Genomic DNA, 56,143 nt, shown 5'->3' with positions numbered 1-56,143 from the left:
GAGTACCGGAGCGCCGTCGAGGCAACCCTCGACGGGCTCGCCGAGGAGCAGGTCCGCCGCCGGCTCGTCTCTTCGGAGACGACGTTGCTCGGGCTGCTCAAACACGTCACGTGGATGCAGCGGATGTGGTTCGAGGAGTGCGTCGGCGGTACCCCGCGCCGGGAGCTCGGCGTCGTCGAGAGCCCGGACGAGTCCTTCCGTCTCACCGACGACGACACCGTCGCCTCCGTCACGGCGGCCCACAGGGAAGCCTGCGCGACGGCCGGATCGATCGTCGCCGACCTGCCGCTGGACACCGTCGTGACCGGCCACTGGACCGGGCCGCGCACGCTGCACTGGGTGTACCTGCAAGTCCTGCGCGAACTCGCCCACCACTGCGGGCACGCCGACATCCTGCGCGAGCAACTCCTCGCCTCCGACTGACCCTTGAGGCGACGCCGGTCGGCCGGCTCTCCCGTGCGCCACCGCCCGGTCCGTCGGACCGCCGCCGACTTTCCGGCCACAGGGTGGCCCACTCGCTGCCGGGAACATGCGGTGCGGGACTTCCGAGCAGCTCCGGCCGGTGATCAACAAGGACGCGAGGGCCATGGACGATGTCTTCGCCGACGTCGGAGAGGGGACGCGTGAGCGCGGCTGTGGCTCCCTCTTTGGCTCCCCACTGAAGCGCGTACACGGCAAGAGGCCCCTTGCGCGATGCCGCAGGGGCCTCTCGGTAGCTGGTCACAGCGCTACGTACTCGGTGGGCACAACCGGATTCGAACCAGTGACATCCTGCTTGTAAGGCAGGCGCTCTACCGCTGAGCTATGCGCCCTCCATCGGGCACGCACCCGACGGGGGTCAGCGTACCCTGCCGGTGGCGAGACGGCGCAAACGCGCTTGTGCTGGGGGTATCCCCACCCCGAGGTCGGGGGGCGGCGGTATCGCCGCTCGGGCGGGTGCTTTCTAGGCTCTTCGTCGGTGGGTCGGACGGTCTGCCGGACGGTCTGGGAGGCGCAGTGAGGTACGGGGTCGGGATCGCAGTGGTCGGCGTCATGGCGGTGATCGCCGTCGGCGGTGTGGCGGCGGGGGTCGCGGTCGGCACGGTCGGGGACGGGAAACCCGAGAAGCGGACGTTCCGTGCCCCGGCGGGGGACCGCCCGCTCGCGCTCGACGTCCGGGGCAGCCGCCTCGAGCTGGTGCCTGCCGCCGACGACGCGGACGGCGTGGAGGTGACGCGCTGGTTCAAGGCGACGCGGGTGGCGGGAAAGGCCGAAACCGCGTGGTCGCAGGCGAAGGAAGGGGACATCCGCCTCCACACCAAGTGCGCCGGGTTCATGGTCAAGTGCGAGGGCCGGTACCGCGTCGCGGTGCCCGACGGCGCCTCGGTGCAGGTGCGCGGGGACTCGGGCAAGGTCACCGCGCGCGAACTCGGCGCGCTCGACGTCGAGACGGGGAACGGGGCGGTCGCGGTGGAGCGCGCCTCGGGCCCGGTCAAGGTGCGCACGGACAACGGCACGGTGGATGTCGACGGTACCGAGGGCGCCGTCGACCTCGGCACCTCCAACGGGAGCATCAAGACCCGCAAGGTGGACGGTGCGATGCGCCTGGAGACGGACAACGGGCGGATCGAGGTGCGCGACACCGAGAGCGAGCGGATCAGGGCGCGGGCCGACAACGGCACCGTGGACCTCGCGTTGAAGGGCAAGCCGCGGCTGGTCGACGCCCGCACCGACAACGGCAACATCTCGATCGCGCTGCCGACGGGCGGGGGCGCGGAGTACGACGTCTCGACGGAGACGGACAACGGCGGCGTCGACGTCTCCGTTCCGGATCGCAGCGCCAGTCCTTACCGGGTGTCGGCGGAGACGGACAACGGCCGGATCGCCGTCAAGCCCCTGGGATGATCCGCCCCGCGCCGTCGGAATCGCTTGCGGTTTCCGCGAACGTACCGGCTCGTGTGTTCGTTGCCACTGGTGGGAGAATGACCGTCGATCCACTGGCTGCGGCACACGGGAGAGGGACACGTGACGGCGAGGAACGGTGGCGGGACCCGCCGCTGGGGCTGGGGCAGCGGGCGTGCCGAGAACCTCAGGGCCGACGCGCAGGCTGCCCAGGACGCCGCGGCAGCAGCCTTCTACGAACTCGACACCGCCCAACGCGACCTGCGGATCTCGGTGGAGACCATCGGCGCGGTCGACGACTCCCCCGCGGGCCGCAAGGCCGTCGCCGACTTCGCCGAGTTCGGCAACCGCATCGACCGCGCCAGCCACGACTACATCACCGTCGTCGACAGCCACGAACTCGACCGCGACGACCTCGACGCCTCGGCCGCCGCCCACGCGCGCGCCGAGCTGGAGCGCGCCCGGCACGACCTGGAGCGCGTCAAGGCGGAGTTGGACACCTTCGCGCGGAGCCTGGCGCCCCTCGTCGAGAAGGCGGAGGGCCAGCTCGCCCGGATGGCGCCCGCGGTGGAGCGGGCCAAGCAAGCGCTCCTGGGGGCCACCAACGCGCTGGACGAGGCCCGGAGTTCGGGCCTGAAGGCCGACGCCCTCGCGGCCCGGCTCGCCGCCCTCTCCCCCGAGCTGACGAGGCTCAACGAGGGCGCGGCCCAGCACGGCGTGCAGGCGACGGTGCACCGGGCCGACGAGATGGTGCGCGAGGCCGAGACGATCGCGCAGGAGGCGAGACGCCTCCCGGAACGCGCGGCCGAGATCGACAAGCGGATCGCGTCCCTCCGCACCCGTACCCAAGCGCTGGAGACGCGGGCACAGCAGGTCGATCCGGTCCTCAGCGAGCTGCGCAGGCGGTTCAGCGCCGCGTGCTGGCAGGACCTCCAGCAGGTGCCGGAGCGCGCCGCCCAGTCCGTCGCGCAGGCCCAGCAGAAGCTCCGCGAAACATCGACGGCGCGGGACGAGCAGCGGTGGGAGGACGCCACCACGCTCCTCGCCGAGGTGCGGGGCCTGCTCAACGACACGGACGAGGCCGTCAAGGCAGCCGGCGAGCGTCTCCAGCGGCTCAACGACGTCTCGTTCGACCAGAGTTCGGAGGTGGACCGCACCCGGTTCGCCATCCGCGACGCCCAGCGCCTGGCGATGGCAGGACGCAGCACCCCCGACCCGCGGCACGCCCAGCCGCTCGACGAGTCGGTGGAACGGGTGGACCGCGCGGTCGCCTCGTTGACCGGACGCCACCCCGACTACTGGCACCTCCTCACCGAGCTCGACGCCGTCAAGGAGACGGTCCAGGCCGTGGTCGACCGTATCCGCGAGGAACGCGGCGGCGGTCGCTGAGCCCGCAGCGGCCGGACGGGAGGCGGCTAGGCTGTGGCCATGCCGCGATACGAGTACCGCTGCCGCGAGTGCGGCGACACCTTCGAACTGAGCCGTCCCATGGCCGAGTCGAGCGCGCCCGCCGACTGCCCGCAGGGCCACGGGGACACCGTCAAGCTTCTGTCGACGGTCGCGGTCGGCAGCGCCGGCAGCGCACCGTCCGGCGCCGCGCAGTCCGCCGGGGGCGGGGGGTGCTGCGGGGGCGGTTGCTGCGGCTGAGGGACGGTCCGGGACCGGCCGAGGGGTGCGGCCCCGGACCAGGGGTCCCGCCCCCGCCGCCGTGGCCTGCCTGATCCGGGACTTGAGGACAGCCGTCCCCGCCAACGCTCCGGCCGCACAACCCAGTTGCAGGCAACTCTTCTGACGGTCCTCCGCCCGGACGAGCCACGGCGGAGTGCTGAGACGGCACGACGACCGTTGACGTCTTCTTAGCGGACCCCGTGACGACTCTCCGTTGCCTTCGCATTGAACGCCTGTTTAGCCTGCTCGCATGCGAACAGGAGGCGCACCAGGCGCAGTTGACCCCGGCGGCGCGTCCGCGCAGATCCGCGACGCCGCGGTCGTGCGGTTCGGGCGGGACGGGTTCGGAGCGGGCCTGCGGACGATCGCGGACGACGCCGGAGTGACGGCGGGGCTGATCGTCCACCACTTCGGCTCCAAGGAGGGCCTGCGCAGGGCGTGCGACGCCCATGTACTGGCGCTGCTGCGGACGGCGAAGGAAGAAGCCCTCACCGACACCGACACCGGCTCGCTGCTCGCGCGGACGGCTGGCATCGAGGAGTTCGCGCCGATCGTCCGCTACCTGCTGCGCAGCGTCCAAGCGGGCGGAGAGCTGGCGGCAACGACCGCCGAGCACATGATCGGTGACGCCGCGGCGTACCTCGCCGCGGGCGAGGCGGCGGGCGTCATCCGCAGCAGTCGGGCTCCGGCCGCGCGCACGAGGTTCCTCGCCTACCAGGGGCTCGGCAGTCTGCTGGTCTGGTTCACCCTCCACCCGGACAACGGGGACGACGCCCGTTTCACGGCCTCCCTGCGCGAGTACGTGCGGACCATCACCTTCCCCGCCGTGGAGCTGTTCTGCCAGGGGCTTTTCGTCGACCGATCGATGCTCGACGACCACCCCCTGCACGTCCCCGACCCACCGTCGGACGGCGCTTCCGCATGACCCGCGCCGGCGCCCCCGCACGCCTCCGTCACGGACCGACGACGAAAGACAACAAACGGCGGCAAACGACGACAGACGGGGTACCCACATGACTCCTGCCATCGAGATGCACGACGTCACCAAATCCTTCGGCCCGGTCCGGGCGCTCGACGGCCTCGAACTGGCCGTGGCACCGGGCGAGGTGCACGGCTTCCTCGGCCCGAACGGCGCCGGAAAGTCCACCACGATCCGCGTCCTGCTCGGACTGCTGCGCGCCGACAGCGGCACCGCGCGCGTGCTCGGCCACGATCCGTGGAACGACGCCGTCCCTCTCCACCGCCGCCTCGCCTACGTCCCCGGTGACGTGGAGCTGTGGCCGAACCTGACCGGCGGCGCAGCGATCGACCTGCTGTCGCGGCTGCGCGGCGGCGCCGACCCCGTCCGCCGCGACGAGTTGTGCGCACGCTTCGACCTCGACCCGGGCAAGAAGGGACGCACGTACTCCAAGGGCAACCGGCAGAAGGTCGCCCTGGTCGCGGCCCTCGCCAGCGACGTCGAACTGCTGCTGCTCGACGAGCCGACGGCGGGGCTGGACCCGCTCATGGAGGCGGCGTTCCAGGAGTGCATCAGGGAAGCCAGGGAGGCCGGTCGCACGGTACTGCTGTCCAGCCACGTCCTCGCGCAGGTGGAGGTCCTCGCCGACCGCATCTCGATCGTCCGCCAGGGACGGATCGTGGAGTCCGGCTCGCTCGACGAACTGCGCCACCTCACCCGCACCTCCGTCGAGGCCGCCACCGGGCGGCCGGCCGACGCCCTCGCCGACCTCCCCGGCGTCCACGACCTGCGGACCGAGAACGGCCGCCTCCGCTTCGAGGTCGACGGCGACCGACTCGCCCCCGTCGTGCGGTATCTCGGCGAACACGACGTGCACGCCCTCAGCGCCCATCCGCCGACGCTCGAACAACTGCTGCTCCGCCACTACGGCGACGGCACCTCCTCCCGCGCGGACGGCGGGAGGACCGCATGACGGCCGCCGCCCTCCCGGCACGCGACGGGCTCGCGCCGGGAGGCTTGACCGGCACGGGCAAGCTCCTCGTCTTCATGCTGCGGCGGGACCGCGTCCGCTTCTTCGGCTGGACGCTGGGGCTGACCCTGCTGATGGCCTACTTCTCCTCCGCGATGGGCACCCTCGCGGAGACCGAGGAGGACCTGGAATCCTTCGCCGGTTTCGCGAGGACCCCCGCCGGTGCCATGTTCGGCGGCCCCGGGTTCGGGTTCGACGCGTTGACGGTCGAGCGGTTCCTCGTCGGCGAGTACGGCCTGTACCTCCTCACGGGGGCGGGGCTCATGGGTCTGCTGACGGTGGTCCGGCACACCCGGGCCGAGGAGCGGGCGGGGCGGACCGAGCTGATCCGCGCCAACGTGGTCGGCCGCCACGCACAGCTCACCGCGGCGCTGCTCCTGACGACGCTGATGGCGGCCGTGACCACCGTGCTGATCACCGCCGTCATGGTCGGAGGGGGCTACGACGGCGCCGGCTCCCTCCTGTTCGGCGCGGGCGTCGGTGCCTGTGCCCTCGCGTTCGCCGGCACCGCCGCGGCCACCGCCCAGATGTCCGCCCAACCGCGGGCCGCCGCGGGGACGGCGGGCGCCGTGCTCGGCGCCGCGTTCGCGCTGCGGGCCCTGGGGGACATGGCCCACGTGCAGCAGAGCGGCCCTTCCTGGCTCTCGTGGCTCTCACCGATCGGCTGGTCCCAGCAGACGGCGCCCTACACGCTGGACCGCTGGTGGCCACTGCTGCTCTCGCTCGCCTTCGCCGCGGCGACGGCCGCGCTCGGCTACGCCACGTCGATACGCCGCGACCTCGGCGCCGGCCTGATCCCACCGCGCCACGGCGCTCCCCGGGCCGCCCCGTGGCTCAACTCGCCGCTCGCGCTCGCCTTTCGCCTGCACGGACCGGGTCTCGTCGGATGGAGCGCGGCCGTGCTCCTCGGCGCGGTCGCGTACGGATCGTTCACCCAGCCCCTGCTCGACGGGCTGGAGGACGCTCCGGGGCAGGTGGTGACGGTGCTGGGAGGTGCCGACAACCTCCTCAACGGCTACCTCGGAACCATGGGGCTGATGTGGGCGTTCGTCGCCGGGACCCACGCGGTCCTCGCTGTCCAGTCACTTCGCAGCGAGGAGACCGAGGGCCGCACCGAACCCGTCCTCGCCACGGCCGTCAGCCGCCGAGCCCTGCTGGGCGGCCACTTGACCGTCGTCGGCCTCTCCTCGCTCTGGCTGCTTCTCCTCGCCGGACTCGGCGACGGCATCGGCGCCGCGGCGAGCACGGGGGACGCCGGCCTGCTCGGCGAAACGGTGCTCGGCCACGTCGCGCACGCACCCGCCGTGTGGCTGGTACTCGCCCTCGCCGCCCTCCTCTACGGCGCTGCGCCCGGAGCCGTCCCCCTGGTCTGGGCGGTGTTGGCGTACGGGCTCTTCGCAGGCTTCTTCGGCCCGCTCCTCGACCTGCCCGAAGTCGCCCAGTCCGTCTCCCCGTTCGCACACGTCGGCGAGTACCCGGCGGAGACGCTCAGCGTCGCCTCGCTCGCCGTCCTGACCGCCCTCGCCGCGGTCTGCACGGCCGCGGCGCCGGCCGCCTTCCGGCGGAGGGACGTCGTCACCAAGGCGTAGAGCCCGGCGCGGCCTCTCCTCCGGCGGGAAGAGGGGAGGCCGCGCCGGCTGACATCCGCGCCCCGCCCCCTCCCCGCAGCGCCTCGTGCGCTGCCGCCGCGATCCGCTCGCCGGCGCGGACGCCGCGCTCGGGGAGGGCCTCGATGTGCGGCAAACGCCAGCCGGTGTCGGCGAGTTCGCCGTGCCCCGGACGCCAGCCGGTGTCGGCGGCGGCGAGCATCCCGGCGTCGAGGAGGGAGTCCCCCGCGGCGTGGAGCAGGGTTGCTCCACTGCGGCGGACGACCTCGGCGACGGCCGCCTCCTTGGTGAGGACGGACGGGACGGCGTAGACCTTGCGCCCCTGCATCGAGACGCCCCAGCCCCGCGGCCCGGCCCAGCCGGCGAACGCGTCGAGCCAACCGGCAGGCAGGCGCGCCCTGTCCACGACGAGGTAGGCGAAGAGGTCCTCCGCCGTGCGCTCCTTGAGGAGCCAGTCGGGCCCGGCGTCGCGGAGCATCCGGGACCGCACCTCGGCGAGCGGCGCGCAGTCGCCGAGCCGCCCGCGGACGGCGGCGTGCCACACCGGGTCGCTCTCCCCGTCGACGAGGAGGTGCCCGCCGTTGGCGCAGACCGCGTACCGCGGCGCGGGGCCCGGCAGCCGGACGCGGGCGAACTGTTCCCTGGTACGCGTGGTGACGGGGACGAAGCCGCCCGACGCGGCGAGCGAGGCGAGGTGCCCGGCCGCCGCCTCGGTGACGTAGGAGAGCGGTGCACCCCGGTACGTCTCGACACCGAGCAGCCGGGGGGCCTCCGCGTCGGGGCAGTCGAGGGCGAGGGCGCCCGCCGAGTAGATCAGGGTGCGGTCGAGGTCGGAGGCGAAGAGCGCGTCGGTCACGGGGCGCCGTCCCGACTCGCGGCGGGCGCGCCGGAGTCGGCGGCCCTGCCGTCGGCACCCGTGGCACCCCGCGTGTACCGCGGGTGGACGAGGCCGACGGCGGCGTACGGCAACCCGTCGACCTCCTCAACGGGCACGCCCCGCTGCTCCGCGAGGAGCCGGACGTGGTCGAGGTCGGCGCCGACACCGCGCCGCGCGAGCACCCGCCACGGCACACGGCGCAGCAGCACCCGGGTCGTCTCGCCGACGCCCGGCTTGACGAGGTTGACGTCGCGGATGCCGTACTCCTCGCTGATCCGGTCGACGGCTCGCCAACCCTCCCAGGTGGGCGTGCGGTCGGTCGCGCGCAGCGCCGCCGAGTCGGCCGCTGCGTCTTCGCCGACCTCGGGGAAATGCCCCTCCACCCGGTCGAGGAAGAGCTGCGAGACGTCGTCGGCGGCGAGTTCGCGGTAGAACTTCGCACCGTGGAAGTCACCGGGGCCGACGAGGTCGTCCCGCAGGACGGTGCGCGATATCAGCCCGGAGACCGTGGAGTTGAGGCATGCCGAGGGGATCAGGAAGTCCTCGCGGGTGCCGTAGGTGCGCACGCAGGAACCCGGGTCGGCGAGGACGGCGAGGGAGGGGTCGAAGCCGGGGTGTGCCGCCACCGCGTCGGCGAGCTCCCTCGTGATGGCGCCCTTGCCCGTCCAGCCGTCGACGAAGACGACGTCGCCAGGGTCGTGGTGGGCGGCGAGGAAGCGCAGCGCCGCCTCGTCGATACCGCGTCCCCTGACGATCGAGACCGCGTAGTGCGACAGCGCCACCCCGTGCATCCGCAGCGCCCAGCGCCGCATCAGCACGCCGACGGGTGTGCCGGCCCTGGCGAGCGAGACGAGGACGGGGCTCGGACCGCGCTCGGCGAGGACGGTCTCCGTGACCGCGCCCACCGCGCGCGCGAGGCGGGAGGCCGAGTGGTCGAGGGCGCTGTGGAAGAGCTGCCGGTAGCGGGGGCTCGGCTGGTACTCGACGGGCAGGGACTCCGCGTAGTGCGCCCCGCCGCTCTGTATCGCCTCCTCCCGCTCCTCGGTCGGCGCCTCCAACTCGACGTCGGAGAGGTCCCGCAGGAGCCAGCCGACGTCCTCGGCCCGGTAGGACGAGAACTGGGGCCCGTGCAGCGGCCGACCGGCGGGCGCGTCGGACGGGACGTGCGTCGGCAGGACGCCGAGGAGGAGGCGCCCCGTGTGCGGCGCGAGCTGCGCGAGCAGGCCGCCGGGGGCGCGGAGCGCCTCGGTGTCGCCGACGTCGTCGACGAGGGCGACCACGGCGTCGAAGCCGCCGCCCGCGACGTTGTACGCGTACCTGGTCTCCGATTCCGGTTCACCGGGCGGCAGATCGTGCGGGGTGAAGGTGAGCGCGGTGCGGATCGCGTACCCGTCGTCGTCCACGGGCAGCGCCGGCGAGCGCGTGGTGGTGGAGAAGCGGACCTCGACGGACTCGCCCAGGCGTTCTTCGAGTGCGTGCGCGATCCGCAGCGGTACGTACATCAACTCCTCGGTGCCGAGGACGAGTACGCGCGCGGGGCGCGCAGGCGCGAGCCGGTCGGCGAGGCGGGCAGCGACGCCCGGCAGCGCGGCGTCGAGGCGGGACGCGTACTCGCGGCCGACTCCGTGCCGCGCACCCTCCGCGAGCCCGGCGGGCCAACCGAGGTCGACGCGGCTGAACTCCGGCTCGGGGCAGGGGTCCGCCGGAGGCGGCGCGTGCGCGGCGACGAGCCGTTCGCCCCGCTCCAGCACGTCCGCGGGGAGCGTGACCCGTCCCGCCGCGAGCGAGACGACGTCGACGCGGGTGCCGAGGGAGGCGGCGAACTCCCCGAGGGCCGCCTGGTCTTCGGCGGTGCGGACGTCCACGAGCGAGACGAGCACGTACCGCTCCCGCGGCTGCCGGCGGTGGAGCGCGGCGAGGGTGTTGCGGGCGGTGCGCCCCGTGGAGAACTCGTCGTCGACGAGGACGAGCGGTCCTTCCGCGAGGAGCAGCGACGGGTCCTCGGGGAGCAGCAGGTGCCCGGTGGCGTGGCTGTGCTCCTCCTCGAAACCGCCGAACGGCGCGACCCCCGGCACCCGTCGGCGGGTGGAGTGGAGGTAGGCGGCGCCGAGTCCGTCGGCGACGGCGTGGCCGAGGCCCGTCGCCGTCTCCGCGTACCCGAGGACGGTGGCGCGTTCTGCGGCCTCGCCGAGCAGGGCGCGTACGCGCCGCCCCAGGGTGCGCCCCGCGCCGAGGACGACCGAGGGGCGCTGCGGTACGTGCTTGCCGAGCACCCGCGAGACGAGCAGGTGGGCGCGCTTCGGGTTGTGTCGCAGCGCGAGTCCGACGAGTTCGCGCAGGCCCTCCCCGCCGAGCCGGACGCCGAGTTCGCGCTCGACCCACTCGCCGCTCCACGCGCCGCGCGCGGGCGCCGGCCCGCCGTCCCGCTCGGCCGCCTGTACCACCGTTCCGTACTCGCCGTTCACCTGATCCCCGCCGCCAGCAGCTCGACGAAGCCGACGCCCTCCCTGGCGACCCCGAAGACCTCGCTGCGCAGCAGCGTGCGTTCGGCCCAGGCGCGGTGCGGCTTCACTTCGTTCATCTTGTTGGTGTACGCGGAGCGCAGCACTCCGCCGCCCGTCCGCTCCGGGCGCAGGATATCCGTCGCGTCCGTGTACTCCTCGTGGCTGACGACGGAGAGGGCGTGGACGGGGGCCACGTGCGACGGGTGGATGCAGGTCTTGCCCAGCAGCCCGTTGGCGCGGTCGAGTTCGATCTCGCGCAGGAGGCCGTCCATGTCGTGCGCGATGAGCGACGTGCGCAGCTCGTCCGCGCGGCCGCTGGTGAAGGGGGAGCGGCGGAGCTGCGGCTTGAACATCCGCTCCTGGAGCCTGAAGTACTCCCAGACGGGTCCTGTCACCGTGAAACCCGAACCGTCGGCGCGTGCGAAGAAGTTGACGACGTCGCCGATGACGGAGGCCACCAACTGCACGTCGTACGCCGTCATCTCGGGGGTGCGGCGCAGCCCGTACGCGGAGCAGAAGTCGGTGACGCCGAGGCGCAGCGCCAGGACGCGGTCGCGGTGCGCGCGGACGCAGCGGGCGATGCCGGCGAGGGTCGCGGTGCGCGTCTCCAGGTGGAGCAGCTCGGGGGATTCGAGCACCGGCATCGCGAAGAGGCGGTGCCCGCAGTCGCGTTCGGCCTGCTTCAGCGCGTCGAGGAAGGGCGCTCCGCTCTCCTCGGTGAACTTCGGCACGACGAAGCCGGAGAGGAGGCCGACCGCGGGCCCGAGGCGCTTGGCGAGGTCGGGTATCTGCTCGGGGGTGCGTACCCGTACGAAGAGCAGCGGGAGTTCGGCTCCGTCGTCCTCGGCGAGGGCGAGCTCGTCCAACTGCCGCACCAGGTTGGCCTCGGCCTCGGAGACCTCGCCGTCGGGGACGGCGTCCTCCAGGCAGAGGACCATCGACACGACGCCGCTCCGCGCCTGCTGCACCACGTCGGCTGCGAGGCCGGGGCGGTTGGCGGGGCTGTAGAGAGTCGCGCCGAGGGCGGCGGCGAGGGTGCGGGCCGGTGATTCGGCGGTGAACTCGTCCGGTTCGCGGTGGAAGAGGCCGCGTCGGACCTCAGGCGCCAGGTGCCTGAAATGCCGCATGGATGTCCTTACTCACGTCGCACTCACCGCTGCCGCGCGTCCGGCCGGCCGCCGCGTTGCGGACGTTTCCGGACGAGATGGGGGCGGTGCCGTTCGTTCCGGCGGGCCGGATATGGCCGGGGTCGTTCATCGTACGTACGGGGACAGGTCAAGAGTTCCCCAAGGGGTGGGGAGCCGCGTCACTCGACCCCGCCCCACGTTGTCCCGGGACGCCGCGCACAGGCAGGATGAACCCATGACGCACGCCATGACGAAGGGCTCCAACGCGCCCCTGGAAGCGAGCACCGTGCGTGCCGTGCTCCGCTGGTCCCCGGGCGCCGGCGTACCGGACATCGACGCATCCGCTCTCCTGCTCGCCGAGGACGGACGCGTCCGCTCCGACGACGACTTCGTCTTCTACAACCAGCCCCGGCACCCCTCGGGGCTCGTCCGCCATCTCGCGAAGTCCCGCGAGGCGGAGAGCCTGCGGGACACCGTCGAGGCCGACCTCACCTCGCTCGACGAGGGCGTGGAGCGCGTCCTCCTCGCCGCCTCGGCCGACGGCGGCACCTTCGCCGACGTCGGGCCGCTGCGCCTGCACCTCTACGACACCGCGGGCGAAGAGGCGGAGGAACTCCTCCACTTCGACGTCGAGCCGGAGACGGGCGAAGAGACGGCGATGCTCTGCGGCGAGCTCTACCGCAAGGACGAGGGCTGGAAGTTCCGCGCGCTGGGCCAGGGTTACGACACCGGGCTCGTCGGGCTCGCCACGACCTTCGGTATCGCTGTGGACGAAGGCGTGCCCGAGGAGGACGCACTGCCCGCTTCCGACGAGCAGGCCCCGCCCACCGAACCCCCCGCCCCGGCGGAGCAGCAGAGCGAGCCGGAGCAACCGGCGGAAGACACCGGGTACGACGCCGACGCCACGGTGCCGCACACCCCGTTCCGCACCCAAGTCCCGGCGAACGCACACCCCGAGGCGCCCCGCTTCCCCGGCGCACCGGGCGGCGCACCGCACCCGCTCGCTCCGCACCACCCGACGGAGCCCTCGGTCCCCGCGGCCGCGGCGCACGTACCCGGCGTCCAGGCGCCCCCGCAGCCCCTGCCCGGAAATCCGCCCCCGTCGACCGTCCCCCCTGCGCCGCCGCAGGCCGGTTACGGCTACCCGCAGCCGCCGCAGCAGCCGCCCACCACGCAGCCCGCGTACGGCTACCCGCAGCCGACGTACGGCTATCCGCAGCCCGACCCGAGCTTCGCGCTGCCGCCGCAGGGGCCGCAGTTCCTCCAGCGGTAGGCGGGCGGGGCCCCGCCCACCGCCGGTTCGGCGTCACACCTTGTGCGTCTTGTACCCGCGGCCCCACTGGAGCCCCCAGCCGTAGAGGCGGTCCAGCTCCGACTGGAATCCGTAGACGTAGCGCACCTCACGGCGGACCGTGAGTTCGTCCTTCTCGTTCTGGAGGAGCAGTACGGCGCACGAACGGGCCTGCGGTGCGCGCTCGTCGAGGCTCACCTGGATCCGGGGGCCGCTGCTGGGATACAGCGTGAGGACCGCGTGCGTACGGTCGAACGCCGGGGTGCCGTCGTAGATGTAGACGAAGAAGAGCAGCCGGGATATCTCTTCCTTGTTGTCGAGGTTGACGTAGACCGTCTCGCCCGAGGGGGAACCGAAGCGGTCGTCGCCGCTGAGCTTCACGTACGGCGGACTGCTGAGGTCGCCGAAGAAGCCGCCGAGCGGCTGCACGACACCCTTGGAGCCGTCCTTCATCTCGTACAGGCAGGCGAGGTCGAGGTCGACGTTGACCACACCCTGGGTGTGGGCCTGCACCACCTCGGGCTTGAGGCTGCGCAGCGGGTGCCTGAGGGAGCCGCGGGGGCGGGTCCTGCCGCCGCCGACGTCCGAACTCCGCATCCGCCAGGAGAGGTTGACGCGCATGCCGCCGGTGTCGGCGCCCTGCTTCGTCAACGAGACCTCGGAGTGGCGCTTGGTGAGCTCGACGGCATGGCCCGAGAAGGGCCCCATCGAGTCGAAGGACTGCCCCCCTGCGCCCCTGCCCATACCGCGCCGCCAGTGCTCCCACAGGGAGACCATCGCACACCCCCACTCCGGCCGCTGTTCCACTCGACGCTGCGGGGCGGCACGAAACCGCCGGCTCCGGCCGCCCCGCAAGGAGCGTTCCTCAAACCGGGCCGCGTCACACCCGAGTTGCTGTCCCCGACTCGACGTGCCCGTCGTCCCCTTCCTCCGGGTCTCCTCCGCCCTCGGCCTCCAGCCGCCTGTTGCGGCGGATCGACGACCAGAAGGAGAAGGCGATGAGCGCGACGCCGACGAGGCCCGTGATCACCTCGTGGATCTCGTACTTCACCGTCACCAGGAGGATCATGGCGAGGGCGCCGATCGCGTAGTGCGCGCCGTGCTCCAGGTACACGTAGTCGTCGAGGGTGCCCTGCCGGACGAGGTAGACGGTGAGCGAGCGGACGTACATCGCGCCGATGCCGAGGCCGAGCGCCATCCAGAAGATGTGGTTGGTGATGGCGAAGGCGCCGATGACCCCGTCGAACGAGAAGGACGCGTCGAGGACTTCGAGGTAGAGGAACATGAAGAACGCCGCCTTGCCGGCGAGGCCGACGGCCGACGGCTGCTTGCCCGCGCGCTTCGCGGCCTCCTCTTCCTCCTGCTCGCGCTCCTCTTCCTCCTCCAGCTTGTTCTCGAAGTGCCCCGAGAGGCCGCCCACGATGAGGTAGGTGATGAGGCCGGCGATGCCCGAGAGCAGCACCGTCCCCGACTTGTCTGCGTGGCCCGTCGAGACGTGCGCGGAGGTGGCGAGCGTCGTCGCCGTCACCAGCAGGATGACGAGCGCGAGGCAGATCGAGAGCGAGTCGATCTTGCCGAGCTTGGAGAGCGGACGCTCCAGCCAGCCGAGCCACTTGATCTCCCGCTCCTCGAAGATGAAGTCGAGGAAGATCATCAGCAGGAACATCCCGCCGAACGCGGCGATCGCGGCGTGCGCGTCCGTGACGAGGTCCTGATACGTGCCCGGCTCGTCGACCGCGAGCTGCACCGCCTCGATCGGCCCGACCTGGGCGCTGATCGCGACGATGATGACGGGGAAGAGCAGGCGCATGCCGAAGACCGCGATCAGGATGCCGATCGTGAGGAAGATGCGCTGCCAGAAGGCGTTCATCTTCCTCAGCACGCCCGCGTTGACCACGGCGTTGTCGAAGGAGAGCGAGATCTCCAGGACGGAGAGGATGGCGACGACGGCGAAGCCGGTCCAGCCCCAGAAGTATGCGGCGAAGGCGAGACCGGCGACGGTGACGCCGATCGACCAGCCGAAGGTTTTCAGCACTGCCTACCCCATCGTTTTCGTTATCAGGTGCGGTATCAGGTTCGGTCTTGCCATGGTGGGGGGTTCGGACGCCTCGGGGGCATGCGGGGTTGCTCCGAGGGCCGCGCGTGCTCCGGCGCACAGGTACATACGCCGTCTCGGACCTGATACTCGGAAGCTCGGACCTGATGCACGGAGGTACGTGGAGCTCAGCCGTCAGGCGACGTTCACGCCGAAGTCGAGGGCGATGCCGCGCAGCCCGGAGGCGTAACCCTGGCCGACGGCGCGGAACTTCCACTCGCCGTCCCTGCGGTAGAGCTCGCCGAAGATCATCGCTGTCTCCGAGGAGGCGTCCTCCGTGAGGTCGTAGCGAGCCAGCTCCTGGCCGTCCGCCTGGTTGAGCACCCTGATGTAGGCGTCGGTCACCTGGCCGAAAGTCTGGTGCCTCGACTCGGCGTCGTGGATGGATACCGGGAAGACCACCTTCTCCACGTGCGCCGGCACCTTGGTGAGGTCGACGAGGACGGTCTCGTCGTCCCCGCCGCTGCCGCCGACGAGTTCGTCTCCCGTGTGCTCGACGGAGCCCTCGGGCGAGGTGAGGTTGTTGTAGAAGACGAAGTACTCGTCCCCGGCGACGCGTCCGCTCGCGTTGCAGAGCAGAGCGCTGGCGTCGAGGTCGAAGTCGGCACCCGTGGTCGAACGGGCCTTCCAGCCGAGGCCGACCTGGACCTGGGTGAGGTCGGGTGCGGCCTTCGAGAGGGAGACGTTTCCCCCCTTGGCGAGCGTGACGCTCATGTTCTGTGTTCCTCTCCCCGATGGCGATGGAGCCAGTGTGACGGCACCACCCGACGCCGCACACCTCCCGGTTGCGGAAGTCTGCGGCGCCGGCGGCTGCTGGATTCCGACCGCTCGGGCCGGTGGTCAGTCGTCGCTGCTCACACGTTGACGCCGAAGTCCTGAGCGATGCCGCGCAGCCCGGAGGCGTAACCCTGACCGATGGCGCGGAACTTCCACTCGGCGCCGTGGCGGTAGAGCTCGCCGAAGACCATCGCCGTCTCCGTCGAGGCGTCCTCGGTGAGGTCGTACCGGGCGAGCTCGTTGCCGTCGGCCTGGTTGACGACGCGGATGTACGCGTTGCGCACCTGGCCGAAGCTCTGCTGACGGGTCTCCGCGTCGTAGATGGAGACCGGGAAGACGACCTTCTCCACCTCGGCGGGGACGCCGGCGAGGTTGACGTTGATCACCTCGTCGTCGCCCTCGCCCTCACCGGTGAGGTTGTCGCCGGTGTGCTGGACCGAACCGTCCTGGCTGGCGAGGTTGTTGAAGAAGACGAAGTTCCGGTCGTCGCCGACCTTTCCCTCGGCATTCGTCAACAGGGCGCTGGCGTCGAGGTCGAAATCGCTCCCGGTGGTGGTGCGAGCGTCCCACCCGAGGCCGACCATCACCGCGGTCAGGTTCGGGGCCTCCTTGGTCAGCGAGACATTTCCGCCCTTGTTGAGGCTGACTCCCACGAGTCCTCCTGATGGTTGTTCGGAAGGAGCACGATGTGCCCCGTTTTCCCGTCATACGGATGCCGTCGGGCTCAACGACTCGATCCTAGTGAGGGGTTCCCCTCCCCACACCCCTGTGACAAGGACCGCTCACACCGGCCGCCCGGCCCTCCCCCACGCCGACAGCACCCGGCGAGCGCGCTCACCGCACCGGCCGGCCCTCGCCGCTCGGTGCCGCGTACGCGCTTGCGTCCCCTGCTGCCCCGAGCGCGGGTGGCGAAACCGGACCCGCAGGCGCACCTCCGGCCGGGCGGGCGCCCGGAACAGCAGGCGGGCGACAGCGCTCAGCACGGGCCGGGCGGGGGCGCACTGCCGGACGGCAGCCGAGCAGGAGCCCGCTGCTGACGCGAAGCCGCGACAGGAGCCACCGCCCGACCGACGTCGGCCGTCGCCCCGGTTCAGAGCTCCTTGAGCGCCTTGGTGTACTCGTTGAGGTCCCGCGCGTCCGGGATCGCGTTGACGACGTTCCACCGCACGGTCCCGGTCTTGTCGATCACGAAGGTGCCGCGGACGGCGCAGCCCTTCTCCTCGTCGAAGACGCCGTAGGCACGCGATGCCTCGCCGTGCGGCCAGAAGTCGGAGAGCAGCGGGTACTCGAGCCCCTCCTGCTCGCTGAAGACGCGGAGCGCGAACGGGGAGTCGTTGGAGACCGCGAGGAGCTGGACGTCGTCGTTGACGAAGGTGGGCAGCTCGTCGCGGAGCGCGCACAGCTCTCCCGTGCAGACGCCGGTGAACGCGAACGGGTAGAAGAGCAGGACCACGTTCTTCTTGCCCTCGTAGTCGGAGAGCCGGACGGCCTGGCCGTGCTGGTCCTTGAGCGTGAAGTCCGGAGCCTTGGTGCCGACCTCGATCGCCATGGCGGGGTTCCCTTCGGTGGACGGGACAGAGTCCGCCCCACCCTATGCACTGCGCCCCCGCCGGCTTCGGGCCGGTCGGGGGCGCAGTGCACGATGGTCGAGTCCGGTCAGCGCTTTCCGGAGCGCGCCCCCTTCGGGGTTACCAGACGGCTGCCGGTCCAGTCCTTGGCGGCGTTGAAGCTCTTGGTCTGGGAGAGTCCGGCGGTCTGGGACGCCTCGCCGATCTCACTCGGCTCCACGTAGCCGTCACGGCCGGTCTTGGGGGTGAGCAACCAGACGGGAGCACCCTCATCGATCATGGTCGTGGCGTCCACCAGCGCGTCCGTCAGGTCGCCATCCGACTCGCGGAACCACAGCACCACGGCGTCGGCCACATCACCGTAATCCTCATCGACGAGCTCCTGGCCGGTGATCTCCTCAATGGCCTCGCGGAGTTCCTGGTCGACGTCGTCGTCGTAGCCGATCTCCTGGACCACCTGCTCGGGCTGGAAACCCAGCCTTGCGGCGGGGTTGGTCCGCTCCTCCGCGTGGTCCGCGGTCGCGCTCACGGATTGCCTCCTGTCGTGTTTCTCGGTTATGCCTGCGCTCCGCTTACCCGCGAAGCATTGGCGGTAGTCCACACGGGCGGGCCGGATCACGCAAGTACCCGGCGGTCTGTCCCGCCCAAACGTTGACGTGTCATCCCAGAATGCCCGATCCTCCGGCCTTCTCACCACCGGGCAGCGGGGAAGAACCGACGGTTTTGCCCCGAGTGCCGCACCGCTCTCGCCGCCACCGCGCACCCCGAGGGGCGCCCGAGTGCGACCGATCACGCATGGTACGAGCGTAAGGTGCCGCATCGCGGAGACAGGTGGCTTTGCCGCTTTTCCGTCCTCGTCCCGTGGGCGGGGGGACGAGCGGTGCGGTTACCTTGCGGTAGAGATGACGGATTCGCGCGTGCGGTCCACGATGGAGGCGCGCGACACCTTGCACGGCAGGCACACACATTGCGATAACGAGCAGCGAAGGAACAGCGTGGCTTCCGCATCAGATCGCACCCCGATCATCATTGGCGGCCTTCCCAGCCAGGTCCCCGACTTCGACCCCGAAGAGACCGAGGAGTGGCTCGCCTCGCTCGACGAAGCCGTCGACGAGCGCGGTCGGGACAGGGCCCGCTATCTCATGCTCCGGCTGATCGAGCGCGCCAGGGAGAAGCGCGTCGCGGTACCGGAGGTGCGCAGCACCGACTACGTCAACACCATCGCCACCAAGGACGAGCCTTTCTTCCCCGGGAACGAGGAGATCGAGCGCAAGATCCTCAACGCGACCCGGTGGAACGCGGCCGTCATGGTCTCCAGAGCGCAGCGCCCCGGCATCGGAGTGGGCGGGCACATTGCCACCTTCGCCTCCTCGGCCTCTCTCTACGACGTCGGCTTCAACCACTTCTTCCGCGGCAAGGACGAGGGCGACGGCGGCGACCAGATCTTCTTCCAGGGGCACGCCTCCCCCGGCATCTACGCCCGCGCCTATCTCCTCGACAGGCTCACCGAGCAGCAACTCGACGGCTTCCGACAGGAGAAGAGCAAGTACCCCAACGGGCTTTCGAGTTATCCCCACCCGCGCTCGATGCCGGACTTCTGGGAGTTCCCCACGGTCTCGATGGGGCTCAGCCCGATCGGCGCCATCTACCAGGCGCGGATCAACCGCTACCTCGAGGCGCGCGGGATCGCCGACACCTCCAAGTCGCACGTGTGGGCGTTCCTCGGCGACGGGGAGATGGACGAGCCGGAGTCGCTCGGGCAACTGTCGCTCCCCGCTCGCGAGGGGCTCGACAACCTCACCTTCGTGATCAACTGCAACCTCCAGCGGCTCGACGGCCCGGTGCGCGGCAACGGCAAGATCATGCAGGAGTTGGAGTCGTACTTCCGCGGTGCCGGATGGAACGTCATCAAGCTTGTGTGGGACCGCTCCTGGGACCCGCTGCTCGGGCAGGACAGGGACGGCGTGCTCGTCAACAAGCTCAACTCCACGCCCGACGGACAGTTCCAGACATACGCGACGGAGAGCGGGGCGTACATCCGCGACCACTTCTTCGGCGGGGACCAGCGGCTGCGCAAGATGGCCGAGGGCATGACGGACGAGCAGCTGCTCCACCTCGGGCGCGGCGGCCACGACCACCGCAAGGTGTATGCGGCCTACAAGGCGGCCAAGGAGCACAAGGGCCAGCCCACGGTGATCCTCGCGCAGACCATCAAGGGATGGACTCTGGGCCCCAACTTCGAGGGCCGCAACGCGACTCACCAGATGAAGAAGCTGACCGTCGACGATCTCAAGGGCTTCCGGGACCGTCTCCACATCCCCATCGCCGACTCGGAGTTGGAATCGGGCCTGCCGCCCTACTACCACCCCGGCAGGGACTCCGAAGAGATCCAGTACATGCACGACCGGCGGCGCGAGCTGGGCGGTTACGTACCGACGAGGATCGACCGCTCGAAGCCGCTGACGCTGCCCGGGGACAAGGCGTACGCCGCCGTGCGCAAGGGCTCCGGTCAGCAGCAGGTCGCCACGACGATGGCGTTCGTGCGACTGCTGAAGGACCTGATGCGGGACAAGGAGATCGGCGAGCGCTTCGTGCCGATCGCCCCCGACGAGTACCGGACCTTCGGGATGGACTCCTTCTTTCCCTCTGCGAAGATCTACAACCCGTTGGGACAGACCTACGAGTCCGTGGACCGCGAGCTGCTCCTCGCGTACAAGGAATCCCCCACCGGACAGCTCATCCACGACGGGATCACCGAAGCGGGCTGCATCGCGGCGACGATCGCCGCCGGCTCCACGCACGCCACACACGGCGAACCGATGATCCCGATCTATGTCTTCTACTCGATGTTCGGGTTCCAGCGCACGGGCGACCAGTTCTGGCAGATGGCCGACCAGATGTCGCGAGGCTTCGTCCTCGGCGCGACGGCCGGGCGCACGACCCTCACGGGTGAGGGACTCCAACACGCAGACGGTCACTCGCAGTTGCTCGCCTCGACCAACCCGGGAGCCGTCGCCTACGACCCGGCGTTCGGCTTCGAGATCGCCCACATCGTCAGGGACGGTCTGCGGCGGATGTACGGCTCCACCGAGGAGCACCCGCACGGCGAGGACGTCTTCTACTACCTCACCGTGTACAACGAGCCCGTCCAGCAGCCGGCCGAGCCCGAGAACGTCGACGTGGACGGCATCGTCAAGGGCCTCTACCGGTACCGCGAGGGGCAATCCGGCAGCACCCCGGCGCACATCCTCGCTTCGGGCGTGGCCCTTCCCTGGGCGGTGAGGGCTCAGGAGCTCCTCGCCGAGGAGTGGGGGGTACGCGCGGACGTGTGGTCCGCGACCTCCTGGAACGAGCTGCGGCGCGAGGCCGTCTCGGTGGAGGAGCACAACCTGCTCCACCCCGAGGAGGAGCAGCGGACGCCCTATGTCACGAGGAAGCTCCAGGGTGCGGAGGGGCCGAAGGTGGCCGTCTCCGACTGGATGCGCGCCGTTCCTGACCAGATCTCCCGCTGGGTGCCGGGGACTTACCAGTCCCTCGGCGCGGACGGCTTCGGCTTCGCCGACACCAGGGGCGCGGCTCGGCGCTTCTTCCACATCGACGCCGAGTCGATCGTGCTCGCCGTCCTCACCGAGCTGGCGAAGGAGGGGAAGATCGATCGCTCCGCGCTGAAGCAGGCCCTCGACCGGTACCAGCTCCTCGACGCCACGGCCGCCGCTCCGGGAGCGGCGGGCGGGGACGCCTGACCCACGGCCGGCCCGGCAGGGTGCGGGTGCCCGAGCTCCGCTCGGACCGCCCGTACCCCGCCGCGGCGGAGGTCGGTCCGCGCGGAGGACGCGCGCAGCCGGCCGAGCCGGGCCTCCGGCCGCGGCGCCGCACCTTCGCGGCTCGCCGACGAGCGTGGGCATCTCAGTTCTCCCAGATCTTGAACGCCCGTACCGCGTACGCGGCGCGCGGGGTCCATGTGCCTGAAGGATGGGTGTGGAACTCCCCGGTGCTGGCGCACTCACGGCTCTGGTAGACGGTGACGGGGCGCCCCGTCCGGTTCGCCAGCGCGGCCGCGGAGGCTCCCTTCGGCAGGGGGACACAGCTCTCGATATCCGTGTCGCTGAGTTCGTGGACCCACCTCTTCGCCTTGAACCCCTGCTTCTGCCAGAGGCACAACTCTCCGGCGCCGCACGGCCCGAGCTGCGGTTGCGCCGCACCCGCCGGCGAGGCGCCCGCCGCGGGCACCGTTCCGACGCCCCACACCGCCAGCACCACCACGGCGCCGTACACGAAGCGAGGCGCCCTCACTCCCGGAGCACGGCCCTGCATCCCCCGCTCGACTGCTCGCGGACCACTCTTACGCAGCGTGCACGCACGCATACACTCAACTCCCCCGTGAAAGGCCGGCGTCGCTCTTCGCGCCGGCGCACTCGGGCGGCAACGGCCGCCCCGACAACACCCCGCGGCAGGCGCCGCACCGACGGCTCGGCGGACGCGCGCTCCGGGACTCCTCCCGCCCTGCGAGCGGGACATGAAAAGCATGAACGCCCCGACCGCGCCACGCCAAGAGCCTCCGGCCCACATCACCCGGTCCAGCGGCCGAGTTATCCACAACCGCGGGTAACCGCAGGTCAGCCACGAACTGACGCCCGCAGAGGACCAGTTGCCCCCTCTCCGGCAGCCTTACCGCCGACCGGAAGCCCACGCGGCGCCCGCCCCACTCCGAAGCACCACGCGGAACCCACCCACGCCCACGACGCGACCCGAGGCCCCCGCCAACCCCTCTGACAGCCACTGACAATTGACAAACATACTGACCCGCCGGTAAACGTCTCGTGCCTGACGCACCGTGCAGGGCGATCCACCGGAGGTGTCCAGAAGTGACCGGGCTGCGAGAGCGGAAGAAGCAGCGGACCAGGGACGCCCTTCTCCTCGCCGCCCACCAGCTCTTCGTGGACCACGGGTACGACGCCACCACCGTCGACCGCATCGCCGAGCGGGTGGAGGTCTCCCAACGCACCTTCTTCCGCTACTTCGCGAGCAAGGAGGAAGTGGCCTTCCACTTTCACGACGTCGTCGAGGAGGTCTTCGTCGGCAGCATCGTCGAGAGACCGCTCGACGAGGCCCCGTACGACGTCCTGCGCAACGCGCTGGACGCGGCATGGACGGCGACGGCCGAAGCGGTGGAGGACGTCCTGCCCCTTCGCCTCCACCTGATGATGTGGCGCACCGTCGAGACCACCCCGTCGCTCCTCGCCGCACATCTGCGGCGGCAGTCGGCGATGGAGGACCGGGTCAGCGCCGAGATGGCGGCGCGCACCGGACTCGATCCGGACCTAGACCCGCGCCCGCGCGTGCTGGTGGCGGCCTTCTGCGGCGTGATGCGCGCGGCCGGTCGCCGCTGGAGCTGCGGGCCCGACCTCTCCGTCGAGGCGGCGCGCTCCTTCGCCGACTCCTACGTCGAGCACCTCGCTCCCGCGCTCGGCCGCGACTGGGGCGTGCAGCCCCGCGTTCCCTCCCCCGCCACGTCTGCGGACCCCCCGAAGGAGGCAATGCCCCGTCCCGCCGGTTGACCGCAGAGAGCCCCTCCCTCCCGGCAAGCGCTCCCGGCAAACGAGGCGGAGACACCCGCACGGACGGCAATCCGGCCGAGTCCGGGGAAACAGCCGCTTCTCCGCAACTCCGCAGTGTGAAAAGGCAATACACCACCGCCCGTCACAGGCGCTCCGCGCCTCGTCAAACGTGAGTTGACTCACGGCCAGCGCGGGATTCGACCGACCCCGGGGGCCATCTCTTATGGTGACGCCTCAGTGACTTACCTCCCCGCCCTTGGCAACCAGCTCTCGGGTTCCGGACTCCCTCCGGCGGAAGCCTCCGGAACCACGGCCTGGCGTGCGCTCCTCGCGCTCTCGGTGGTCTTCGTGCTGCTTGCGACGACGGGCTGGACCGCCGTGCACGAGCACAGCGGCGAGAGCGGACCGCGTGCCGCCGCACTGGAGTCCTGGTCCAAAGGCAGCATCGCGGGGCGGGACCTTCCCGACCCGGAGGCGGGCCCCTCGGTGATCGCGCCGTTCATGGCCTCCCTGAGCGAGCGGCAGCAGCACCGGCTGGCGGACCGGTATCCGCTCGTCGTCGGCAACCTCGGCGGTACGCCGGTGGAGCTGCGCTACCGCGCCAACCACCGCGCGCTGGAGGACGCGAGGGACGTGGAGCGTTCCCGCATGGTGGACGACCGCCTCACCGACGAGGGCCGGCAGTCGGCGGCGCGCCGTATGCACCGCTTCGAGTCGCTGCTGCTGCCGGACCGGCAGATCCTCGCCTTCGACCCGGCGGGCCGGGGCAGAGCGGCGGAGGTCTTCGGGGACCTCGACAACGCGCAGCGGATCTCCGTCGTCGTCCCGGGCGTCGACACCGAGTTGACGAACTTCGAGCGGACGCAGCGGAAGTACAGCGCGCCGGTCGGGATGGCGCATGCGCTCCAGGACAAGGAGGAGGAGACCGCTCCCACCGTGCCCACGGCCACCGTCGCGTGGGCGGACTACACAGCGCCGACCGGTCTCGGCGTCGCCGCGGCCTCCGGCGGTTCGGCCGAGGAGGGTGCCCAGCGGCTGACGGACTTCGTCGGCAGCCTCCCCCAACTCGACCGCTCCCGGGTCGCTCTCTTCTGCCACAGTTACGGTTCGGTCGTCTGCGGCGTCGCGGCCGACGACCTTCCCGAGCAGGTGAGCGACATCGCCGTCGCCGCCAGCCCGGGGATGCGCGTCGACCGCGCGGGAGATCTCGACACCTCGGCACGCATCTGGGCGATGCGCGACTCGGACGACTGGATCGCCGACGTGCCGCACATGAACGTAGGCGGCCTGGGCCACGGAGCCGACCCCGTCGGCGAGAACTTCGGCGCGCGCCGCCTCTCGGCCGCGGGCGCCGAGGGCCACACCGGCTACTTCGTCCCCGGCACCTCCAGCCTCGCCAACTTCGCCGCCATCGGCACCGGTTCGTACCATCTCCTCGACTGCGCAGCGAGGGACCCGTCGTGCACCGCCGGGGCCGAGCACCGGACGTCCGCGTCCTCGGCCGACACCTGACGACGCGCGTAGCACGACAACCCGCGACGCGGGAGCAACTGCCGCATACGATGACCCACATGGGTGACGTACTGGCTGGAAATCACTCCGCCTGGGAGTTCGAAGCGAACTCCGTGCTCATCCGCTTTGAACGGGGGATTCGCACGCCCAAGCTCTTCCAGGCACTGGGAGAGCGACGCATCCCGTACGAGGCGCTGAGCACGGTCGAGCTGCTCCCCGGCGGCAAACGCGGAACGGTCGTCCTGCACGTCGTGCCCCGGGAGGGGGCCGACCCGCTGCTGGACGCGGCCGACGGACAGCTCAAGCCCGGCAGCGACCCCTACCGGCTGGTGCTGCCGGCCGACCGGGAGACGCTCGCCGAGTACTACGCGGACCAGCTCCGCGAGGAACTGGGACCGGAGTCGGGCAAGCCAGCCGATCGGCATCTCGTCGAGCCGCCGAAGCCGCCGCTGAGCTTCAAGGCGTACGACGGAAAGGCCACGTTCGACGGCGAGACCGTGGCCTTCCGATGGTTCTCGACGGGCGCCTCCTCGGCTAAGTGGAAGGCCGGGGACCAGTCCTTCGGGGTGCGCGAGATCGACGGCATCGAGTGGCGGTCGCCCGAGGTCTTCGACGGCCATCTGCGGCTCCACCTGCCGGGGAACGAGGCCGCGGCGCAGCCGGACCAGGACCCGGCGTCCGTCGTCTTCGGGCTGGGGTACGGACCGGTCTACGAGTCGCTGCCGTTCGCCGCGGCCGTCCTCGCGGCCGCGGCGGCCGCCGGCGGGCCGGTCACCCACGGGCTGCGCCCGACGACGGGCCCCGCGCGCGGCGACCCCGCCGACATCGCCGAACGCATCCGGCATCTGGGCGAGCTCCACGAGGCCGGCCTCCTCACCGACGAGGAGTTCACGGCGAAGAAGACGGAACTCCTCGCGCTGCTGTGACCGCGCCCGGCCCCCTACCGGGGTAGGGGGCCCACCGGTACCCGCGGAGGAGGCGGCCCCGCGCCGCCCGGGCCTACCGTCGGTGCATGCCGCAACTTCCGCCCGAAGAGACGGTGTTGGCCCGCGAGCGGCGCCGTATCGCAGCCGGGGCCCGGCTCTTCGCGACGGCCCTGACCGTGCCGGCGCCCGAGCCCGCCCCGCTCGCGGGAGCGGCACGCGGTCGGCTGCGGTGGTTGCAGCAGCTCGTGCCGCTGGCGGTCGTCGCGGTGCTGCTGCCGGTCACCGTGCAGGTCCTCGCCGACGGCTACGGCCTCACCGGCGGTGTCTCGGGCGCGCTCGCGGTGGCCCAGACGGCGCCGTTGCTCCTGGTCACGAGCCGGCCCCTCACCGCCTGGTGGCTGGTCTTCGTCGCCGACCTCGCGGGCGCCTTCGCCCTGCTCGGCGCCCCGGCAGCCGAGCGGCCCTGGCCGTGGACACCGATGGTGATCATCGGCTATCTGCTGCTCTGCCTGGGGCTCGGTCTGCGGGAGCGCCGGAGCACGGTCGTCGCCGTGTGGGCCGTGACGTCGGTGGTCTCGCTGGCGTTGGGGCTCGTTGCGCAGGAGCGGAGCGAGGGGACCAACGTACTGCTCGTCGTGCTCAGCGGCGTCGTGCTCTTCGTGGGTGCCGCGCTGCGCGAACGCGCCGAGGCACGCCGGAAGTTGGCCGAGCAGCAGACGATCAGCGAGGCCGAACGGGCGGGGCGGACGCTGCTGGAGGAGCGGACGAGGATCGCCCGCGAGCTCCACGACGTCGTGGCCCACCACATGTCGGTGATCACGGTGCAGGCCGACAGCGCCCCCTACCGCCTGCCCGACGTGCCCCGCGAGGCGGAGCAGGAGTTCGCCTCGATCGCCGCCGCCGCGCGTGAGGCGCTCGCGGAGATGCGCCGTCTGCTGGGGGTGCTGCGCAGCGAGGGGGCGCGCGGTGAGCGTGTGCCGCAGCCGGGGTTGGAGCGGCTGCCGCAGCTCGTCGAGGCGACGGTGAGGGGCGGCGTGCCGGTGGAGCACTCCGGTACGCCCACGCGCCCGCTGCCGCAGGCGGTCTCGCTCTCCGCGTACCGGATCGTGCAGGAGGCGCTCGCCAACGTCGTGCGCCATGCGCCGGGCGCGCGCACCCGCGTCGACATCGGCGAGGAAGCAGGCCGGCTCAACGTACTGGTGGTGAACGAACCCTCGCCGCACCCCGAGAGAGCGCCGTTGGAGAGCACGGGCACCGGGCACGGCCTCGTGGGCATGCGGGAACGCGTCCGGCTGCTCGGCGGTGCGGTCGACGCGTCGCCGCTCCCCGACGGCGGCTTCCTCGTCGCCGCCTGGCTCCCGCTCGCCGGCACCGAGGCCCCGATGGCGGAGGACACGAAGGCGTGAGCACCACGACGGAACCGGTGCGGGTCCTGGTCGTCGACGACCAGGCGATGGTGCGCGCGGGGTTCGCCGCACTCCTCGCCGCACAGGCCGACATCGACGTCGTCGGGGAGGCGGAGGACGGCGCCCAGGGCGTCGAGGTGTGCCGCCGCACCCGGCCGGACGTCGTCCTCATGGACGTGCGGATGCCGGTCATGGACGGACTGGAGGCGACGGGCCGACTCCTGGGCGCCGCACCGGGCGAGCGGTCCCCGAAGGTGCTGATGCTCACCACCTTCGACGTCGACGACTACGTGTACGAGGCACTGCGCGCCGGGGCGAGCGGCTTCCTGCTCAAGGACGCGCCGCCGAGCGATCTCATCGCCGCGGTACGTGTCGTCGCCGCGGGCGAGGCGCTTCTCGCGCCCTCGGTGACGCGGCGGCTGATCGAGGAGTTCGCGCGGCAGTGTCCCCGCAGGAGCCGCTCGGCACCGCGGCTGCGGGAGCTCACCGCGCGTGAGCGGGAGGTGCTCGCGCTGGTGGCGCGCGGCCGCTCGAACTCCGAGATCGCCGGCGGGCTGCACCTCGCCGAGCAGACGGTGAAGACCCATGTCAGCCGCGTCCTCACGAAGCTGCGCCTGCGGGACAGGGCGCAGGCCGTGGTCTTCGCCTACGAGTCGGGCCTCGTCTCCCCCGGCGAGGAGTGACGACCACCCCCTACCCGCGTACCCCCCGAGAGGGCACGCCGGTGTGACGCGCTCGCCGTGACCGCCCCCGCAGGCTTCCCCGCGACAGGCAGCCGGAGCCTCCGGCAGCCGCCGAGGGGGGTACGAGGTGGAGCGCAGGGCAGCAGGGAAGCGGCGTCGGCGGGGTGTCGCGATACTCGCGGCGGTCGCCGTGCTCGGGACGGCCGGCTGGGCCGCGGGGGCGGAGCAACCGGTGACGGCTCCGCCGCCCGGCTCGTCCGCCTGGCGGGCCGACACGGCGGACGGGAGGCACCCGCCCTCCCCCGGTGCCGAACCCGCCGACGTGGCCACCTACTTCGCCGGCCTCCGGGACGCCGGAGCCCGGCTCGCCCGCCGCCACCCGCTCGTCGCGGGCAACCTCGACGGCGCACCGCCCCGGCTCCGCTACCGCGCCAACCGCCTGGCGCTGCGCGCCGAACGCGCACGCCAACACGCCCGCGCGAAGGACACCGGCCGGACGCCGGCGGAGCGCGCCAGGGCGCGCGCACGAGCCGCCCACTACGGTCGACTCGGTACCGCAGGACGGCAGATCCTCGCCTTCGACCCCCGCGGCAGAGGCCAGGTCGCCGAGGTGCTCGGCGACCTCGGCACCGCCGACCGCGTCGCTGTGCTGGTGCCGGGCGCCGACACCGACCTCGCGCGCCTCGAGGGAAAAGGCGCCGACCGGTACGGCAGACCGCTGGGCGCCGCCGAGGCGCTCCGCGCCGAGATGCGGCACGCGGCCCCCCGCGTGCGGACCGCGGTCGTGGCGTGGGTCGGCTACACCGCGCCTTCGGGGCTCGGCCCGGACGCCGCGACGGGCCGCCTCGCCGAGGCGGGCGCCCCGCGGCTGAAGCGGTTCCTGCGCGGGCTGGCTGCCGCCGGCGCACCGGCCGACGCGGTCTTCTGCCACAGCTACGGTTCCGTCGTCTGCGGACTAGCGGCGCACGGCACCGACGCGTTCCGGGACCTCGTCGTCTACGGCTCCCCCGGCGTACGCGCCGACTCCGCAGGCGAGTTGGGGAGCGCCAGGGTGTGGGCGGCGAGGAGCGGCGGCGACTGGATCGGGCGGGTGCCGCACGTCGACATCGGCGGACTCGGGCACGGGGCCGACCCCGCGGACAGGGGGTTCGGGGCGCGCGTCGTGGACACCTCGGGCGCCGAGGGGCACGCCGGATACCTCGTACCGGGTACGGCGTCGCTGCGGAACTTCGCGTCGATCGCGCTCGGCAGGTACGCGGACGTCACCTGTGAGAGCGGGTGCCGCCGTGGCTGACGTACGCGCCGCGCTCGCGCGCATCGAGGCCGCCACCCCGCCCGACCGCGACCGCGCCGTGGACGGGCTGCGCGCGCTCGCGCTCTGCTCCGTCCCGGCGGGCCACTGGCTCCTCGGCGGCTTCGTCAGGGAAGCCGACGGCGCGCTCCGCAACGCGAGCCCCCTCGGGACGCTCGGCTTCCTCGCACCGTTGAGCTGGGGCCTCCAACTCCTCGGTGTCTTCTTCCTCGTGGGCGGATACGCGTCGGCGCTCTCCCTGCGCCGGTGCCGCGACCGCGGCGAGACCGTCGCCGAGTGGCTGGGCTCCCGACTGCTGCGGCTGGGGCGTCCCGTACTGGGGGTCGCGGCGGTGTGGGCGGCGCTGGTGCCGGTGCTCTCCTGGCTCGGGGTGCCGGGTGCGACGCTGCGGACGGCGGCCGTGCTCGTGGTGCAGCCGCTGTGGTTCGTCGGGGTCTACGCCGCGGTGACCGCGCTCACCCCCTGGTGCTTGCGGGCCGCGCGGAGGTACGGGGTGTGGAGCGCCGTCGTGCTGTGCCTGCCTGTCGCGGCCGTCGACGCCGTGCGGTACGGGCCGCTGGCCGAGGCGGCCCCGGAGTGGCTGGGACTGCTCAATCTCCTCCCCGGCTGGCTCTTCGGCTACCAACTCGGCGTCGTGTGGCGGGAGCGGGGGCTCGACGGGCGGGCCTGCGCGGGGCTCGTCGCAGGCGGCGGGGTGCTCTTCGCGGTGCTGCTGTGGCGGTTCGACTACCCCGCCTCGATGGTGGGCGTCCCGGGGCAGCAGCGGACCAACTCGCATCCGCCCTCGCTGCTCGTCCCGGCGCTCGCCGCGGTGCAGGGCGGGCTTGCGGTGCTGCTCCGTGCGCCGCTCGGGCGGCTCCTCGCGCGGCCCGCCCTGTGGTCCCCGACGGCGGTGCTCAACCTCGCCGCCATGACGGTGCTCTGCTGGCACCAGTCGGCTCTGCTCGCGCTCGCCCTTCCCGGCGCGGCGTTCGGGGTCGTCCCAGGGCTCACCGAGGCCCCGTTCGCGCCGGGTTGGGTACTCGCACGCCTGGCGTGGCTCCCAGTGCTGGTGTGCACGCTGGTGGTACTCGGCCGCCTCACCCACCGGTTCGAGCCCCCGTGGCGCGGCACCGGGCGCGCGCACAAGGCCATGGCAGGGGCGCTCGCCTTCGCCTTCGCGCTCTACGCATTCGCCGTGGTGTGACGGACCCGACTCCCCGACGGCACGGCCTCACCGGTACGGCTCGGCGACGGCCGCCGCGTGGGCGCTCACCTTGCATTCCAGCACCTCCAGCGCGCCCTGGAGCTCCGCGATCCGCCCCCGCACGTCCTCTCGCGCGGCGACGAGGAGCTCCAGCCGCTCCCCGACCGTGTGGTCGCCCTCGCGCACCAGCTCCGCGTACCGCACCATCTCGGCGACCGGCATCCCCGTCAGGCGCAGCTTGCCCACGAGGGAAAGCCAGTCCAAGTCGCGGTTGGTGAACCGGCGTTGACCTGTGTGCGAGCGCTCCACCTCGCCGAGCAGCCCGATCCTCTCGTACCAGCGCAGGGTGTGGGCGCTGAGCCCGCTGAGCGACACCACCTCGCCGATCGTGTAGCGGTCCCGCCCGTCCGGTCGCGGGTGCGCGACGGGCACGGGGGTTCCGCAGCCGCCCGCGTCGACGTCCTGCCCATGCCTCTCCCGTACCTTCATGCCGAAACGGTACGGAGCTGGAGTGCACTCCAAGCAAGGGCGCCGGGAGCGGCGACGGGGACCGGGACTAGGCTCGGCCGCATGGAGAGCCTGCGCATGATCGACGACTGGCCCGTACCGGCAGCGGCAGCCGCGGTGGTTCGCGCCGACGGCACCGTGGCCGGCAGCCGCGGCCCGGCCGAGCAGCCGTTCCGCCTCGCCTCGGTGACGAAACCGCTCGCCGCGTACGCCGCGCTCGTCGCGCTGGAGGAGGGCGCCGTCGAACTCGACGAACCGGCGGGACCCGAGGGTTCGACCGTGCGCCATCTTCTCGCGCACACCTCGGGACTCGCCTTCGACGAGCCGCGGACGATGGCGGCCCCCGGCACCAGGCGCCTGTACTCCAACACCGGGTTCGAGGCCCTCGGGGACCACCTCGCCAAGGCGACCGAGATCCCGTTCTCCGCCTACCTCAGGGAGGCGGTGCTCGAACCCCTCGGCATGGCGGGCACCGAACTCCCCGGCTCCCCCGCGAAGGACGGCGTCTCCACGCTCGCCGACCTGACGCGCTTCGCAGCCGAACTCCAGTCCCCCACCCTCGTCGACCGCTCCACCCTCGACGCGGCGACGCAGGTCGTGCAGCCCGGACTCAGCGGCGTGCTCCCCGGCTACGGCCACCAGAAGCCCAACGACTGGGGGCTCGGTTTCGAGATCCGGGACGCCAAGTCCCCGCACTGGACCGGCTCGGAGAGTTCGCCGCGCACCTTCGGACACTTCGGGCAGCGCGGCAGCTTCCTGTGGGTCGATCCGGAGGCGCGGGCCGGCTGCGTCGCCCTCGCCGACCGCCAGTTCGGGCCGTGGGCGATCGAGGCGTGGCCGCCGTTCACCGACGCGATCCTCGCGGAACTCCGCGCAGGCTGACCCTCACCCGTACCGCGGCTCCGCGCTCATCTCCCACGCGAGGAGCTCGGCGCCCTCCCCCGCCGCGCGTACGGTGAGCCGCTCGGCGCCTGCGACCCTCGCCGCGTCACCGGTGCGCAGCAGTTCCCCGTCGAGCTCGGCCGCCCCGCGTACCAGGTGGACGTAGAGCCACTCGGCGTCGGGCAGCTCGGTGGGCTCGCCCGGCGCCAACCGGCGTACGTGGAGCACCGCTTCGGTGCGCGGGAGGGCGAAGGGGGTGGCGTCCGCGATCCCGCGCACCACCTCGTACTCCGGCTCCGTCCCGAACGCCCCCGGCACCACCCACATCTGCACGAAGCGCAGCACGCCCTCGCCCGCGTTCCGCTCGACGTGCCGCACTCCGCTCCCCGCGCCGAGCCGCTGCACGTCGCCAGGGCGTACGACGGTGGCGTTGCCGGCCGAGTCGAGGTGCTCCAACTCTCCGTCGACGACCCAGGTGACGATCTCCACGTCGCGGTGCGGATGCTCGGCGAAGCCGGCGCCCGGCGCGAGCGTCTCCTCGTTGCAGGCGACGAGGAGGCCGAAGTTGACGTTCTCCGGGTCGTAGAAGCCGGAGAACGAGAAGGCGTGCGCGGTCGAGACGCCGTCCGCGTGCGCGCCCCCCTGGTAGCGGTGCTCAGCCCGCCAGACTCGGGTCGACTGCGTCATATGTCCACCGTAGTCCGCCCCCGCGCCCGCCCTCCCCGCGGGATGAGGCAGGCTTGGGGCGTGCCCGAACCCACAGACGACCCGCAGGAGCCGGACCCGCAGCCGCACCCGCACAAGGCCACGCTGCGCCGGCTCGAACACTCCTCGGGAAAGCTCGCCGCCGCCGCCATCGCGCGCATGGACGAGCAACTCCCGTGGTACCGCGCCATGCCTCCCGAGAACCGCTCCTGGATCGGGCTGGTCGCGCAGGCGGGCATCGCCGCCTTCACCGAGTGGTTCCGGCACCCCGAGACACCGCAGGCGATCAGCACCGACGTCTTCGGCACCGCGCCCCGCGAGCTGACCCGCGCGATCACCCTGCGCCAGACCGTCGAGATGGTGCGGACCACGATCGAGGTCGTCGAGGCCGCGATCGACGAGGTGGCGGCGCCGGGCGACGAATCGGTGCTCCGCGAGGCGCTCCTCGTCTACGCGCGCGAGATCGCCTTCGCCACCGCGCAGGTCTACGCGCAGGCCGCCGAGGCGCGCGGCGCCTGGGACGCCCGTCTGGAGTCGCTCGTCGTCAACGCGGTGCTCTCCGGCGAGGCCGACGAGGGGGCCATCTCCCGTGCGGCCGCGCTCGGTTGGGGCTCGCCCGAACACGTCGTCGTCGTCCTCGGCAGCGCGCCCGACGGGGACAGCGCGCTCACCGTCGAGGCGATCCGCCGCGCCGCGCGGCACGCGAAGCTCCAGGTCCTCACCGGCGTCCTCGGCAGCCGGCTCGTCGTGATCGCAGGCGGCTCCGACGACCCGCTCCGCGCCGCGAAGTCGCTGATCGGGCCCTACGCGGCGGGGCCCGTCGTCGCCGGGCCCGTCGTCAACGACCTGCTCTCCGCGACGCGTTCGGCGCAGGCGGCGACCGCGGGGCTCAAGGCGTGCGCGGCCTGGCCCGACGCGCCCCGGCCCGTCCTCGCGGACGACCTCCTCCCGGAGCGCGCGATGGCGGGCGACCCCGCCGCGCGCGACCTCCTGGTGGAGGAGATCTACAGACCGCTGGAGCAGGCCGGTTCGGCCCTGCTGGAGACACTCAGCGTTTACCTGGAGCAGGCGAGCAGCCTGGAGGGCGCGGCACGCATGCTCTTCGTCCATCCCAACACCGTCCGCTACCGGCTGCGACGTGTGACGGACGTCACCGGATGGTCACCTTCCGACGTCCGCTCGGCGTTCACGCTGCGTATCGCCCTCGTCCTCGGGCGGCTGGCGGACTCCGAAGGACCGGCGTAGGGCGGCACCCTATCTTTTGTGGAAGAGGCACAATTACCCTCCACGTTCTTCGTATCGGTCCCCACCGGCGGGGACCGCCGTTCCCAAGAGAGAGTTGAGAGCGTGCTCGTACTCGTCGCTCCCGGCCAAGGCGCCCAGAAGCCTGGCTTCCTGTCCCCCTGGCTCGAACTGCCCGGCGTGGCCGACCGACTCAGACAGTGGTCGGACGCCATAGGTCTCGACCTCGTCCACTACGGCACCGAGGCCGACGCCGAAGAGATCCGTGACACCGCCGTCGCGCAGCCGCTCCTCGTCGCCTCCGCGCTGATCTCCGCCGAGGCGCTGCTGGACGGCGGCGCCCCCGCGGAACGACTCGGCGCCACCGCGGGCCACAGCGTCGGCGAACTCGCCGCCGCCGCCCTCGCCGGCGTCTTCCCCGCCGAGACCGCGCTGCGCCTCGTGCGGCGGCGCGGTGCGGCGATGGCCGACGCCGCAGCCGTCACCGAGACGGGCATGTCCGCCGTCCTCGGCGGCGACCCCGAGGAGGTCACCGCGCACCTCGACAAGCTCGGCCTCACCCCGGCGAACAGGAACGGCGGCGGGCAGATCGTCGCGGCAGGCACCGCCGAGCAGCTCGCGGCGCTCGCCGAGGAGAAGCCCGAGAAGGCGCGGGTCATGCCGCTGAAGGTCGCCGGCGCCTTCCACACCCAGCACATGGAGCCGGCCGTCGCCACCATGGCGCAGGCCGCCACCGAGGTCGAGCCGCTCGACCCGACGCTCCCGTACGTCTCCAACCTGGAGGGCTCGGTCGTCGACTCCGGCGAGGAGGTGCTCCGCCGTCTCGTCAACCAGATCTCGGCGCCCGTCCGTTGGGACCTGTGCATGGAGACCTTCGCAGAACTCGGCGCCGACGCCATGGTCGAGGTCTGCCCCGGCGGCACCCTCACGGGACTCGCCAAGCGCGGGCTGCCCGGCGTCCGCACCGCCGCCCTCAAGACCCCGGACGACCTCGACGCGGCACGTCAACTCCTCGCCGAGTCCGCCCCCTCCGGAGAGTGACGGCGAGGATGCCGTCCCCCTTCCGCACCCCGCGCCGTGCGCAGCCGGCAGGACCGTACGGCTCGGCCCGCCCGCGCCACGAGGACACCAAGGAGCTCCGAGAAGCATGACCGCGAAGATCAAGCCCGCAAAGGGCTCTCCGTACGCGCGCATCCTCGGCGTCGGCGGCTACCGACCGACCCGCGTCGTGCCCAACGAGGAGATCCTCAAGCACATCGACTCCTCCGACGAGTGGATTCGCTCCCGCTCCGGCATCGCCACCCGGCACTGGGCAGGGCCCGACGAGACCGTCGCCGAGATGAGCCTGGAAGCGTCCGGCAAGGCCGTCGCCGACGCCGGCATATCGCCGGACCAGATCGGCGCCGTCGTCATCTCGACCGTCTCGCACTTCAAGCAGACGCCCTCGATCGCCACCGAGATCGCGGACCGTCTGGGCGCGGGCAGGGCCGCGGCTTTCGACATCAACGCGGGCTGCGCCGGCTTCGGTTACGGCCTCACCCTCGCCAAGGGCATGATCACGGAGGGGAGCGCGGAGTACGTCCTCGTGCTCGGCACCGAGCGCCTCTCCGACCTCACCGACCTCACCGACCGCTCCACCGCCTTCCTCTTCGGCGACGGCGCGGGCGCCGTGGTCGTCGGCCCGTCGGAGGAGCCCGGCATCGGCCCCTCGATCTGGGGCTCGGAGGGCGACAAGCGGGACGTGATCGCGCAGACCGTACCCTGGGACGCCTACCGCGACGGCGAGGTGGAGAAGTTCCCCGCCATCCGCCAGGAGGGCCAGACGGTCTTCCGCTGGGCGGTCTTCGAGATGGCCAAGGTCGCCCAGGAAGCGCTCGACGCGGCCGGGATCGGCCCCGAGGACCTCGACGTCTTCATCCCGCACCAGGCCAACTTGCGGATCGTGGACTCGATGGTGAAGACCCTCCGGCTGCCGGAGAGCGTCGCGGTCGCCCGCGACGTGGAGTCGACGGGCAACACCTCGGCCGCCTCCATCCCGCTCGCGATGGAGCGGATGCTGGCGACCGGGCAGGCGAAGAGCGGGGACACCGCGCTCGTCATTGGGTTCGGGGCGGGTCTCGTGTACGCAGCGACGGTCGTTACCCTCCCCTAGTCAAGATCCCGCAGACCCGCACGAAGAGGTCGGGACTGCGGAACTCACAGCACACACCGAAGGAGCGCCGCCATGGCCGCCACGCAGGAAGAGATCGTCTCGGGCCTCGCCGAGATCGTCAACGAGATCGCCGGCATCCCGGCGGAGGACGTCGAGCTGGACAAGTCCTTCACCGACGACCTGGACGTGGACTCGCTGTCCATGGTCGAGGTGGTCGTCGCCGCCGAGGAGAAGTTCAACGTGAAGATTCCGGACGACGACGTCAAGAACCTCAAGACCGTGAAGGACGCGGCCGACTACATCCTCGCGCACCAGGGCTGAAGCCCTCGCGGCGCTCGGCAGGCCGTTGACGCGTTTGTCGCCACCCGGTCTCCGGGTGGCTCAAACGAAACACCCTCTACCAGTGGAGACAGAATCCAGTGAACGCGACCAACCGCACCGTGGTCGTCACCGGTCTCGGCGCAACCACACCGCTGGGTGGCGACAGCGCATCGACGTGGGAGGGCCTCAAGGCGGGCCGCTCCGGTGTCCGTCCGCTCCAGGAGGAGTGGGCGGCGGACCTGCCCGTCCGCATCGCCGCCCGCGCCGCCGTCGACCCCGGCGAGATCTTCCCCCGCGCCCAGGCCAGGCGCCTCGACCGCTCGGCGCAGTTCGCACTGATCGCGGCGCGTGAGGCATGGGCGAACGCCGGGTTCGAGGGCAAGGCGGGAGAGGGGAGCACGGTCAACCCGGACCGCCTCGGCGCGGTGATCGCCTCCGGCATCGGCGGCGTCACGACGCTGCTCGACCAGTACGACGCGCTGAAGGAGAAGGGCGCACGCCGCGTCTCCCCGCACACCGTGCCCATGATGATGCCGAACGGCCCCTCGGCCAACGTCGGCCTCGAGGTCAACGCACGGGCCGGTGTCCACACGCCGGTGAGCGCCTGCGCCTCCGGCTCCGAGGCGATCGGCTACGCGGTCGAGATGATCCGCACCGGCCGCGCCGACATCGTCGTCGCCGGCGGCACCGAGGCGGCGATCCACCCGCTGCCGATCGCGGCCTTCGCCAACATGATGGCGATGACCAAGGACAACGACGACCCGCAGGGCGCCTCCCGTCCGTTCGACACCGAGCGGAACGGCTTCGTCCTCGGCGAGGGCGCCGGCGTCATCGTGCTCGAGTCGGCCGAGCACGCGGCCGCCCGCGGCGCCCGCGTCTACGTGGAGGCCGTCGGCCAGGGCGTCTCCGCCGACAGCCACGACATCGTGCAGCCCGAACCGACCGGCAACGGCATCGCGTTCGCGCTCCAGCACCTCCTCGACGCCACCGACCTCTCCCCCCAGGACGTCGTGCACGTCAACGCGCACGCCACCTCCACCCCGCTGGGCGACGTCGCCGAACTCACCGCCCTGCGCAAGGTCTTCGGGAACGACGCCGACCACATCGCCGTCTCCGGCACCAAGTCGATGACCGGACACCTGCTCGGCGGCGCGGGCGGCGTCGAGACGATCGCCACGATCCTCGCGCTCCACCACCGCACGGCGCCCCCCACGATCAACATCCGCAACCTCGACCCCGAGGTGTGCGTCGACGTCGTGCGCGACGAGTCGCGGGAGCTGCCCGAGGGGCGCATCGCGGCGCTCAACGACTCCTTCGGGTTCGGCGGGCACAACGTCGTGACGGCCTTCCGGACCGTCTGAGCCCGTCTCGCTCGCCGACGAGGGCGGGGCCTTCCCCGGGAAGGCCCCGCCCTCGTGCGTGCCGTCAGCTCCGGCGCCGCTCCTCGAAGCCGGCGAGGAAGGACGCGGCCGCGTCCTCCGCGCCGTGCCCCGACTCCTCCGCGCGACGCAGCCGTTCGGCCCCCGCGGGCGCGAGGTCGAGGCGGACGCCGGCACGCTCCGCCTCCTGTGCGATGAGCGTCGCGTCCTTGCGCGCGCCCGAGAGGGGGAAGCTCGCCGTGTAGTCGGCGTTGATGATGTTCGCCGCCTTGGTGCGGAGGTAGGGGGAGTCGAGCGGGCCGCCCTGCACCGCGTCGAGGAAGGCGGAGGGGTCGACGCCCAGCCCCTCGGCGAGGGCGAGCGTCTCGGCCGTCCCGTTGATGAGCGTCAGCACCCAGTTGTTGAGGACGAGCTTGAGCCGGCTCGCACTCCCCGGCTCGGTGTCGAGCCAGACCGTCCTGCTGCCGATGGCGTCGAGGACGGGCCCGGCCATGTCGCGCGCCGCCGTCGAACCCGAGGCGAGGACGGTGAGTCGGCCCGCCTCGGCCGGAGCCTTGGTCCCGAGCACCGGGCTGTCGAGGAACTCCAGGCCGTGCTCCCGCGCGAACGCGGCCAGCGGAGCCGTGCCCTCCGGGCCGACGGTGCTCGTCTGGAGCCAGGCGGTGCCTTCGCTCAGTCCCTCGAGCGCCTCGTGCATCGTGCGGAGCACGGAGGCGGAGTCGAAGAGCGACGTCAGCACGGTGCCGGCGCCGCGCACCGCGTCGGCCGGCTCCGAGCAGAAGACGGCGCCCTCCCCCGCGAGGGCCTCGGCCTTCGCCGGAGTGCGGTTCCAGACGCGGACGTGCAGCCCGGCGGCGAGGAGGTTGCGGGCCATGGCGGCGCCCATGGTGCCGGTTCCGAGTACGGCTGCCGATGTGGTCTCAGACATGGCCGAAACCCTAGTCCCGGACCGCGTACGCGGGCGTGCGACGACCCGCGGACACCCGGCCGCCGCGCCGCTCAGACCACCTGGTGCAGCCACCTCACGGGAGCGCCCTCGCCCGCATGCCGGAACGGTTCGAGCTCGTCGTCCCAGGGCTTGCCGAGGAGACGATCGATCTCCTTGTGCAGCTCGCTCTCGCCGCGCGCGGAGCGCGCGACCGCGGCGCGCAGGCGGTCCTCGGGGATGAGGATGTCGCCGTGCATGCCGGTGACGGCGTGGTAGATGCCGAGCTCCGGGGTGGAGCTGTACCGCTCGCCCTCGGCGGAGCGGCAGGGCTCGGCCGTGACCTCGAAGCGGAGGAGGTGCCAGCCGCGGAGCGCCGAGGCGAGCTTGGACGCCGTCCCCGGGTCTCCCTGCCAGGAGAGTTCGGAGCGCCAAGTGCCGGGTGAGGCGGGCTGTCTGATCCAGTCGAGGCCGACGCGGGCACCGAGGACTCCGGCCACCGCCCACTCGACGTGCGGGCAGAGCGCGCGTGGCGCGGAATGCACGTACAGAACTCCACGTGTCGTCGTCACCGGGACCTCCAGTGCGGTCCGAGGATCGCCGTCCCCGGCGCCTCGCCTACCAACCCGGTCAAGCGCGGGTACGGCGCCTGACATTGTGTACCGACGGTCACCTCACCCAGCTCCCGCGGCCACGAACAGTAAACACTACGGCGGTCGATTCTCCTCGAATAGGACAGCATCTGAGGCCACGTACGGCGGGCCTCCGGGGCGGACGCTGCGACACCCGCCTCCACCTGGGCAAAGTTACCTCGCCGCAGCCACCGTGCGGTGACGTACGGTCGGTTGTGCACCGGAGCGCCACACCTCGGACACCCGGCCGCCTCCGCGCGGCCGACAGAGCACAGCGCCGGGACGGGAGCCAGATGACGCACGACGACGGGGACGCACAGCGCCCACCAGGTGGGCGGCGGCGGGGAGTTGGGGCCCGCGGCGTCGCCGTCGGCGCGTTCGCGGCGGCGCTCGCCGCAGGGCTCGCGCTCGCCGCGGTCCACGGGGGCTCGGGCTCCGGTGGCAGCGGCGCGAAGACCCCGCGCACAGACGCCTCCGCACGCCCCTCCGCCTCGCCGTCGCCCACGTCCGAATCGGAATGGAACCGCGCGCCCGAGTCGCTCGCCGCCGTCGGGGACTCCATCACCCGCGGGTTCGACGCCTGTTCGCTCCTGGCCGACTGCCCTTCGGCCTCCTGGGCGACCGGCACCGACCGCTCCGTCGGCAGCCTCGCCTCCCGCCTCCTGGAGAGGCCGAAGGCGCACAGCTCCAACCACGCGGTGAGCGGCTCGCGGATGGCCGACCTGCCGCAGCAGATGCGCAGGGCCGCCACGCACGACCCCGACCTCGTCACCGTGATGACCGGCGCCAACGACGCCTGCCGGCAGACGACGGCGCAGATGACGCCGGTCGCCGAATTCCGCGAGTCCTTCCGGGAGGCGCTCCGCACGCTCCGCGCCGACCGGCCGAAGGCGCAGGTGTACGTCGCGAGCGTGCCCGACCTCCTGCGGCTGTGGGAGCAGGGGCGGGACAACCCGACGAGCGTGCGGGTGTGGGGGCTCGGTATCTGCCAGTCGATGCTCAAGGACCCGCAGTCCGACCGTCCCGTCGACGACAAGCGCCGCCAGGAGGTGCGCGAGCGGGTCGTGGCGTACAACGGCGCGCTCCGGGAGGTCTGCGCCGCCGACGCGCGGTGCAGGTACGACGAGGGCGCCGTCTTCGACTTCCGCTTCAGCGCCGGCGAACTCAGCAGTTGGGACTGGTTCCACCCCAGCCGCCAGGGGCAGCAGCGCCTCGCCGACCTCGCGTACCGGCAGATCACGGCGGAGGAAGACGCCGGGTCCGACTGACCGCGTCACCTTCGCACGCGCCCCTTCACCGGACGGAGTGACATCCCGTACCGCGGCCGATCAGCGAACTACCTCCGCTGACAAGGGAGTTCGTCGACGCCCTGGCGCGTGTTCCCCGCGACCGACCCATTGACGCCGGTGCCGGGCGTCCTTAGATTCACTTCCGTATTTCGAACGGCGATCGATATACCGAACACTCCGTACGAGAGCCACGCCGGCTCCCCGCCGGACGGCAGGCACCGCCTGGCGCCCGGAGGCCCAAGGCACCGCCAGGCACTGACCGAAGGGGCAACACCGTGCGCATCACCGGCCTCAGCACCCACGTCGTCGGCACCCCGTGGCGCAACCTGACCTACGTCGTCGTCCACACCGACGAGGGCCTCACCGGCGTCGGCGAGACGCGCATGCTCGGGCACACCGACGCGCTCGTCGGCTACCTGAAGGAGGCCGAGGCCAACCACGTCGTCGGCTCCGACCCGTTCGCCGTCGCCGACCTCGTGCAGCGGATGAAGTACGGGGACTTCGGACGGGCCGGGGAGATCGTGATGTCCGGCATCGCCTGTGTGGAGATGGCGTGTTGGGACATCAAGGGCAAGGCGCTCGGCGTCCCCGTCTGGCAGTTGCTCGGCGGACGGGTGCGCGAGCGCGTCAAGGCGTACGCCAACGGCTGGTACACCACCGAGCGCACCCCCGAGGCGTACCACGAGGCCGCACGCGGCGTCGTCGAGGCCGGCTACCGCGCCCTGAAGATCGACCCGTTCGGAAACGGCAGGCTGGAGCTGGACACCGAGGCCACGCGGTACGCCGTCTCGCTCATCGAGGCCGTCCGCGACGCGATCGGCCCGGACACCGAGCTGATGCTGGAGATGCACGGGAGGTTCAGCCCCGCGACCGCCGTTCGCCTCGCCCGCGAGCTGGCGCCGTTCCGGCCGGCCTGGCTGGAGGAGCCGGTGCCGCCGGAGAACCTCAAGGCACTCGCCAAGGTCGCCGAGAAGGTGGACCAGCCGATCGCCACCGGCGAGCGGATACACGACCGGATCGAGTTCCGCGAGCTCTTCGAGTCCCAGGCCGCCGACATCGTCCAACCCGACGTCGGCCACCTCGGCGGCATCCTGGAGACGCGCCAACTCGCCGCCACCGCCGACACGCACCACATGCTCCTCGCACCGCACAACGTCGGCGGCTCCGTGCTCACCGCCGCCTCCCTCCAACTCGGCTTCTCCACCCCCAACTTCAAGGTGCTGGAGCACTTCAACGACTTCGCGGACGCCGAGATAAAACACATCGTCAAGGGCGCACCCGAGGTCGTCGACGGGTACTTCGCGCTGTCCGGGTCCCCCGGCCTCGGCGTCGAGCTCGACACCGAGGCGGCGGCCGAACTCCCGCAGCAGCGCGCACACTTCGACCTCTGGGCCGAGGGCTGGGAGCGCCGCGCGCCGAAGAGCTGAGCCGCGCCCCACCGCCCGCGGAAGGAGACACCTTGAGCCGGAGCACCACCCGTCAGGTACGCGCCGTCGTCGTCGACGCGCCAGGCACCCACCGCGTCGTCAGCGGCCCACCGCCGCCACCCGGTCCCGGCGAGGTGCGCATTGCGGTGCACGCCGCGGGGGTGTGCGCGAGCGACCGCGAGGTCTGGCAGGGCACCCGCGCCGAGGGGTACGTCCGCTATCCGGTGGTCCCGGGGCACGAGTGGGCGGGGACGGTCGAGGCAGTCGGCGAGGGCGTCGACCCTGCGCTGCTCCGACGCCGTACCGTCGCCGAGGGGTTCCGCGCCTGCCGCAGGTGCACCCGGTGCCGCGAGGGCGCCACCAGCCTGTGCACGGGCGGCTACGACGAGACGGGGTTCACCAGCCCCGGCGGCTTCGCCGACACCCTCGTCGTCCCCGCCGACCTGCTCCACCTCCTCCCCGACGACGCCGACCTGCGCGCGGCCGCGCTCCTCGAACCGGCAGCCGTCGCCGCCGCGGCCGTCCTCGCGGGCGCACCACGGCCGGGAGAGCGGGTAGCGGTGCTCGGCGCGGGCACGCTGGGGCAGTTGGCCGTACGACTCCTCGCCGCCTCCTCCCCCGCCGAACTCCTCGCCGTCGATCCGCGCCCCGCAGCGAGGGAGCGTGCGCTCTCCATGGGCGCCACCGCCGAGAGCGCCGACTCCCCCACCGACGAACCCGACTGGGACCTGGTCGTGGAGGCGGCGGGGGCGCGCGACACCGCGAGGGACGCATGCCTGCTCGCACGGCGCGGCGGCCGCGTCGTCCTCACGGGGATGTTCGCCGACGGCGCCGAAGGCATCGACCCCGTCCACCTCTCGGTGAGCCAACTCACCGTCCGCTCGGTCTTCGGCGCCTCCTCGGCGGCGTGGAGCCACGCCGTACGCGCCTTCTCCACCGGAGTGCTGCCGCCGGCGGCGGTCGCCTCCCTGATCACGCACGAACTGCCGCTCGCCGAGTTCCCCGCGGCGATGGCGCTCGTCGGGGAGGGCGGCACGGGCAAGGTGCTGCTCAGACCCGACTGACCAGGACCCTCCCCGGCACCGTCCCTTCCGCCCGAACACCTGGAGCACCGTGCGTACTTCACCGGGTACCGCTTCCGCGCCCGCCGCATCCCCGCGCACCCCCGCGGGTGCCGCGCTCGCCTCGCTCGGCGTCCCCGTCCCCGCCCCGTCGCCCGAGGACGCCTCGCGGCACGCCTTCCCCGACGGGGGGCGCTGGCGCACCGAGGTGCCGTCCGTCGAGGGACCCGAGGCGCTGGAGACGGTGGTGCGCGAGGCGGAGCGCCTCGACGTGCCGCTGCACCGCATCAGCCAGGGCAGCGGCGTGTGGATGCTCACCGACGCGGAGATCTCCGAGATGGTCGCGGTCTGCGCCGAACGCCGCGTCGAGCTCTGCCTCTTCACGGGGCCGCGCGGCACCTGGGACACCGGTGCGTCCACCCGCACCGACTCCGGCGGGGCCGGCCTGCGCGCCCGCGGCCAGGACGCGGTCGCCGGCTGCGTCGAGGACGCGCTGCGCGCCGCCGAACTCGGCGTACGGTGCCTGCTCGTCGCCGACGAAGGGGTGCTCTGGCTGCTCCACCGGCTGCGCGCGGCAGGGCGGTTGCCCGCGGAGACGACGCTGAAGGTCTCCGCGCTCATCGGCCCCGTCAACCCGGCGTCCTACGCGGTCTACGAGCGCCTCGGCGCCGACTCGCTCAACGTCCCCTCCGACCTGACGCTCCAGCACCTCACCGAGATACGCCGGTCGAGCCCCGCCCCGCTCGACCTCTACCTGGAGGCCCCCGACGACCTCGGCGGCTACGTCCGCATGTACGAAGCCGCCGAGCTGATCCGCCGCGCAGCACCGCTCTACCTCAAGTTCGGCCTCAGCAAGGCCCCCGGCATCTACCCCTACGGCGCCCACCTGCGCGAGACCACCCTCGCCACGGCCCGCGAGCGCGTACGCCGCGGCCGTCTCGCGCTGGACCTCCTGGAGCGGCTCGGCGCGGCGGACGGGATGTCGCCGCTCGGTTCCCGTCTCCCCGGCGAGCTGTCCCGCTTCCCGGTGCCGGAAGGCTGAGCCCTGCGGGGCCCCACCGAGCCGGGGCCCCGCATCCGACGTGCCCGGCTCAGTGCGCGAGGCGGACGACCATCTTCCCGGTGTTCTCGCCGCGCAGCATGCCGAGGAAGGCGTCGACGCCGTTCTCGATGCCGTCCACGAAGGTCTCGTCGTAGACGAGTTCGCCGGACCGAATCCAGGCCGGCACCTCCTCGAGGAACTGGGGCCTGAGCGCCTGGTGGTCCTGGACGAGCATGCCCTGGAGGCGGATGCGCTTCTTGATCAGCTGGGCGAGGTTGCGCGGCGCCGGCTGCGCCTCGGTCGCGTTGTACTGCGAGATCATGCCGCAGATCGCCGCACGCCCGTGGACGTTGAAGGAGCGCAGCGCCGCCTCCAGGTGGTCGCCGCCCACGTTGTCGAAGTAGACGTCGATCCCGTCGGGCGCCGCCGCCTTCAACTGCTCGGTGACCGGCGCCGACTTGTAGTTGAACGCCTCGGTGAAGCCGTACCGCCCGGTGAGCTTGGCGACCTTCTCGTCGCTCCCCGCACTGCCGATCACCCGCGAGGCGCCCTTGATCCTGGCGATCTGCCCCACGATGCTGCCGACCGCGCCCGCGGCCCCCGAGACGAAGACCGCGTCGCCCGGCTGGAACGAGGCGACCTCCAACAGTCCTGCGTACGCGGTGAGTCCGGGCATCCCCAGCACACCGAGGTAGGCGGTGAGCGGCGCCGCCTCCGCCGAGATCTTCCCCGCGTGCTCGGCGGGCAGGGTGGCGTACTCGCGCCAGCCGAGACCGTGCACCACGTGGTCGCCGGGTGCGTACCCCTCCGCACGGGAGGCGAGAACCTCTCCGACGGCACCGCCGTCCATGGGCCGGTCGAGCTGGAAGGGCGCGGCGTAGGACTTCACGTCGTCCATCCGCCCGCGCATGTACGGATCGACGGAGAACGCGAGGTTCCGCACGAGGATCTGCCCGTCCTCGGGCTCGGCGACGGACTCCTCACGCAGCGCGAAGTCGTCCGGTTCCGGCCAGCCCTTCGGCCGCGCGGTCAACTGCCAGTTGCGACCTGTCGCCGGGATCGTCTCGGACGACGCCATGGGGGAACACCTCCGCGAACGGTTACTTCAGAACGTGAAGCAACAATGCGTGGAAGAATTTCACGTTGTCAAACAACCCGCGCTGCTGGCTACCCTGTACGGCATGGCAGTCCCCCGTCCCGCACCGGCGTCGCGGCCCGCGCCCCTCGACGAGCTGAGCCTCGAGGTCGTCGAGCTCGTCGGTGCCGTCGTCGCGCGCTACCACGAGGAGTACGAACGGGCCGCCGCCGAGCACGCATTGACCGGCGCGCAGGCGCGGCTGCTGGCGCTGCTCGCACGCGGACCGATGCCGATGCGGCGGATCGCCGAACACCTCAAGTGCGAGCCGTCGAACGTCACGGGCATAGTCGACCGGCTGGAGAGCCGCGGCCTCGTCGAGCGCCGCGCGGACCCCGGCGACCGCCGGGTCAAGGTCGCCTACGCCACCGAGGGAGGCGAGGCGACGGCGCAGAGCCTCCGCGGCGGCCTGGAGTTCGCCCGCGAGCCCCTCGCGGAACTCGCCCCCGGGGAGCGCACCCACCTGCGCGACCTGCTGCGCCGCATACTCGGCGCCGAAGCGGTCGACTGAGCAACCAACCCGCACCGCGCACAGGGAATTCACCCCGCGAACGGCACCCCCGCCAGCCCCTCCCCCACCCCGGGCAGCACCAGCAACGACCCGGCGAGCGGCCTGACCGCCGGGTGATCGCCGCCGCGCGCCGTGGTGACGTAGAGGTCGCGCAGGTCGGTGCCGCCGAAGGCGCACGCCGTCGGACGCGCCGCGGGGATCGTCCAGGCGCCGTCGAGTTCGCCGCGGGGCGTGTAGCGGCGGACGGCGGCACCGTCCCAGAGCGCCACCCAGACGCAGCCCACCGCGTCGACGGCGAGGCCGTCCGGGTAGCCAGCGCCCTCCTCGATCTCCACGAGCGTGCGCCGCTCGCCGAGCCGGACGCCGGAGGCGTCGGCCTCGGGGCGGTAGACGTCGATCCGGCGCGTGGGGGTGTCGACGTAGTAGAGGAGGGTGCCGTCGGGGCTCCAGCCGAGTCCGTTGCTGACGGTGACCCGGGGCAGGAGCACCTGCACGCCGCCGTCGCCGGTGTGGCGGCTGAGCGTGCCGCCGCCCGTGGCCTCGTCGTAGCGCATGGTGCCCGCCCACAGCGCACCGTCGGGAGCGACGGCCGCGTCGTTTGCCCGGCGGCCCGGGACGGGCTCCCGGCTGAGCCAGGAGAAGGCTCCGTCCTCGTCGTAACACCCCACGCCGTCCCGCAGGTTGACGACGAGCCCGCCGCCGGCCCGCGGCTTCGCCGCCCCCACGTGCTGCCCCACGTCGAGGACGCTGCGCACCCCGCTCCCCGGTGCCCAGGTGTGGACGCGCGAGGAGAGGATGTCGACCCACACGAGCCGGGACCTCGCCGCGTCCCAGGTGGGCCCCTCGCCGAGCCTCGCGGCCGCGTGGACCGCTACCTCGGGTGCTGCCGCTCTCGCTGCCATCGTCCTCACATCCGCCTCTCGCGCCGTGTGTGACCGAGCCGTTCGGAGAGTTCGCCCGCGCCCCGCCGCACCAGTGCCTCCAGCTCCACCCGGCGCTCCCGCGCGAACCGCACGACCGGCACCGAGACGCTCAGCGCGGCGACGACCCGTCCCGCCGCGTCCCGCACCGGCGCCGCCACGCACCCTACGTCCCGGTTGGACTCCTGCCATTCCACCGCCACGCCCCGCTCCGCCGCCTCGAGCAACGCTCCGCGCAGCGCCTCGGGTTCGGCGAGCGAGTACGGCGTCATCGCGCGCAGCGGTCCGGCTTCGGCGAGCCTTGCCTCCAGCTCGTCCGGCGGGAGCGAGGCGAGGAGCATCTTGCCGACCGCCGTGCAGTGCGCCGGCAGCCTGCGTCCCGCCGCCGAGACCATGCGGACCGTACGGGTGCTGTCGGCCTTGGCGATGTAGATGACGTCGAGCTCTTCGAGGACGGCGACGTGCACCGTCTCCTCGCACTCCTCCGCGACGGCCCGGGCCACGGACTGCCCCTCGGAGGCGAGGTCCATCTGCTCGGCGTACCTGCTGCCCAACTGGTAGGCGCGGACCCCGAGGCGGTAACGGGTCGGCTGCTCGGGGAGCGGCACGAGGAAGTTGCGGGCGGCGAGCGTGGTGACGAGCTCGTGGACGGTGGTGCGCGGCAGTCGGAGCCGGCGGGTGATCTCGGGGGCACTGAGGGTGCCGTCCCCTTCGAGGAAGAGTTCCAGGATGTCGAGTGCCCTCGTGACCGCGGGCACCAGCCGCCCCATGCCCGCCACCCCCTCTGCGCCCCGCTTGTTCGAGGACCCGAAAACCGATCGATATACCGATCAGACCCTACTGCGGCAGGCACCGGGCGGCAACGCCCTCGGCCCCGAACTCCCGTGAGACTAGGCGGACTTGCGCGGACGCGAGGCGGTCTTCTTCGCAGCGGTCTTCTTCGCGGCCGCCTTCTTCTGCGCGGACTTCCCGCCCGCCTTCTCCGCCGTCTTCTTCGCCGCAGCCTTCTTCGCGGCGCCCTTCTTCCGGGCCGCCTTCTTCGCCGCACCCCCGGAGGAGGAGCCACCGCCCTTCGCCGCCTTGACGCTGTTCTCCAGCGCCGACATCAGATCGATGACGTTGCCGCCCCGCTCCCGCGGCCCCCGCTCGTGCGGCGGCTCGACGCCCTCCAGCCGCGCCTCGACGACCGCCAGGAGCGCCGCCGTGTACTCGTCCTGCAGCGCCGAGAGTTGGAACCCCTCCGAGAGCGTCTCCATCAGCGACCGCGCCATCTTCAGCTCCTGCGGACGCACCGTCACGTCCTCCTTCGGCGCCACCTCGCCGGCGTCCCGCACCTCGTCGGGCCACAGGCAGGTCTGGAGCACGAGGGTCTCCCCGTGGACGCGGAGCACGGCGAGCGACTCCCGGGAACGCAGGGCGATCTTCGTCACCGCCATCTGGCCCGACTCCGTCAGCGCCTCCCGCAGCAGCACGTACGGCTTGTGCGCCGCACGGTCGGTGACCCCGACGTAGTACGCGCGCGAATACATCAGCGGATCGATCTCGGAGGCGTCGACGAAGGCGAGCACCTCGATCGTCTTCTTGCTGGGGATGGGGAGTTCGGCGAGGTCCTCCTCGGAGAGCGTGACGGTGGTCCCGTCCGGCGCCTGGTATCCCCGGGCGATCTCGGAGTACGGGACCTCCTTGTCCTCCACCTCGCAGAAGCGCCGCATCCGAATGCGCGATCCGTCCCTGCGGTGGACCTGGTGGAGCGGAACGTCGTGCTCCCGGGTGGCAGCGAAGAGCTGCACGGGGATCGTGACCAGGCCGAACGAGACCGCGCCCTTCCAGGTGGCCCTCATGCCGAGCTCCTTTCCCCGCGTCCGCTCCAGGCTAGGGCGGCGCAGGCTCCGGCGATATTCGGCCGCCGCCGGGCGCCTGACCACCCGGGGACGGGCCGCGTCGAAGCAGCCACCGGCCGCGCGCCCGGCCCGCACTACGGACGGTGATCTCCGCACCCTCCGGCGGGTAGGCGATCCCCCGGTACGCGTACGGCGACGTACCCCGCGAGGTGATGCGCGAGAGCGAGCCGAGCCCGCTGCCGACATCGACCACGACCGGCGCAGCCGCTCCTCCCCGGATCACCGGTACCAGGAAGGCGCTGCGGCACTGGTCGCCATGGCGACGGGTGAGTTCCGTGCGGCCGTACGGCGATGGCGCGGCCGGGAGGCGGCCGCCCAACTCCGCGCCCGCAGCGAGCGGTTCGCTGAGCTCCGGAACGCGGGCACGGCCGGCCGCCACGCGGCCGCACGCAAGAATGTCGACCATCGCGGCTGCGCACCGTCGCCCTCGCCCACGACGTCCTCCCCGCATCGAGCGCGAACCCAGCCGCACCGGCGCGCAACTCCGCACCGAGCGCCCCTTCTGTGGGATTCTCGGCCCTATGCCGCAAACGGAGATCGACGGCCGCACACTCAAGCTCAGCAACCTGGACAAGGTGCTCTACCCGGAGACGGGCTTCACCAAGGGCGAGGCGATCCACTACTACGCCACCGTCGCCCGCACCGTCCTGGCCCACATCGACGAGCGCCCGCTCTCCTTCCTCCGGTACCCCGACGGCGTCGAGGGCGAGCGGTTCTTCACCAAGCACGTCCCCCAGGGCGCCCCGGACTGGCTGACGGTGCGCGAGATCACGGTGGCGAGCAAGAAGCCGATGGAACAGGTACTCCTCGCCGACCGCCCGAGCCTCGTCTGGGCGGCCAACCTCGCGGCCCTGGAACTCCACACCCCGCAGTGGCAGGTGCCGCACCAGGGCGAGTCCGACCGCCTCGTCTTCGACCTCGACCCCGGCCCCGGAGCCGACATCCTCGACTGCCGCACCGTCGCCGACTGGCTGCGGGAGCGGCTGGAGGCCGACGGAATCGCCGCGTACCCCAAGACCTCGGGCTCCAAGGGACTCCATCTGCTCTCCTCGATCAAGCGGATGCCCTCGCAACGGGTCTCGGACTACGCCAAGGCACTCGCCGCCGAGGCGGCGCGGGAACTCCCCGACCTCGCCGTCAGCCGTATGGAGAAGAATCTCAGAAAGAAGAAGGTCTTCGTCGACTGGTCGCAGAACAACGCGGCGAAGACGACGGCCGCCCCCTACACGCTGCGCGCCAAGGAGCACCCGACCGTCTCCACGCCCGTCGGCTGGGACGAGCTCGCCGCCGCCGACTCCGTCGACGACCTCGTCTTCCTCGCCACCCAACTCCCCGACCGTCTGGAACAGGAGGGCGACCTGATGGCGCCCCTCCTCCTCAAGAAAGGCCGCCGCGCCCTCCCCTCCTGACCGCGCGCCTCAACCGGCGCGCCCGCGCTGCTCGTCGAGCGTGTCGCCGGCGCCTCCCGGGTACCTGATCCGCGCGCTCACCGACGGCGGAAGCCGGTACCCGGTCCGCTCCCCCACCGCGTCGACGGCCTTCGCCGCGGCCTCCCGGCCGGTCTGCACGGCAGCCTCGCCCGCGTTGCGCACCGCCGGGTTCTCGGCGATCCGCCTGGTCGCAGCCGCCAACTGCTCGTACCGCTCGCGGCCGGCCTTCGAGCCGAGTACGTATCCCACCGCCAGTCCGGCGGCGAACGTCAGCCGGTAGCGCATGGCCACCCCTTCCTCCGAGTTGTTCCAGTTCTCCGCTCCACGCGTGCTGCGCGAACCGTCGTGAGCACAGCATGCCGGAGGACGAGCGGGTACCGATTTCGGAGCACCCCCTGGCATGCGCTAATGTATTGCTCACCGCAAGGGAGCGCCCTCGGGAAACGGGGGCGCGGCGGTGCAGACGATCCCGCGTAGCTCAATCGGCAGAGCAGCCGGCTGTTAACCGGCAGGTTACTGGTTCGAGTCCAGTCGCGGGAGCTTCACTCGGAGGGCCCTCTGACAGGGGGCCCTCCTTCTTCTTTCCCATGTACCCGCGGCCGGCGCGCACTTCGACCCGGTTCGTGGAACCGCGGACCCTCCCGACGCTGTCCCTCACTCCGTACGTCTCCCCCGGCCCGGGCGGCAGATCGTATGAGGAGCTATGCTGCGGCAGACGGCGCGCACACATGTACGCGCCGCACCGCTGAGGGGCGGTAGCTCAGCCGGTTAGAGCAACGGACTCATAATCCGTCGGCCGTGGGTTCGAGTCCCACCCGCCCCACCGGGCTCTGCGCCCCCTGATCCGAGCACGGATCGGGGGGCGTTCCCATTGCAGCAGATCGACCCGCCATCGCCTCGCCGACACACTCATGCGAGGAGCAGTGTGGCCCATATCAGGACTCGTCCGGACACATCCCGAACCGTCAGGTGAACAGTCGTCCGGCGTCCGGGCACGAGGCGCGGCGTCGGACCGCGACGGGAAGTGGGTTCGGTCGTCGCCGCACTCCACCGCTCCGGGTATACGCGACAACTCTCCCTCCTGCGGGGGGACTCACCCGTACGCCGCGCGGCACCGGCGAGGTCGGGAGCCATGGCGGCATCACCGGCGCAACCCGCTCAGTCTTCTCCGACGTTGCGGCGAACCCGTTCCGACAACTCCCTGAGCCGCCGGACGGCGGCGACGCTGAGGCCCCGCGACGGATCGCCAGCACCGCACCTCCGGAGTGTTGCCCTTCGCGGTCCGCGCCCCGGCGAAGCCGCCGGAGGGCTGGCGGCCAGCCCCGGTGCGCCTCTGTCCTCGCTCCACCTGACCGGCGGGCCGGCTCCGCGTCCACGTTCTCGGCGATGCGCGCCAGGTCGCCCCTGTCGCTGCGGCGCATCCGGCGGCAGCTTGCGAGCGGAAGAGCCCCCGAACGACTGCGCAGGCAGACCTCGGCGCCGGGGCGCCCTTTGGAACTGCGCTGCGCCCCGGCCGGTCGGCGCGTACGAAAGGCGGTGAGGCATGCGGAGGCGTGCGGGGGAAGGCCAAGGCCCCCTCGTTCTCCTCGTCGAGGAGATGCACCCGGGTGGCGCCTCACGAGCCGGCGGTGCTCTGCAACCGGTACGCGGCCGACCTGGGCCTGGAGGAGATCGCCGTCTACCTGGCCGACGTGCGCCGGGACACCTTGGTCTCGCTGCCCGAGGACCGGCAGAGACCTTCGGTGCGACGTGGGCTCATTCCCGCCGCCGGGCTCGGCGGGCGAGGACGGCAACGGTCACTCCCGCCGCGAGGAGCACCGCCGTGGCGCCCATGAGCCACTCGCCCCCGCCGGCCCCGGTGTCGGAGAGGGCGGGGCCGGTGCCGCCGGCGGGCGTCTCGCCGCCCGTGGCGAGCGGTGCCGCGCGCTCCGATGCGGAGGGCGCGGGCTCCGGCGAGGGCGACTGGGTCCTGCCGTCCTCACCGGGGCCGGACGTCGGCGAGGACTGGCCGGGGCTCGGGCTGCCGGAGGCGTCGGGGCAGGCCGGCAGGTCGCCGGAGAACGGGGTGGCGTCGATTGTCCGGCCGGCCGGGGAGCCGGAAGAGGTGTGGGTGAGGGAACCGGCCGTGTAGAGGCGGCCGTTGGTGCCCGGCAGGTCGAGAGTCGTCCGGCTTCGCGGGTTGCCGACGAGGATGCTCCCCTGGAACGGGTCCGTGCCGTGCAGGTCGACGGTCGCCGCGTCGGGGAAGTTCCACAGCAGGCGCTCGCGCAGGCCGGGGCCCCCGGAGGTCAGGAGGCTCCGGACGCGGCGGGCGTCGCCGTAGAGGTTGACGAGGACGGTCGCGTCCTCCGGTACGGAGGCGAAGCGCAGGGAGGTCCCGTTGCCGGTGGGGGTGGCGAGATCGGCGTCGACGGAGAAGATCTGCAGGTCCGCGTTGCCGTCGCCGGTGAGGACCGTCTCGCGGCCCGTGGTGCGCCAGGTGCCCGTGGGGGCGCGGCGCTCGTCGCCCTCGTACGCGTAGCAGCGGCTCGCGGCGGTGAGCCGGGCGCGAAGGTGCGCGTACTGCCGGGCCGGGTCCGGCGTACGCACCGCCCGAGGCGTGACCGTTCCGGAGAGGGTGCCGCCGTACCTGGTGGCGCCGGCGCCGCCTCCGTCGTGGACGAGGAGCCGCTGCCCCTGCGCCACCGCGAGGTCGCCCCCGACGAGCAGGTGGTCCGAGTCGTCGGACGGCGGCACACGTGAACTGCCGCCTGGCGCACCGATGTTGTAGACCTGCGGGACGCCCGCGCGCTTGCGCAGGTCGAAGTCGCCGAGGACGACGTTGCGCCCCTCCGACTCCGCGGCGGCCTCGCGGACGTCGAAGTCCCCGCCGACGAAGACGTTGAGGTTGGTGTCGCGGTGCGCGACGGGGACGCCGGCCGGGTCCCGCCACGCGGCGGGGCAGTCGTCGCCGAGGCAGGGGCCGAGCCCGCCGGGCAGGGGGTCGGCCGCCGCGGGGAAAGGGAGGAGAGCGAGCGCCGCGCCGTCCTGATCCTGCACCGGACTCTCTGGTTGCCCCTGGCGCGGCTTGCTTCCATGGGAGCGCAATATGAAGCCTCCCCGCGCACCGAGCCGGGAGGGCGCGCCGTTCCCCGAGGACGCTCACGGCGTGCTCACCTGAACATCGGACGCGGCGTCAACCCGGGTTGCGGGCGGCAGTCCGCCCGACCTACGTTGCGGCCATGGCCGCAAGCGAGGCGGAGCAGACGGTGGAGAGCGCGCGGGCCGCGGTGGACGCCGACCCCGAGGTGGGTCTCCGCGGACTCGCCGCGCTGCGGCAGCTCGTCGAGCGGACGGAGGCCGCGCAGGTCGCCAACGCGCGCCGCGCCGGCTGGTCCTGGGACGAGATCGGCAGGGCGCTCGGCGTCAGCAGGCAGGCGGCGCACAAGAAGCACGGCGGGGCGTGAGCGCGCCGTCTCAGGCGCTGCGGAAGACGGACGCCATGCGCGCGACCGCCTCTTCGAGGATCCGGGGCGACGTCGCGTAGTTGAGCCGCACCCGGCCTTCGCCTCCGGTGCCGAAGGCCGGGCCCGACGTGAGGGCGACGCGTCCGCGGTCGAGGAAAGCGGCTGCCGGGTCCTCGCCGAGGCCCAGCGCGCGGCAGTCGAGCCAGGCGAGGATCGTCGCCTCCGGCAGCCGGTAGCCGACGGCGGGCAGGTGGGCGGCGAGGAGGTCGCCGAGGAGCCGGCGGCTGCGGTCGAGGCCGGCGAGGAGCGCGTCGAGCCACTCCCCCGCGTACCGCAGCGCCGCGGTGTGGGCGAGGACCCCGACGTGGCTCGGTCCGTGGCTCACCTCCTCGGGTATGCGCGCCAGTTCGTCGGCCGCGTCGTCGCCGCCCACCGCGACCGCGGCCTTGAGGCCGGCGAGGTTCCACGCCTTCGAGGCCGAGAGCAGCGAGAAGGCCCGCTCGGTGCCGGGGACGGAGAGGTAGGGGGTGTGGTGCGCCCCGTCGAGCACCAGCGGGGCGTGGATCTCGTCGGCGACGACGCGTACCCCGTGCGCCTCGGCGAGCTGCGCGGCCCCCGCGAGCTCCTCCCCGGTGTGGACGGTGCCCGTCGGGTTGTGCGGGTTGCAGAGGACCCAGGCGGCGGTGCGGCCCGACGAGGTCGCGTCGGCGAAGGCGGTGGCGAGGGCGGCGAAGTCGATCCGTCCGCCGGGGTCGAGCGGAGCCTCGAGCACCTTGCGGCCCAGGTGCTCGCAGAACTGGTAGATCGGCGTGTAGACGGGCGAGTTGACGACCACGGCGTCGCCCGGCGAGGTGGTCAGCTTGAGGACCTCGACCATGCCCTGCATCACGTCGGCGACGAGCGCCGTGCGGTCGGCGGGGAAGGACCAGCCCCAGCGGGCGCGTGCGAAGGCGTCGAGCGCTTCGGCGTACTCGGTGCCGAAGGCGTAGCCGGTGTCGCCGAGGCGCAGCGCCTCCTGCACCGCGTCGACGACGGCGGGGGCGAGCGGGACGTCCATCTCGGCGACCCACAGCGGCAGCACATCGGGCGGATACGCACGCCACTTGGCGCTGGTGCGGCGGCGCAACTCCTCCGGGGCGCACCCGAGCAGCGGGTCCGGCCGCTCTCCGGCGGCGGGTATCCGGGACGGCTGCTCCGCGCTGCGCATGCGACCTCCTGGAGAGCTTCGCCGACCGCTCCACGGTAAGCCGCGTACCCGCGCGACGCTCCCCCTCCGACGCAGATCCGCCGCCGTGCGGCAGGAGGGGCCATGCGTGGGGACCCGGCCGGGTCGGCCCGAGGATCGGGCTGGTCGCTGCCCCGGCACGACGTGGCCGAGCTGAACCGGCGCGCCCCGGACCAACGGGCCCGGGGCTCTCGGCAGTCGGGCCGGCCCGCGGGTCAGTGAGCGGCCTTGAGGCCGACCACGCCGCCGATGATCAGAGCGAGGAAGACCACCTTCAGGGCGCTCACCGGCTCGGCGCCGGTGAGCATCCCGTACACGACGGTGAGCACGGCGCCGATCCCCACCCACACCGCGTAGGCGGTGCCGACGGGGAGGTCGCGCATGGCGTAGGCGAGGCCGCCCATACTCGCCAGCAGACCGAAGCCGAAGACCAGGGAAGGGCCGAGCCTGCTGAAGCCTTCGGATTTGCCGAGGGCGGTCGCCCAGACGGCTTCGAGCAGACCTGAGAGCGCAAGAATCAGCCACGACACGGGTGCCTCCAGACGCGCCGTCTTGTCGCAGGCCGGGTACGGCACCCCTCGTCCGGTAGCCACTCGTCGGGCTCCCACCGAAGTTGGCACACCGGGCGCCGAAAGGCAAAATCCCGACGTCCCAGGTGAGCGGCGTGCTCGGGGTGCGTTCGGGGCTCGGGTGAGTGACGATCGGACGACGGCTCCGGCGCCCGGATCGGGGCTTGTGCACCCGCGGTTGCACCGTCGCGAGGCGGGAGGGCGAGCATGTCCGGATACGAGGGCGGAGGCGCAGGGGAGGGCGCCTGGGCGCAGCGCGCCGAGGCGGATCTGCCCGTCCACCGGCACCGGCAGGAGATCGAGCGGTGCCTCGCGCACGGCCTCCAGGGGGCGCCGACGATCGGCGACCGCACGATCCCGACGTTCGCACGCGGTGAGCTGCCCCACTTCGCCGGTGAGCGGGGCACCTTCATGAAGTGCCCGTTCGTCGAGGACGTCCACGACGTGGGGGACGCGGAGGTGGCGATCTTCGGGGTGCCGCTCGACGCCGGCGCCACCTACCGCCCCGGCACGCGCTTCGGCCCCCAGGGCATCCGCAGGTCGACGAACCTCTTCGGGACGTACTGCTACGAGCTCGGCGTCGACCTGCGGGAGCAGCTCAACATGGTCGACATCGGCGACGTGTTCACCGTCCCCGGCAACCTGGAGAAATCCTTCGACCAGATCAGCCAGGCGATGGCGCACGTGGTGAGCAGCGGCGTGATGCCGGTGGTGATCGGCGGCGACCATTCCATCGGCTACCCGACCATCCGCGGGATGGCACCGCACGTCGGCGGGAACATCGGGATCATCCACTTCGACCGCCACGTCGACACCCAGGAGTCCGACCTCGACGAGCGGATGAACACCTGCCCCTGGTTCCACGCCAACAACATCGCGAACGCGCCGGCGACGAACCTCGTGCAGATCGGCATCGGCGGCTGGCAGGCGCCGCGAGCGGGGGTCGAGGTCGGACGGGAGCGCGGAACCACGATCGTGACGGTCAGTGACGTCGCACGGGTCGGTGTCGAGAAGATCGCCGAGATCGCGTTGGAGACCGCCTGGAAGGATGCCGAGGCCGTCTACCTCTCGTTCGACATCGACGTGATCGACGCCGGGTTCGTGCCCGGCACCGGCTGGCCCGAACCCGGCGGTCTGCTGCCGCGCGAAGCTCTCGACCTCGTCCGGCTCGTCTCCGAACCGGGGTTGGCCGGTATGGAGATCGTCGAGTGTTCGCCGCCGTACGACTGGGCGGAGCAGACGGCGCTGATGAGCAGCCGCATCATCCTCGACAGCCTCGCGGTGCAGACGCGGGCCGGCCGGCTGGGGCGCAAGGCGGCCCGCGGGGACAGGGTCGCCTGGGGGCCCGAGCGCGACCGGGAGTGACGCCGACCGCCCCTGCTCCGTCCGGAGCGGAGGCGTGCTCGGACGGGAGGGTGGACGCCACGCCTGCGACCGATCCCGGGCGGGGCCGCCCCGGCGAAGGCGGTCGCGAGG

Annotated in this window: 53 protein-coding genes, 3 tRNA genes and 1 riboswitch (1 of these 57 cut by a window edge); of the genes, 32 read left to right on the top strand and 24 right to left on the bottom strand. The window is 72.4% G+C overall.

Annotated features, from left to right (window positions below; translation table 11 throughout):
- Nucleotides 1–423 carry the 3' portion of a DinB family protein gene (locus tag UWG_RS0107940; protein WP_237720024.1) on the top strand. Its footprint begins 93 nt before the window's first position, so only the last 423 of its 516 coding nucleotides appear in the window; its start codon lies off the left edge, out of view; it ends in the stop codon at nt 421–423.
- A 317-nt stretch (nt 424–740) separates the two neighbouring features.
- On the opposite strand, the gene UWG_RS0107935 is transcribed toward UWG_RS0107940, so the two are convergent.
- Nucleotides 741–812, bottom strand: a tRNA-Val gene (locus UWG_RS0107935).
- Nucleotides 813–996: 184 nt separating this feature from the next.
- Between UWG_RS0107935 and UWG_RS0107930 the strand changes: the two genes are divergently transcribed.
- The 6 genes from UWG_RS0107930 (at nt 997) to UWG_RS0107905 (ending at nt 7,126) form a co-directional block, all read left to right on the top strand.
- Complete coding sequence (locus UWG_RS0107930) at nt 997–1,884, top strand: DUF4097 family beta strand repeat-containing protein (protein WP_016906668.1); 888 nt, start codon at nt 997–999, stop codon at nt 1,882–1,884.
- 120 nt (nt 1,885–2,004) lie between these two features.
- A complete protein-coding gene (locus UWG_RS0107925; RefSeq protein WP_016906667.1) occupies nt 2,005–3,270 on the top strand; it encodes a coiled-coil domain-containing protein in 1,266 nt (421 codons plus the stop codon).
- Between the two features lie 39 nt (nt 3,271–3,309).
- On the top strand, nt 3,310–3,528 hold the full coding sequence (locus UWG_RS0107920; protein WP_029391261.1) for an FmdB family zinc ribbon protein: 219 nt from the start codon (nt 3,310–3,312) through the stop codon (nt 3,526–3,528).
- A 271-nt stretch (nt 3,529–3,799) separates the two neighbouring features.
- Nucleotides 3,800–4,474, top strand: coding sequence for a TetR/AcrR family transcriptional regulator (locus tag UWG_RS0107915; protein WP_050988531.1), 675 nt, complete (start codon nt 3,800–3,802; stop codon nt 4,472–4,474).
- An 88-nt stretch (nt 4,475–4,562) separates the two neighbouring features.
- The gene (locus tag UWG_RS0107910; RefSeq protein WP_016906664.1) at nt 4,563–5,480 is read left to right on the top strand and encodes an ABC transporter ATP-binding protein; all 918 of its coding nucleotides are present in this window, start codon (nt 4,563–4,565) and stop codon (nt 5,478–5,480) included.
- On the top strand, nt 5,477–7,126 hold the full coding sequence (locus tag UWG_RS0107905; RefSeq protein WP_016906663.1) for an ABC transporter permease: 1,650 nt from the start codon (nt 5,477–5,479) through the stop codon (nt 7,124–7,126). The genes UWG_RS0107910 and UWG_RS0107905 overlap by 4 nt, the downstream gene beginning before the upstream one ends.
- Here UWG_RS0107905 and UWG_RS29670 read toward each other — a convergent pair.
- Genes UWG_RS29670 through UWG_RS0107890 form a run of 3 tightly spaced genes read right to left on the bottom strand, consistent with a single transcriptional unit; the run spans nt 7,113 to nt 11,652 of the window.
- Nucleotides 7,113–8,000 carry an HAD family hydrolase gene (locus UWG_RS29670; RefSeq protein ID WP_016906662.1) on the bottom strand — a complete coding sequence of 296 codons (888 nt, stop codon included), beginning with the start codon at nt 7,998–8,000 and terminating at the stop codon, nt 7,113–7,115. The genes UWG_RS0107905 and UWG_RS29670 overlap by 14 nt on opposite strands.
- Nucleotides 7,997–10,486, bottom strand: a complete 2,490-nt coding sequence (locus UWG_RS0107895; RefSeq protein WP_016906661.1) for a phosphoribosyltransferase — start codon at nt 10,484–10,486, stop codon at nt 7,997–7,999. Before UWG_RS0107895 ends, UWG_RS29670 begins: the two co-directional genes overlap by 4 nt.
- On the bottom strand, nt 10,483–11,652 hold the full coding sequence (locus UWG_RS0107890) for an HpcH/HpaI aldolase/citrate lyase family protein (RefSeq protein WP_016906660.1): 1,170 nt from the start codon (nt 11,650–11,652) through the stop codon (nt 10,483–10,485). Before UWG_RS0107890 ends, UWG_RS0107895 begins: the two co-directional genes overlap by 4 nt.
- Before the next feature lie 235 nt (nt 11,653–11,887).
- Here UWG_RS0107890 and UWG_RS0107885 point away from each other — a divergent pair, with 235 nt between their 5' ends.
- Nucleotides 11,888–12,925, top strand: coding sequence for a TerD family protein (locus UWG_RS0107885; protein WP_016906659.1), 1,038 nt, complete (start codon nt 11,888–11,890; stop codon nt 12,923–12,925).
- A 33-nt stretch (nt 12,926–12,958) separates the two neighbouring features.
- Here UWG_RS0107885 and UWG_RS0107880 read toward each other — a convergent pair whose 3' ends face one another.
- The 6 genes from UWG_RS0107880 to UWG_RS0107855 all read right to left on the bottom strand — a co-directional run bounded on the left by UWG_RS0107880 (nt 12,959) and on the right by UWG_RS0107855 (nt 17,912).
- Complete coding sequence (locus UWG_RS0107880) at nt 12,959–13,720, bottom strand: TerD family protein (protein WP_016906658.1); 762 nt, start codon at nt 13,718–13,720, stop codon at nt 12,959–12,961.
- Between the two features lie 103 nt (nt 13,721–13,823).
- The gene (locus tag UWG_RS0107875) at nt 13,824–14,978 is read right to left on the bottom strand and encodes a DUF475 domain-containing protein (protein ID WP_016906657.1); all 1,155 of its coding nucleotides are present in this window, start codon (nt 14,976–14,978) and stop codon (nt 13,824–13,826) included.
- Between the two features lie 195 nt (nt 14,979–15,173).
- Nucleotides 15,174–15,752 carry a TerD family protein gene (locus UWG_RS0107870; protein ID WP_016906656.1) on the bottom strand — a complete coding sequence of 193 codons (579 nt, stop codon included), beginning with the start codon at nt 15,750–15,752 and terminating at the stop codon, nt 15,174–15,176.
- Nucleotides 15,753–15,892: 140 nt separating this feature from the next.
- Nucleotides 15,893–16,468, bottom strand: a complete 576-nt coding sequence (locus UWG_RS0107865; RefSeq protein WP_016906655.1) for a TerD family protein — start codon at nt 16,466–16,468, stop codon at nt 15,893–15,895.
- A gap of 437 nt (nt 16,469–16,905) precedes the next feature.
- The gene (locus UWG_RS0107860) at nt 16,906–17,364 is read right to left on the bottom strand and encodes a peroxiredoxin (RefSeq protein WP_016906654.1); all 459 of its coding nucleotides are present in this window, start codon (nt 17,362–17,364) and stop codon (nt 16,906–16,908) included.
- 107 nt (nt 17,365–17,471) lie between these two features.
- The gene (locus tag UWG_RS0107855) at nt 17,472–17,912 is read right to left on the bottom strand and encodes a DUF3052 domain-containing protein (protein ID WP_016906653.1); all 441 of its coding nucleotides are present in this window, start codon (nt 17,910–17,912) and stop codon (nt 17,472–17,474) included.
- Between the two features lie 466 nt (nt 17,913–18,378).
- Here UWG_RS0107855 and aceE point away from each other — a divergent pair, with 466 nt between their 5' ends.
- Nucleotides 18,379–21,126, top strand: a complete 2,748-nt coding sequence (gene aceE, locus UWG_RS0107850) for a pyruvate dehydrogenase (acetyl-transferring), homodimeric type (protein ID WP_016906652.1) — start codon at nt 18,379–18,381, stop codon at nt 21,124–21,126.
- A gap of 163 nt (nt 21,127–21,289) precedes the next feature.
- Here the strand turns inward: aceE and UWG_RS0107845 are convergent, their stop codons facing one another.
- Entirely contained in the window at nt 21,290–21,697 is a 408-nt protein-coding gene (locus UWG_RS0107845) for a peptidase inhibitor family I36 protein (RefSeq protein ID WP_050988530.1), read from the bottom strand.
- Between the two features lie 551 nt (nt 21,698–22,248).
- Here UWG_RS0107845 and UWG_RS0107840 point away from each other — a divergent pair.
- The 7 genes from UWG_RS0107840 (at nt 22,249) to UWG_RS0107810 (ending at nt 29,966) form a co-directional block, all read left to right on the top strand.
- Nucleotides 22,249–22,941, top strand: a complete 693-nt coding sequence (locus UWG_RS0107840; RefSeq protein ID WP_016906650.1) for a TetR family transcriptional regulator — start codon at nt 22,249–22,251, stop codon at nt 22,939–22,941.
- Nucleotides 22,942–23,178: 237 nt separating this feature from the next.
- Nucleotides 23,179–24,453, top strand: coding sequence for an alpha/beta hydrolase (locus tag UWG_RS0107835; RefSeq protein WP_016906649.1), 1,275 nt, complete (start codon nt 23,179–23,181; stop codon nt 24,451–24,453).
- Between the two features lie 59 nt (nt 24,454–24,512).
- On the top strand, nt 24,513–25,379 hold the full coding sequence (locus UWG_RS0107830; protein WP_033196025.1) for a DUF4429 domain-containing protein: 867 nt from the start codon (nt 24,513–24,515) through the stop codon (nt 25,377–25,379).
- Between the two features lie 86 nt (nt 25,380–25,465).
- On the top strand, nt 25,466–26,785 hold the full coding sequence (locus tag UWG_RS0107825; RefSeq protein ID WP_016906647.1) for a sensor histidine kinase: 1,320 nt from the start codon (nt 25,466–25,468) through the stop codon (nt 26,783–26,785).
- Entirely contained in the window at nt 26,782–27,468 is a 687-nt protein-coding gene (locus UWG_RS0107820) for a response regulator (protein ID WP_016906646.1), read from the top strand. Before UWG_RS0107825 ends, UWG_RS0107820 begins: the two co-directional genes overlap by 4 nt.
- A 127-nt stretch (nt 27,469–27,595) precedes the next feature.
- Nucleotides 27,596–28,762 (top strand): alpha/beta hydrolase, encoded by a 1,167-nt coding sequence (locus UWG_RS0107815; RefSeq protein ID WP_016906645.1) that lies wholly within the window; start codon nt 27,596–27,598, stop codon nt 28,760–28,762.
- The gene (locus UWG_RS0107810) at nt 28,755–29,966 is read left to right on the top strand and encodes an acyltransferase family protein (RefSeq protein ID WP_033196024.1); all 1,212 of its coding nucleotides are present in this window, start codon (nt 28,755–28,757) and stop codon (nt 29,964–29,966) included. The genes UWG_RS0107815 and UWG_RS0107810 overlap by 8 nt, the downstream gene beginning before the upstream one ends.
- 27 nt (nt 29,967–29,993) lie before the next feature.
- On the opposite strand, the gene UWG_RS0107805 is transcribed toward UWG_RS0107810, so the two are convergent.
- Nucleotides 29,994–30,455, bottom strand: coding sequence for a MerR family transcriptional regulator (locus UWG_RS0107805; protein ID WP_016906643.1), 462 nt, complete (start codon nt 30,453–30,455; stop codon nt 29,994–29,996).
- 81 nt (nt 30,456–30,536) lie between these two features.
- On the opposite strand from UWG_RS0107805, the gene UWG_RS0107800 reads away from it, so the two are divergent.
- Entirely contained in the window at nt 30,537–31,355 is an 819-nt protein-coding gene (locus UWG_RS0107800) for a serine hydrolase domain-containing protein (protein WP_016906642.1), read from the top strand.
- 3 nt (nt 31,356–31,358) lie between these two features.
- Here the strand turns inward: UWG_RS0107800 and UWG_RS0107795 are convergent, their stop codons facing one another.
- Nucleotides 31,359–32,042, bottom strand: coding sequence for a pirin family protein (locus tag UWG_RS0107795; protein WP_016906641.1), 684 nt, complete (start codon nt 32,040–32,042; stop codon nt 31,359–31,361).
- Nucleotides 32,043–32,102: 60 nt separating this feature from the next.
- On the opposite strand from UWG_RS0107795, the gene UWG_RS0107790 reads away from it, so the two are divergent.
- From UWG_RS0107790 to UWG_RS0107770, 5 genes are all read left to right on the top strand, one after another.
- Entirely contained in the window at nt 32,103–33,305 is a 1,203-nt protein-coding gene (locus UWG_RS0107790) for a PucR family transcriptional regulator (RefSeq protein ID WP_016906640.1), read from the top strand.
- A 102-nt stretch (nt 33,306–33,407) separates the two neighbouring features.
- Nucleotides 33,408–34,343: an ACP S-malonyltransferase gene (locus UWG_RS0107785; RefSeq protein WP_016906639.1), complete on the top strand. Its 936-nt coding sequence runs from the start codon at nt 33,408–33,410 to the stop codon at nt 34,341–34,343.
- A 106-nt stretch (nt 34,344–34,449) separates the two neighbouring features.
- Nucleotides 34,450–35,454, top strand: a complete 1,005-nt coding sequence (locus UWG_RS0107780; protein ID WP_016906638.1) for a ketoacyl-ACP synthase III — start codon at nt 34,450–34,452, stop codon at nt 35,452–35,454.
- Between the two features lie 72 nt (nt 35,455–35,526).
- Nucleotides 35,527–35,775 carry an acyl carrier protein gene (locus UWG_RS0107775; RefSeq protein ID WP_016906637.1) on the top strand — a complete coding sequence of 83 codons (249 nt, stop codon included), beginning with the start codon at nt 35,527–35,529 and terminating at the stop codon, nt 35,773–35,775.
- A 98-nt stretch (nt 35,776–35,873) separates the two neighbouring features.
- The gene (locus tag UWG_RS0107770) at nt 35,874–37,136 is read left to right on the top strand and encodes a beta-ketoacyl-[acyl-carrier-protein] synthase family protein (protein ID WP_016906636.1); all 1,263 of its coding nucleotides are present in this window, start codon (nt 35,874–35,876) and stop codon (nt 37,134–37,136) included.
- Between the two features lie 64 nt (nt 37,137–37,200).
- Here the strand turns inward: UWG_RS0107770 and UWG_RS0107765 are convergent, their stop codons facing one another.
- Together UWG_RS0107765 and UWG_RS0107760 are read right to left on the bottom strand one after the other, a co-directional pair.
- Nucleotides 37,201–38,082: an NAD(P)-dependent oxidoreductase gene (locus UWG_RS0107765; protein WP_029391260.1), complete on the bottom strand. Its 882-nt coding sequence runs from the start codon at nt 38,080–38,082 to the stop codon at nt 37,201–37,203.
- Nucleotides 38,083–38,153: 71 nt separating this feature from the next.
- On the bottom strand, nt 38,154–38,651 hold the full coding sequence (locus UWG_RS0107760; RefSeq protein ID WP_237720023.1) for a DUF3145 domain-containing protein: 498 nt from the start codon (nt 38,649–38,651) through the stop codon (nt 38,154–38,156).
- 353 nt (nt 38,652–39,004) lie between these two features.
- Here UWG_RS0107760 and UWG_RS0107755 point away from each other — a divergent pair, with 353 nt between their 5' ends.
- From UWG_RS0107755 to UWG_RS0107740, 4 genes are all read left to right on the top strand, one after another.
- Nucleotides 39,005–39,979 (top strand): SGNH/GDSL hydrolase family protein, encoded by a 975-nt coding sequence (locus UWG_RS0107755; RefSeq protein WP_016906633.1) that lies wholly within the window; start codon nt 39,005–39,007, stop codon nt 39,977–39,979.
- Nucleotides 39,980–40,275: 296 nt separating this feature from the next.
- Complete coding sequence (locus UWG_RS0107750; protein ID WP_016906632.1) at nt 40,276–41,427, top strand: mandelate racemase/muconate lactonizing enzyme family protein; 1,152 nt, start codon at nt 40,276–40,278, stop codon at nt 41,425–41,427.
- Between the two features lie 32 nt (nt 41,428–41,459).
- Complete coding sequence (locus UWG_RS0107745; protein WP_016906631.1) at nt 41,460–42,491, top strand: zinc-dependent alcohol dehydrogenase; 1,032 nt, start codon at nt 41,460–41,462, stop codon at nt 42,489–42,491.
- 49 nt (nt 42,492–42,540) lie between these two features.
- Nucleotides 42,541–43,530 carry a hypothetical protein gene (locus tag UWG_RS0107740; RefSeq protein WP_016906630.1) on the top strand — a complete coding sequence of 330 codons (990 nt, stop codon included), beginning with the start codon at nt 42,541–42,543 and terminating at the stop codon, nt 43,528–43,530.
- Between the two features lie 49 nt (nt 43,531–43,579).
- Here UWG_RS0107740 and UWG_RS0107735 read toward each other — a convergent pair whose 3' ends face one another.
- Nucleotides 43,580–44,608, bottom strand: coding sequence for an NADP-dependent oxidoreductase (locus UWG_RS0107735; protein ID WP_016906629.1), 1,029 nt, complete (start codon nt 44,606–44,608; stop codon nt 43,580–43,582).
- Nucleotides 44,609–44,711: 103 nt separating this feature from the next.
- On the opposite strand from UWG_RS0107735, the gene UWG_RS0107730 reads away from it, so the two are divergent.
- Nucleotides 44,712–45,176 (top strand): MarR family winged helix-turn-helix transcriptional regulator, encoded by a 465-nt coding sequence (locus tag UWG_RS0107730; protein ID WP_016906628.1) that lies wholly within the window; start codon nt 44,712–44,714, stop codon nt 45,174–45,176.
- Nucleotides 45,177–45,205: 29 nt separating this feature from the next.
- Here the strand turns inward: UWG_RS0107730 and UWG_RS0107725 are convergent, their stop codons facing one another.
- The 4 genes from UWG_RS0107725 to UWG_RS33000 all read right to left on the bottom strand — a co-directional run bounded on the left by UWG_RS0107725 (nt 45,206) and on the right by UWG_RS33000 (nt 48,403).
- Nucleotides 45,206–46,078, bottom strand: a complete 873-nt coding sequence (locus UWG_RS0107725; protein ID WP_016906627.1) for an SMP-30/gluconolactonase/LRE family protein — start codon at nt 46,076–46,078, stop codon at nt 45,206–45,208.
- A 5-nt stretch (nt 46,079–46,083) separates the two neighbouring features.
- A complete protein-coding gene (locus UWG_RS0107720; RefSeq protein WP_016906626.1) occupies nt 46,084–46,866 on the bottom strand; it encodes an IclR family transcriptional regulator in 783 nt (260 codons plus the stop codon).
- 120 nt (nt 46,867–46,986) lie between these two features.
- Nucleotides 46,987–47,937, bottom strand: coding sequence for a non-homologous end joining protein Ku (gene ku / locus UWG_RS0107715; protein WP_016906625.1), 951 nt, complete (start codon nt 47,935–47,937; stop codon nt 46,987–46,989).
- A 31-nt stretch (nt 47,938–47,968) separates the two neighbouring features.
- Nucleotides 47,969–48,403 (bottom strand): hypothetical protein, encoded by a 435-nt coding sequence (locus UWG_RS33000; RefSeq protein ID WP_157838541.1) that lies wholly within the window; start codon nt 48,401–48,403, stop codon nt 47,969–47,971.
- Between the two features lie 115 nt (nt 48,404–48,518).
- Between UWG_RS33000 and ligD the strand changes: the two genes are divergently transcribed.
- Nucleotides 48,519–49,406, top strand: a complete 888-nt coding sequence (ligD, locus tag UWG_RS0107710) for a non-homologous end-joining DNA ligase (RefSeq protein WP_016906624.1) — start codon at nt 48,519–48,521, stop codon at nt 49,404–49,406.
- Nucleotides 49,407–49,415: 9 nt separating this feature from the next.
- Here the strand turns inward: ligD and UWG_RS0107705 are convergent, their stop codons facing one another.
- Complete coding sequence (locus UWG_RS0107705; protein ID WP_016906623.1) at nt 49,416–49,712, bottom strand: hypothetical protein; 297 nt, start codon at nt 49,710–49,712, stop codon at nt 49,416–49,418.
- A 182-nt stretch (nt 49,713–49,894) separates the two neighbouring features.
- Between UWG_RS0107705 and UWG_RS0107700 the strand changes: the two genes are divergently transcribed.
- Nucleotides 49,895–49,967, top strand: a tRNA-Asn gene (locus tag UWG_RS0107700).
- A 209-nt stretch (nt 49,968–50,176) separates the two neighbouring features.
- Nucleotides 50,177–50,250 (top strand) — tRNA-Ile (locus UWG_RS0107695).
- Nucleotides 50,251–51,182: 932 nt separating this feature from the next.
- On the opposite strand, the gene UWG_RS0107690 is transcribed toward UWG_RS0107695, so the two are convergent.
- Entirely contained in the window at nt 51,183–52,466 is a 1,284-nt protein-coding gene (locus UWG_RS0107690) for a choice-of-anchor A family protein (RefSeq protein WP_016906622.1), read from the bottom strand.
- A gap of 182 nt (nt 52,467–52,648) precedes the next feature.
- Here UWG_RS0107690 and UWG_RS0107685 point away from each other — a divergent pair, with 182 nt between their 5' ends.
- Entirely contained in the window at nt 52,649–52,873 is a 225-nt protein-coding gene (locus UWG_RS0107685; RefSeq protein ID WP_016906621.1) for a hypothetical protein, read from the top strand.
- A gap of 10 nt (nt 52,874–52,883) precedes the next feature.
- Here UWG_RS0107685 and UWG_RS0107680 read toward each other — a convergent pair whose 3' ends face one another.
- Nucleotides 52,884–54,080, bottom strand: coding sequence for a MalY/PatB family protein (locus UWG_RS0107680; RefSeq protein WP_016906620.1), 1,197 nt, complete (start codon nt 54,078–54,080; stop codon nt 52,884–52,886).
- A gap of 233 nt (nt 54,081–54,313) precedes the next feature.
- On the bottom strand, nt 54,314–54,628 hold the full coding sequence (locus UWG_RS0107675; RefSeq protein ID WP_033196022.1) for a DMT family transporter: 315 nt from the start codon (nt 54,626–54,628) through the stop codon (nt 54,314–54,316).
- A gap of 11 nt (nt 54,629–54,639) precedes the next feature.
- A riboswitch (guanidine-III (ykkC-III) riboswitch) is annotated at nt 54,640–54,705 on the bottom strand.
- 169 nt (nt 54,706–54,874) lie between these two features.
- Here UWG_RS0107675 and UWG_RS0107670 point away from each other — a divergent pair.
- Entirely contained in the window at nt 54,875–56,032 is a 1,158-nt protein-coding gene (locus UWG_RS0107670) for an agmatinase family protein (RefSeq protein ID WP_016906618.1), read from the top strand.
- The last annotated feature ends 111 nt before the right edge of the window (nt 56,033–56,143 follow it).

Source organism: Streptomyces xiaopingdaonensis, assembly GCF_000262345.1.
GTDB lineage: Bacteria > Actinomycetota > Actinomycetes > Streptomycetales > Streptomycetaceae > Streptomyces > Streptomyces xiaopingdaonensis.
The sequence above is the reverse complement of the archived record's forward strand: the minus strand, read 5'-3'. Positions and strand labels throughout refer to the sequence as shown.

Excerpts from the sequence above, each read along its gene's own strand:
- UWG_RS0107920 (WP_029391261.1), top strand. The coding sequence starts at position 3,310 with ATGCCGCGATACGAGTACCGCTGCCGCGAGTGCGGCGACACCTTCGAA.
- UWG_RS0107915 (WP_050988531.1), top strand. The coding sequence starts at position 3,800 with ATGCGAACAGGAGGCGCACCAGGCGCAGTTGACCCCGGCGGCGCGTCC.
- UWG_RS0107910 (WP_016906664.1), top strand. The coding sequence starts at position 4,563 with ATGACTCCTGCCATCGAGATGCACGACGTCACCAAATCCTTCGGCCCG.
- UWG_RS0107905 (WP_016906663.1), top strand. The coding sequence starts at position 5,477 with ATGACGGCCGCCGCCCTCCCGGCACGCGACGGGCTCGCGCCGGGAGGC.
- UWG_RS0107890 (WP_016906660.1), bottom strand. The coding sequence starts at position 11,652 with ATGCGGCATTTCAGGCACCTGGCGCCTGAGGTCCGACGCGGCCTCTTC.
- UWG_RS0107885 (WP_016906659.1), top strand. The coding sequence starts at position 11,888 with ATGACGCACGCCATGACGAAGGGCTCCAACGCGCCCCTGGAAGCGAGC.
- UWG_RS0107880 (WP_016906658.1), bottom strand. The coding sequence starts at position 13,720 with ATGGTCTCCCTGTGGGAGCACTGGCGGCGCGGTATGGGCAGGGGCGCA.
- UWG_RS0107870 (WP_016906656.1), bottom strand. The coding sequence starts at position 15,752 with ATGAGCGTCACGCTCGCCAAGGGGGGAAACGTCTCCCTCTCGAAGGCC.
- UWG_RS0107860 (WP_016906654.1), bottom strand. The coding sequence starts at position 17,364 with ATGGCGATCGAGGTCGGCACCAAGGCTCCGGACTTCACGCTCAAGGAC.
- UWG_RS0107845 (WP_050988530.1), bottom strand. The coding sequence starts at position 21,697 with ATGCAGGGCCGTGCTCCGGGAGTGAGGGCGCCTCGCTTCGTGTACGGC.
- UWG_RS0107830 (WP_033196025.1), top strand. The coding sequence starts at position 24,513 with ATGGGTGACGTACTGGCTGGAAATCACTCCGCCTGGGAGTTCGAAGCG.
- UWG_RS0107825 (WP_016906647.1), top strand. The coding sequence starts at position 25,466 with ATGCCGCAACTTCCGCCCGAAGAGACGGTGTTGGCCCGCGAGCGGCGC.
- UWG_RS0107805 (WP_016906643.1), bottom strand. The coding sequence starts at position 30,455 with ATGAAGGTACGGGAGAGGCATGGGCAGGACGTCGACGCGGGCGGCTGC.
- UWG_RS0107800 (WP_016906642.1), top strand. The coding sequence starts at position 30,537 with ATGGAGAGCCTGCGCATGATCGACGACTGGCCCGTACCGGCAGCGGCA.
- UWG_RS0107795 (WP_016906641.1), bottom strand. The coding sequence starts at position 32,042 with ATGACGCAGTCGACCCGAGTCTGGCGGGCTGAGCACCGCTACCAGGGG.
- UWG_RS0107780 (WP_016906638.1), top strand. The coding sequence starts at position 34,450 with ATGACCGCGAAGATCAAGCCCGCAAAGGGCTCTCCGTACGCGCGCATC.
- UWG_RS0107775 (WP_016906637.1), top strand. The coding sequence starts at position 35,527 with ATGGCCGCCACGCAGGAAGAGATCGTCTCGGGCCTCGCCGAGATCGTC.
- UWG_RS0107765 (WP_029391260.1), bottom strand. The coding sequence starts at position 38,082 with ATGTCTGAGACCACATCGGCAGCCGTACTCGGAACCGGCACCATGGGC.
- UWG_RS0107755 (WP_016906633.1), top strand. The coding sequence starts at position 39,005 with ATGACGCACGACGACGGGGACGCACAGCGCCCACCAGGTGGGCGGCGG.
- UWG_RS0107735 (WP_016906629.1), bottom strand. The coding sequence starts at position 44,608 with ATGGCGTCGTCCGAGACGATCCCGGCGACAGGTCGCAACTGGCAGTTG.
- UWG_RS0107730 (WP_016906628.1), top strand. The coding sequence starts at position 44,712 with ATGGCAGTCCCCCGTCCCGCACCGGCGTCGCGGCCCGCGCCCCTCGAC.
- UWG_RS0107725 (WP_016906627.1), bottom strand. The coding sequence starts at position 46,078 with ATGGCAGCGAGAGCGGCAGCACCCGAGGTAGCGGTCCACGCGGCCGCG.
- UWG_RS0107720 (WP_016906626.1), bottom strand. The coding sequence starts at position 46,866 with ATGGGGCGGCTGGTGCCCGCGGTCACGAGGGCACTCGACATCCTGGAA.
- ku (WP_016906625.1), bottom strand. The coding sequence starts at position 47,937 with ATGAGGGCCACCTGGAAGGGCGCGGTCTCGTTCGGCCTGGTCACGATC.
- UWG_RS33000 (WP_157838541.1), bottom strand. The coding sequence starts at position 48,403 with ATGGTCGACATTCTTGCGTGCGGCCGCGTGGCGGCCGGCCGTGCCCGC.
- ligD (WP_016906624.1), top strand. The coding sequence starts at position 48,519 with ATGCCGCAAACGGAGATCGACGGCCGCACACTCAAGCTCAGCAACCTG.
- UWG_RS0107705 (WP_016906623.1), bottom strand. The coding sequence starts at position 49,712 with ATGCGCTACCGGCTGACGTTCGCCGCCGGACTGGCGGTGGGATACGTA.
- UWG_RS0107685 (WP_016906621.1), top strand. The coding sequence starts at position 52,649 with ATGGCCGCAAGCGAGGCGGAGCAGACGGTGGAGAGCGCGCGGGCCGCG.
- UWG_RS0107680 (WP_016906620.1), bottom strand. The coding sequence starts at position 54,080 with ATGCGCAGCGCGGAGCAGCCGTCCCGGATACCCGCCGCCGGAGAGCGG.
- UWG_RS0107670 (WP_016906618.1), top strand. The coding sequence starts at position 54,875 with ATGTCCGGATACGAGGGCGGAGGCGCAGGGGAGGGCGCCTGGGCGCAG.